Raw genomic sequence first — 56,966 nt, 5'->3', positions numbered from 1 at the left:
TTTAAACCGAATAAAAGGGAGGGTTAGATCAGGCTCTAACATCGGCGGCTGATAGAGGCTGGTCAAGGCCAAAACGAACTTCAATTACAGGTTATGTGGTATTTCAGTGGCTTCGAATATTTGCTGCGCCACAACTGATCTTGAGCCTTAGCGCGCAGTTTTGAGCCAATACCTTTAGCAAGCATATTTTCAATGACATTTTCAGGCACGAATACCATATGAGATTGCCCTGCATTTAGAGACAAAGGACACTTGTCGTCTATGTCATAGAGGGAAAGACTACAATGTATCCATCCAATGCTCGATGGCCAGTTTTTATACCTATAAATATGACGCAGTCGCCTCAGAATAGATGGTTCCTCGTACTGATAAAGAAGATCCAAGCCCGCAAGGTGGACGGTTTGAGATGAAGGATTCCGCACCGTTATGTAAACCCCAAAATTATGGGTGTCACCTTTTTCCTCAAGCCCATGCATGAGGTCCACTTTGAGCTTTGGAGTCGCTTTCAATACATTCCAAAAAAAGACGACTGTAGATAAAAATGCGGCATAAGCCGCCAAGATCTCAGTTAATGTCACTGCTTACCATTCCGTAAAATACCGCTAGTACACAAAAAACGACCAAGGCACGCGAGTAGTGCAATAAAAGTTGCTGGTTATGCTTTCTCTCTAGCACCAGTCTTCAAATCCTTTCGAGCAATTTCAATTAGGTCTTTGAGACAGCTATTAGTTACATCCCAGTCAAGTTGCAAATATTCATGCCATGAATCAGCCCTGCCTGCGTCGCTGGTGTCTTGATGATACTTTCTTAGCCTGTCTCTAGCCTCACATCCCAAGAGAAATCCGGCCATATCGGTAGCTCGGTCGATTTCTCGATGCGCTTGAGCGGACTTTGCTCTAAGTTCTTTATCACGTTCTTCAGGCACTTTTCGTCGTTCAAGTTCTGCATCCATATGAACACCCGAGAAAGCTTTTGAGTGATGCAGAGCTTCTATTACATTCTCGTAAGCTGCAGCTCTCCGTTCCCACCATCGTTCCTCACGGAAGCGCTTTAAAGACAAATTAACAGTGATAAAAGCAGTCACGCCGGCAATAACAATGCCCGCTAAAATGCTTGATATGAACTCAATCATTACTTTGACCTCAAAAAATGACGTTTCGAACAAGGTCGTGAGCGAAGCAAGTGTAAGATGCCTGCTGGTGCGCCTTTGATACGAATTGTTACCGTTCGTTAGCAGCCTGATTTTATGGACGATCTGTTTGATTCTGGGAGGCTAGCTTCTGAATTCTATTATTCAATTCACCTTGCTCAATAGTTTTCTTGAGAATTTCGGTGGTCGCAGACTTCTCAGAATCAACTGCCCCTTCCAGAGCAGCGACTAAGCTATGAATCTCTGACAAATCATCTCTAGCTCGAACCAGCATCCTTTTTAGATTTAGATCGGCTTCACCCTGTGGGGCAGGATAAAGACTTAATTGATTTAACCAAGACTGTCTTCTTAGCAATGCTGTGTTACTTATGCCCGCTAATAGATATTGAAGCTCGTGCCTACGTTTCTTTGCCTCATTCATTACACCCCATTGGTAAAGAGCTATACCTGTGCCGATGACACCTACAACGAGGCCAGCAATACCTATACCTAAACCAACTATATCAATTTCAGTCATAAAATTTCGCTCATCGTGACACCTGTTCCTAAGCAAGAATAGTAACGCTAAGTACAGCGACTAACGAACGTTGAGCTTTGTTACTTCGTCCGAAAATGTACTACTTCCCTTGACACCATACTAAACACAACAGACCAACATCGCATAAGTCGGTTTGCTAGGGCCGATATATGAAATCATTATGATATGAAATAAAACAATGAGATATTTCATGATCATCAGCTAACCGTATTTGTTTAGGGTCAATTTTGATAGCCCCATAATCCAGCATAGCGTGATGATTAGGGCACAAACAAATCATATTTTCAATAATATCAGGGCCGTTATGCGGTTTACCAAGAGGTTGTATGTGATGAGCCTCAGCGTATTTTTTGCCTTCCGGCATATTCAGCGCAATTCCGCACAGTTGACATTTATATGAATGAAGGGCTTTTATTTTTGACGAAAGAAATGTATCTCGTATTACACGCGACGTAGTTATATCTTCTCTATCTGGTACCTTAAGGTCACTCGGGATTAAATCGAATATTTTTGAAATATATGATGACCAATCGTGCTTTTTTGACTCAGCGATTTGAGCAGCCCACCACTTGTAATCATCATCGTCCTTTCCAAAAAGATTAAAATATTCTTTTCCTGGTTTCTTGGTTGATAGATTAATAATTATTCCAGTAATTCCAGGCTTATCATTTGATTCAGTCCAATCTGCCAATGAAGAAAGCCCTTGTGATTTAAGACTTTCTCCCCATTTTTCTCTCAGCCGAGGGAGCCTAAGAAGATCATGGCACTCTTTGTAACCAATATAAGTTTCTGGCTTACCTGGTACCACTGTATCTAACTTGCTTATCAGAAGTTCAAGAAGTTGTTTTCCTTGAGAGTCTAAATCCACTGTTTTTCTCCGAGCTATTGTGAATTCATAACATTTTAGAGTATGCGCACGCCCTTTGAAGTTAGTTCAATTAACAGCTGCCAGCTTTTAAAGTTACTGCTCAAACAAGCATTGCCGCGAATAGGCTCTCTGAATGAATAAAGGTAATTTAAGCATGCTCAGCAAATTTTTAACGGCACGTAAGTATTCAGCTTTGATTTTTTTATGTAATTGACATTAAACAACTTAAATACACAACACAATAAAAGAATGCGCAATGTTGCGGATGTACTGGCAGACTAAACCTGTCGCGGTCAGCTAAACCCGAACTCGCTTTTTGAAGAGCCAGTATTATAGGTATCGCTTTAACATTACCTCCATTCGATTCTTGAGCTCTAAGTTGGGCTTCTAATATCCATTCAGAGGCAACCGCATCGCTTAAGCTTAGTAATCCGACACCTTGATTTAATCTTTTATCACGCAAATTGACTCGTTCACGGCTTTTGAGCCTATTCTAGTTTTGGTTTGACAAAATACGGGCAACATAACTGGACTAACTAACAGGGAGATATGGATATCCAGTACCTTTTTGCGTGCCACATTTTGAGCACTAACAGCCGCTCACTCAGCAAAACTTCAAACCTATATCACGGCTGTGCATTGCCAATAATTAAGGAGAGAAGCTATGCACAGATACTTATGTATGGAAAGTTGTTGTTTGCAGGGCTCTGGTCATGATTAATGAGCATGGGCTATTAGCCATTAAAACTGAGCCTGGCAAAATAACTCTCATTGAGAATCCAAGTGTTATTTTGCTACGTGCGGCTGGAAATTATGTCGAACTGTTCTTTGATGATGGACGTTTGCTCCACCGGGCAACATTGCAGTCTATGCTTGGGAAAATGCCTGAATACTTCGTACAAGTTCATCGTAGCTACGTTGTGAATTTAAAACACTTGAAGCACATACAGAGTGAGTTAGGGCGTTATACCGAGTGTATTATGTCAGATGGGCAGCAAATTCCTATTGGCCCCCAATTCAGATCGTTGTTAATGATGAGGCTAGGTCTGCAATCAGAAGACTAACCTTCCATGTCCACCACCTATATCTACTGTTTACTCCCTTATTCGTTAGTGCTCATCACAAATTACCATCAATTATTGCGGCGTGTGTAACCCTCTAGTCTGAGCCTATTCGTGTTTATTCAGTGAGGGTTAGTTAAATGGACGTTCGGGTTTATGGGGTACGTGAGTTACCCGATGAGAAGTTGATGAAGTTGTTACGTGATCACGAGTCTTTTGTTATTGAGAAGGTTCCGCGCAAACATTTTAAAGAGGTTATCAATACGCTGGAAAGGCATATTGAGACACTCGATATGAAGTGCCGAGTTTTTTCAAAGGGACGTAAGACATTGATGGCAGGATCTTTCTTCGGTCCAACAGCAATATGGGGTGTTGCCTCCGCGGCGTTTATGGGGGCTCACAATGTAGCAACGTGGGACCCGGACTATGAAATTGCTAAGAACAGAGTAACTGGTACTTTAACGGTTACCTACAAGAAAAAGGACGACTGAGGGCTCGTAAGAGCTCTCTTTATTTTTTACCTCTAGACTCATTAATACAGAGCATTAGCCACTCGTCAATTTCATCTTCTATCCAACCGCTTGCCCGTCCGCCGAGTAGTATTGGCTTTGGAAATTCACCATTAGCTATGCGTCGATAAATAGTTGAGCGACTGAGCCCAATTTTGTCTTTAACCTCATTCAGACGTATGACCCTCACAGGCTGCTCCTACATATATTTGAGACAGTTAAAGCAAAGCTAGTTTAAGCACCGAGTTTGTGCAAACACTGGGCGCGGTCAAAAACCTAACAGACAGCGTGTTTCAGCGCTCGTATAAGGGCTTTGTCCCTATAAGACAGGTATTAGATTTAAATTTTGGTTGGTTTAACACAAATTAAGCTTCTTTTGGGCGGGTTATGAAAATCTGGGAAAGAATTTATTCCAATGACTGAAAGGAGCGAGTCATGAAGAAAGCGCTATCGATTGCGTTGTTATCCGGGTTATTAGGGGCATGTAGCGATCCAGACCCGCAGGTGAGTATTGAGGCGTGGGAGCATACCAATCGACATACAGGTGGCACATACTTCGTAATTGAGATTACATCGATTGAAGAGCTGGTAACGGTGGAAGACATGCTGGTTAACCGTGGTAACTGCGACTACAGCGATAAAACGCCTTACTCAAGAAAGCCATATCTACCGACTGATCTGAAGTATGGCGAGTCCATTGAGCTTAAAGTCTATGATGACTGTTCGCTGACTGAAATTGAAGTGGTCACTGGAAGTGGCTCTACCGTCGTTAATTACTAAAATGCTTTGGGAGCTTAAGGGCTCCCTAGTGTTATTCGTCCAGTTGAATCTGAAACCTATATTACCGCTGTGCATTGATACATTAATACTTAGGGAATCCATATGCACAAGCAAATACAAAATGATAAGAGCGCTGAGTTCAACTCAGAGCGAGAGTTGTTGAACAAAGCGCATCTCCTAATTCAGTCACGATTTAAACAGGGAGAAGGCTTTACCGAGCCTTCAATGGTTAAAGAGTTCGTCCAGGGGAACTATCAGCAGTGCTCAAAAGAAGTCGCAGGTTTACTGCTACTAGATAGCCAACACCGGCTAATTGACAACGTTGAGTTTGAAGAGGGCGAAGAACTGGCAGCTTCAATGGTGTACCGTGAAGTTCTCAAGGTTAATGCTGCCGCTGTTATTGTCAGTTACTTCTCACCGGCTAAAGAGCTGAGTCACTCTGACAAAGAGCTCGAGTTATCAACGCTCAAGTCGGCCCTGAACCTGATTGACGTAGCACTACTGGACTGCATGCTCGTAACTGATGAGGTCGTCTCGCTTGCTGAGCGGGGGCTATTATGATTGTGCGGCTGTACTGCTAGGGTACAGCCGTTTTGCATCCTGAGTTTTATAAATCGGCCAGTCTAATCCAACGTTTGCGACCACCTAACCACGGCTTCTTTATTTTTTGGCAAGCCCCGTAGTCTCCGTTCACGTCATAAGCCATTTTTATAGTGGCAGTAAGCGACACAGCCATGTCTTCATCGAGAGTTATCTCAGGAATGTCCATCGCGACATGAGGCCGTTCAAGATGGAGAGACTCAACATAGCTTTCAGCTCCGGCATAAGCACCGGAAAGGCAGATAGCCATCGTTTCAGGGTCTGCGTGTCGCTCGACGAAATTGTAAAGGTACTGCTGTGTACAGACAAAACCGTGACCGTAGAGCCTAAGGAAAAGCAGGGCGCAGACCAAAGCCGTATCACCGCTTTGTCTACCAAAAGCGTTTGAGCGAATGAGCTGGTACGCGTAAACGCCTGCAGCTTCAAAAGCTCCATATGTCGGGTTATTCCAAATTTCGTTGGACGCTTGTTTTACTGCAGACTCCAACGCATCCCTTTTAATGTAGTAAGGGTCGTCGTGAAAGTGATTGTGGATGAGTTCGATATGCTTTGCGTCAAAGGTAAAAGGGTTATACATGATGACTCCAAGTTTCTGTTGTGTTGATTGATCGTGCTTGCTTTCAAAGCATCGGTCGGAGCCGTAATGTTTTATTGCGATAGTTAGGAGCCCATCAGATTTCAGACCTATATCACTGCTGTGCATTTACCAAATTAGGAGGTTAACAATGCACACACTTGATAAAGGCTTTTACTCGTCAGCCAACAATGAAGCTGAGCGAGACGTTTTTCACCGCGCCAGCCAGATCCTGGAAGAGCGCCATTTACGAGGCCAAGAGCCTTACAACCCGAGCGTCATTAAGGATTTCTTGACGTATAAGCTGGCGCACTACGAGCGTGAGGTATTCAGCATCATCTTCCTGGATGAAAAGGGCCACTTCATTGAGTACCGGGAGTTGTTCTACGGAACCATTAATGCGGCCAGTGTGTACCCACGGGAAGTGGTTCGAGCTGCGTTGGAAACCAAAGCGTCTTCACTCGTACTGTCACACAACCATCCATCAGGAGAGCCTGAGCCTTCCAATTCGGATATCCGCCTGACCGAGCGCCTGCAAAAGGCCCTGGCTGTTATCGACGTCGACGTGAAAGACCACATCGTTATCGGTAAAGAGTGCGTGTCATTCTCTGAGCGCGGTCTTCTTTAGCGCTAATTCACTTGTAACCAAATACTGGAGTAAACCTTTATGGCGGCAATATTTAAGACACCGGCATCGAGAAAGTGGGTAGTGCTGGGAATTAAGGCAGCAATAACTGCATTAGCGCTTTTACCGCAACTGCGAGAGCGCCAGCAAAATACTGGATGTTTAAGGTCAGAGTCTGACTTTCCTAACAGTATGTCAGCAAGCCCACTGGGCCTGCTCCTGCTTGATGAGCGGGGTTATGTCATCACGTCCTACCAAATCCGTCACCACATCAGAGATGACTCTGCGGTTGATAGTGAAGGCATTAAGCGGGCAGCGTCCAAAGCGAAAGCGTACGGAGCTGTTTTAACGTTCGACAAAGGTGTGTATGCGAATGGCCTGTCGATAGAGCCTGACGTTGTTGAGAGCGTTAGAGTTGCTTTGGAAGAGGTCGGTGTACGATTATTTAACCAAAGCTTTTCGTCTCGTTCGGCTCCCTGAAAGACCAAGTTCCCAAATTGTACTTTTGGGAACGCTACATCCCTTATAAAACGGGCACAGAAGAGCTAATTAGGCTTTGAAGTTCCCGTTCCCTTTAAATGCGGCAAATAAGGAACTTAACCATGCCTGAAGTGCAAGCAGTGAAAGACTTAGACAAAGTTAAAATCGTTGGTTATTTATTGGAGAAGACGTATGGCCAACAGATAGCCGATATCTGGAACATTGGATTAAACTTAGCGTTACGCATTTCTGATTTACTGTCTATTAAGTTTAGTGACATTCAAGGTGACCGGCTAATTTTACGTGAAGGCAAAACCGGCAAGCTAGCGACCATTAAGTTGAATGAGAAAGCGCGAGTAATAATTGAACGTATAAGATCAGAGCGTCCTGATCATGTTTATCTGTTTCAGTCTTACAGGAACCGCTGGTCATTTAACCAATCGCCAAAGCCGTTAAGTCGCCGATACGTATCCAAGGCGATCTCTATGATTGGTGAGGAAGTTGGTTTAGAGCTGGGCACACATTCGATGCGTAAAACTCGTGGTTACCACCTATACAAAAACACCAATGACTTAGCTCGAGTTATGAAGATGCTAAGACATAGCTCAGAGGCAGTTACATTGCGTTATATAGGAATTACTCAGGAGGATGTTGATAGGGACTTTGTTGAGCTTGAACTATAGGGGCGTTGCCCCTTATCTCTTTGTTAAGCAACACTTCTTAAACTTAAGGCCTGAACCACACGGACATTTCTCATTTCTTCCTACTTTCTTAGTTTTACGACCATTTTTTGATAATGGCTGATGCAAAGTTTTTTTATTAGTATTTAAAATACTAAACTGTTTCATGATCTCTTGAGCTCTTTCCTTATCTTGAGTAGTTACCTTACCTGGAGTGTCGAAGACTATGACATCCTCAGAGCGACCCCAAGGGTTAGGTGGCTCAGTTGCAATAACGACTATTTCTTCTACTGTTTCATATAAAGTTTTTGCTACTTGGGCGTATAGCCCGATGAAATTACGTCTTTTATCTCGATATGAATCATAATTTTCGATTGTGTGAGACCATGGGACAAAGAGAAAGAGATAAAGCCGGTTGGGGTAACAGGGCGACAGTATAAGCCTACTACTTCGTTCGTTTACCGCTAGAGAGTCAAGTTTTTCCTTGAATACTCGCGCTAAAGTATATCTTGAGTTCCGGTTCTCAGAGGCTAGACTTCGGGCGGCACGTTCGTGAATGTTTATGTCTAACTCGCTAGCAGCTCCTACAGTCGCATCTAAAATATGTTTGGATAGAAGGGATATCAAGTAGTCCCAGTTTTCACTAGTTTCGCGGACCTCCTTCAGTTCCTGATAGGCAAGGGTCTCCTTGAACTCAGTCCATTGTCCTTGAGCTAGTAATAAGGGGGCATCCTGCAAGTTTTGTCTATTTAAATCTGAGATACTCCCATATCCGTAAAAGGAACTTCGGTTTGCCAAATAATAAGCCAGAATTTCCTCCTCAGCTGCCGCCACTAGTAATTTCTTACTAAGGATGGCTTCCTCTTTGGCTTCCAGGTAGTCTATAAAATCTGAAGCTGTAGATAGCTCATCTAATAGTAAACCTAGCCCTCGCTCATCCATTACGTGTATAAACTTTTCATTTCTTGTGGTTTTTCCAAGGGAGAACGGGGTGTCCGGCATATTGTTCTCATCAGCTAAGAAGTTGTGGAAGAAACTGGTTAATGTGGGTTCTTGCCAATATCGGTCTGCTGATTTTGCTATATTACTTGCTATTACAACTAAGTGGATATCGACATTTTCACAAGTGAATTTGATAGGAAAAGGATTTTCACACTTGTGGTCTAAGTAAATCTCGTTTGGGTGTTCTTTAAGCCACTTATAAGCTCCCATTAATTGGTCTGCAGATTTTTTTACAGCTGTTTTGTACCACCTTGGCCAAGCAACCTCTATGGGCTTACTCTCGTTGAACTTAATGCTTTTATCTGAGAATAAAATAACTTTGTTATCAAAAACTACTAGTACGTCCGCCAGCTCTTTCCCTGATTTATTTTTCGACAGACCTTCGCTAGTGTAGATGTTTGGATACGACCATAAGCCAAAAAAGGCTTCTTGGGCTAAGCTTGCGAGCTGCCGCTCACTATTAGTTGTTCCTGGTGATTTATTTACAGGTTTAAGCATTTTCCTCTCCCAATTCCTTATGGCTTTACTTTTATAATAAACTTGCACACCGATATTCAGTCGAAAATTAGACAAACCTTGACCTTTCCCCAGCAGTTAACCCTGCAATCTTTCAATTGTTGATTAGGAAAACATCATGTTTAATGTAACGGTGGTTCGTACAAAAAGCGAACTCGGAAAAAGCCATTGTTGACTGATGACGTAAAAATGTTTAAGTCAGCATCGTTTGGTGCTTTTGTTTTGGCTGTCGGATTTAGCCAGCACTTTTGCTACGGAATTCTGGAGTCCGCCAGGAGGGAGCTCCGGTCTTATTGACACCTTATCTACTGCATCGCTGATAACAGCAATTATAGCGATTGGACTTAGCACGACATTGCTTTCGCTATCCATAATGATTACTTCGTTAACGTGCCTCCTTATTGGGGATGAAAGTGTTACGATTACAGCCTTTTGATTTTCTGATAATCTTGTTGTTTAAAAGTATCAGACGGGAGGGTTGGAGTTGATGCAAAATCTATACATCTCTAAAGTGCAAGTTGAGGGAGGCTTTCTTGACGGCTTAAATATTGAGCTTGAGAATGGTCTAAATACCGTTATTGGCGCTAGAGGAACAGGAAAATCTTCTCTAATAGAGTTGATTCGTTTTTGTTTATCAATTCCAGGACATACAGCAGAGTCAAGCTCAAAGTCTTTAGCTCATGCAAAAGCTGTACTCAGAGATGGTCAGGTTTCCGTAACGTTGTCTGATGGTAACGAGAGTTACCATTTTTCTAGAACTGTAGACACAAATACAACCCCACAGATTCCTTCCGGTTTAGAACTCCCGTTAATTTTTTCTCAAACTGAGGTTGAGAACATAGGACTGCTATCCAGTGGTCGATTAAAACTTATTGATGACTTCAATCCAGACATTCAGCAGCTTGAAATTAACGAAACATCTGCAGCATCCATCATTGAGTCGTTATCGATAGAGATAGCAAAATTTAATGAAAGTGTCGCTGAATCCGAAGATCAGCTAGCCAAGTTGCCAGAACTAAAAGGGAGATTGAAAGAGTATGAGGAAGAGGAAAAAAAGTTAAAGGCAACTTCAGATTTAGTTTCTGATAAAAGTGATAAGCTTTCTTCTCTTTCAGAAGACTACCTTAAGTTAAAAGCAAGAATAAACGCGGTTGATAGCTTCATCGATAATCAAAAAGAGAGAGAAGAAAAGTTAAAAAGTTACTTAGAAATATCTAAGTCTGAGGAGCAGGCTTCAGAAAGTAACTTTGATGATGAATCTTTGGAGAGCTTGGTTTTAAATGCTGATGCTCAGGTAAGAAGCGCCCTAGAAAAAATTATAGAGGTTATAAAGTCTGCAAAGTCGAAAAAAGAACATCTGGAATTAAAGCAATCAGATATAACTAAGGCTGGTCAGAAGTTAAGAACGGAAGTTGATAGTCTGCAAAAGGGAGCCGGAGAGATATCTAGAAAGATCCAGAGAGTTAAAGAGGATATTGCATTACTAGAAAGTATAGAGATTTCTAATGAAAATAAAGAAAGAAAAATAATGTCTTTAACTATGGAAAGAGATAAGGCAATAGATTCTTTACGCCGCGTTAGGATTGAAAGAGCAGCTAAAAGGCAAGAAGTATGTGAACAACTGACGAATAGATTAAAACCTCGTATTAGAGTTCATCTAGAAGAAAACAGCCAACTTGAGGACTATCAACAAGTCATTATAGAAATACTGAAAGGTACAGGTATAAAATACAATGAATTAGCGCCTGCAATAGCAAACTCCATTCCGCCTGAAGTTCTATTTGAATTAGCCGAAAGTAATGATTTTGAAAGCTTCTCTAAGCTCCTAAATATCTCTCAGGAGAGGGCTGGTAGAGTTTTGTATGAAGTCGCAAAAAGCCTTGGACAATTGGCAACCGTAAGGTTAGAGGATGAAGTGATACTTGAGCTACTAGATGGTTCTGAACCAAAGGATTTTTCACAGCTATCCACTGGTCAAAGGTGTACCGTAATTCTACCAATCATACTTCAGCATACGCACTCAACACTTATTGTAGATCAGCCTGAGGATCATATTGATAATGCATTTATAGTAGAAACATTGATTTCAGCGTTGAAAAGCAGAGAAGGCTTGGGCCAAACTATTGTCACAACCCATAATGCGAATATTCCAGTTTTAGGCGAAGCATCTCAAGTAATGGAGCTCCATTCTGATGGAACTCGAGGCCATATCTCTACTTGTGGGGCCCTTTCAAGCAGTACGGTTGTTGAGGCGATATCTACTGTTATGGAAGGAGGAAGAGAGGCATTTAGATTAAGGGCAAAATTCTATGATTGAGAGTCGTCAAGATGCAGAGGATGCCTTAGTCTCTTCAGATCACTTGAGACGCTACCATGGCGCGCTTTACTTCATTGATAATGCCATTCCAGAAACGAAAGAGTTGATTGAAGTCGCTTTGAGAAGAGAGAGAGTTCGGCATGTTAAAATGGCCTTGAATAAAGCACTTATAAATATAAACAATTTCCCAAGGCAACCAGTAAAACAAGACAACACTTCCGAGAACGAGTCTATTTCACAATCCCTACGAGCAACCCTTCGGAAACAAGCAATTGATGAGTTTTCAGGTGTCATTCTCCACGAACTAGCTCCCAAGATTGGACTCTTAGAGAGTGTTTTAACCAAAGAGTTCGATAGCTTCTCTGAGAGCCAAGCGAAAGTAGTTGTCCTGAGATTAAAAAGTTTATTTACTGCTATTGAGAGCCTTCGTAAAGCCACAAATCGTCCTGAAGTGAAAGAGTTTGATTTACATCGTCTTATACAGTCAGTTTCTCATGAAGAGCTTGAGCTAACCCCTTCAATTGCAGAAATAAGCTATGTTGGAGCTCAGCCATGTTTAGTTCGGACTGATGCTGGACTACTTTCGTTGGCTATTTCTAATGGTGTTCGTAATAGTTTAGAGTCTCTCAATTCGTTAGGAGAGCATGAAGATCCATCAATCATTCTTTCGTGGGGAAGCAATGACAATGATAATTGGGTCTCTGTTCTTGACAATGGTATTGGAGTTAGTAGTGACATCAAGGAAAACTTTGAACTTGGAAGCACAAATAAACAGGGGCATGCCGGGTTTGGTATGAGCATTATTCAGCAAGCAATGGATAGTTTAGGGGGGATAGTTACTCTTGAAAATGTTAACTCAGGAGGCGCTAAACTGACGTTGAGATGGGGGAAATTTTTTGAGCAATAGAATTTTCAAAGTACTAGTGATCGAAGACGAGAATGAAGTGTTCGAGCATGTTGAAGGCCAGTTTAGAGATAGGTGCGAAAGAGTCGAAATAGAGCATGCGAGCTCGAGAGATGAAGCCATAAACATTTTAAAGGACGAAAGCTCTTTTTTTGACTACATAACCTTAGATCTGAAGATTCCGGTATCTCGAACTTCACCTGTTAAGGAGCCTAACCATGGCTTGGCGGTTCTAGGAGAAATTGTTAGACATTCGCCGGGAACGCCAGTTTTGATCTTAACGGGCACCAGTACAGTGGAAATGATTCAAGGGTTCCTTCAACAGTCTAGGCAAGCGGATGTCTGGGGGACAGGACGGGAGATGGGTAACCTAGGGCATCTCACAAAGTCGAAGTTGATAGAGCTTGGAGGGATCATTGAACAAGTTTATACGGATTTTTCCTCTTTAATTAATATTGAACTATCAACGGACGGCTTGGAGCTTCCTGTTCAGGACGATAGACTGCTGCGAATTTTTGTAAATAAGCACCATGGATGTCTAGGTAATGTTAGTAAGATAGGCGGGGGGCTTTCTAATGCAAGAGTTTATGCATTAACGATTAAAAACGATGCTGGAGTAGTTGTTCATAATGCAGTCTGTAAATGTGGTCCTCGAAACGATATTCAGGAAGATGTAAGCAATTATAGATCTTTCATTAACAGACTTTTGCCTGAAGCGACGCCTCGTTTATTGGGAAGCCAAGACTTCGGTGCTGGATCAACATCCGGTGTACTATATGGTTTGGCTGAGAAGTTTAATGATTCTTTTTTTTCGATTGCATATAAAAACGAACTTAATGACTCAATAAAGCAGTCCATCCGGAATATGCTTCGTAAATGGCATGATAACCATACGCAAGAAAGGAAAGAAATTCGCCAAATAAGGCAGTATCTTTTAAATGACGAGACTGCCGAGAGACTTATTCGTGAGTTCGATATAAAATACGCAAATGAGTTTGAAAAAGAGTCCGTTCATTACAAAGAATCTTGTATTCATGGTGACTTTCACGGTGAAAATATACTTATTGATAATAAGAATAATGCCGCTACGTTAATCGATTATGGAGACGTTAAAGTCGGACCAATGCTTTTAGATCCGATCACGTTGGAGTGTAGCTTCTTATTCCATCCATCCTCAACAAAAACTCTAAATTGGTCTGATGTGGATCCTGAAAATAGATGGACAGATATTGAGTCTTATTGCGCTGAATGCCCTGTATTAGATTCAGTTAAATTTTGTCGGGAATGGATGCATCAACTCAAAATAGGAAACCGAGAAGTAGCGGCCTGCTTATATTCATATTCTCTAAGACAGTTAAAGTATCCTAATACAAATAAAAAAATTGCCTTGAGCTTAATTAAAGCTGCATTTAAAGTTTTTGAAGATAGTTAAGATAAAGACAACATTAATCGAAATTTTTTAATAGTGGCCACTTTTGATTGCTAGTAAGTGCTATTTTACATCGGACCAGGCAACTCTATGGTTTCACAAAGAAATAACAGCTTTTTAGCAAAGGATATGACTCGTCAATAGGGTTTCCATGGAGAAAGCCGGTGTTCTGTTGGTATACAAAACTTAGCTTTTCTGTTCATAGTAGTTGGTTTCATTTATAAAATATTTTTACTGTGTATCTGGCTATGTCCAAATGTCCCGGGCCATGAGAAGCAATTCGAGGTTGGCGTAGGTTCATACCAATGTCATAAGGTTTGCAGTATGTAGGCTAAATACGAAGTCTCGGCGGTTTTGTCGGGGGCAGGGTAGATTGTATACTACGCTAGTTGGATACCATACTCTGCTCCAATCTGAAAAAACGGTTTTGATGTCGGCGTCAGCTGTTGTACTTTCTGTCCATTATGTGAACAGGCTTGGGGTATTTGCCTTCCCAATGAGCTTATAGATTGAGGTGTGCCTCAGCCCTACGCGTTCTTGAATCTCTTTTAGGCGCAGAAACTTCATTAGTTTCTCCTGCTTTTTTGCCTTATAGGATTAGTAAGGATTGAGATGAATTATTACTAACAATGAACCCTCTCAGTTTCACTCCTACATCACCCACGTGCATTGACGAATTGAAAAGATGGAGACATAAAATGCTGAGTATGTAACGAATGGGGCCCATTACTGAGCGTGATATGCTGAATAAATAGTTTGAGATCTTGGAGAGAAAGTTTTCGAACGGGTAGAGCTTCACCAGACCGCTTGTGGAAAAGACTTCCTGAGATACGAGCTGGCGCCGTGATCCTCACACACATCGAGGTCTGCACCGCAGTAAGCCAACACTCGGCTTCGTTTGTTGATAGGGGCTTATTGCATGGTGCACCGTCGTAGTGAACGCAGAGGCAGCCTGGAAATAGCATCCTCTGCGTTGTATATGCTAGCACTTTACTTTTTGTCTTTACTTGCGACTGGTTGTGAACGCAGGCCGTCCTCGCCGGTATAGTGTCGAGTCCTCTTTACACAGATAGCTGAAGTGACGAAAGGCATCTATCATATCTGGGTTAGTAGAGTTAAATGGACCTTTCAGGCGACGGAATGACGGCGTAGAACCATGTATCAGACACTCAGTCGTATTTTCACTAACATTGGCGATACTGAACCACGAGCTTCGGATAATCTTGGTAAGTTCTGAGTCATCGTCTGGACCCATGTGTCCAACTTGTCTGAATACATCGTTATTTACGAAAAGGACAACATGGTAGTGCTCGTAGGGAGACTCCACGCGTTGCTCAGTTTTTTGGGCATAGCGAACAGTGCATTGGTGTACATAAGGTTTAAGCTTCAGCTCTTTTTTATATTTAGCTCTAATTTTTCTATTAACAGCTTTGAATAAACGCTCCATTGGAGGAACAGGGTGTAATGGAATACCCGCTACTGGCACTTTCAAGTCAAATCGCACTGCTAACGTTCTTTTATGTTCTTTGAGTGCTCGCTCCATGGTGTCATAAAGACGACTTAAGTTTTCCTCAATATATGGCGCATGTTGAGGCCACAATGGGAAGCCTCTGTACCAGCTATCGTAGTAGAGCTTATGATTGTGGTTCATAGGGTTGCGTGTTGGTAAATTCATATTTTGCTCCTTGATCATTGACCACTCATAGATGATCTGATCCTGTAATCTTTAACCATAAGTCAGACGGTAAGCTTTGGGCTTACCTATCACTGACTCAGCATTGGTTACTAGACGTACCAATGAATGATATAAACAGTGTTAGTAATAAGTATTACTATTACCGAGAAAACGAGTGTCGGCATTCACGTCACTTTTTGATCTAAAGTGACAGTGTTTCCGACGATTTTGACTAACCTCTCGTGTTCGGAAGTTAGAATCTAGTTGGCAAAAAGCTTGCCGGTTTGGCAATGCTACGAGGCTGATCAGTTCCTCGCAGCTAGAGCCGTTTTCAGGCCATTCTCAAGTCGAAATGGTCGAAAATCCTGATACAGCTGATACTCCGTATCAGCAATATCCGTCGTTTCAATGGTTCAGCGCTGAAAAACTGTTTACTCTATGATGTCTGGTCGGTTCTCCTTTTTAAGGTTCTTAACTTAGTACCAGTGAGACTTGTAGGCTGGTAACTCTTTGACTTTTCCTCCCACAGTAGCTTCGTACCAGTTGAGCGTTGAAACTTTATGTTTGCGACAAAACTCTTCCCATCTTGTAAGGTCGTCGGGTACATTTGGGTTCAGGTCGATATAGGTAAACCCAGTTCTCACTATCTTCCAAACAGCAATCAAACCATCTTCTGCTAATTGCTCAAGAGCTCGGTTTAGGCGTGTCATATTACGCAAACGGTATGGACCGCTCTTTCTGATAGGTGTTTTAGCAACGTAACGCTCACCATATTCCTGTTGTGCCAAAAGGTGTTCATGAAGGATAGCTGCATCCTGAATATACTCAGGCTGAATTTGAAAATATTTCAAGTAGTGGTCAGAGAAGTTAAAGCAAACTCTAGCTGCTTCATTAAGTATGCCGCGAGATATTTTTGCTCCTCTACCTTTTTCGAAGTATGTTATGTTCCCAGCAGTACGAGTTATGTTCTCAAATAACTTGCTCGCATGCTCTGAGGCATGTTCATACTTTCCTCCCGGCTTTAACTCGCTTTCTATTCGGAGACATAACTCCCAAGCAAAGGGTTTACAGTCTTTATCAAACTCAACCAAATAACGGTCGTTTTTATCCAAAAGTAGGTGTTCATCGTATTCATCCATGATGTCGTTTAGTCTATTATTAAATCGTGTCCTCCCTTCTTGAAACTCAGAAGTATTAGGAGATGCCGTTCTATAGCCCTGTTCACTTTGAGGGAAACAGAATAGACACCGTGCAAAGAAACCTATGTCTTTAGCCTCACGTCCCTTTTTTTTCATGAAATTATCTAAAGCTACTGGCTGAGCGGCAATAGCAAGAGTCAGTCTGGCATCTTCAACCACATAACTGTCTGATGACTTTCGGTGCACCATGAACGAGCCGCCAGACCATGTATTACTTAAAAAGGCAAGATTCCGAACGACCGGCCCATTTATGATAGTTCCTCCTTCGCTAGATATAATTGCTGCATTCCCAGGGCCTTGATTGAGTTGATATTGCAATGCTTCCGGCATGATATCCTCGAAAATGAAATCGCGGCTTTTTGGCTTGACCGGTTTTTTTTCCTCATGATCGGTCAAACATAGCCTTGCTATTTCGATGAGTTCTTCATCCCCTGACGTTAAAGCTTTTCTATGTTCTTTTTTTAAGTGCTTTTTTTCGTCTTCATGAATTTCACAAAGTACCTGGTAGCTTTTCAATTCCTCCTCAAATTTCTTCCTATGCTGGCGTTGATACCTATACAAAACTTCAAGAGCCAGATTCATCAAGGCACTTTTTCTCTCGCCTGATAGTGCTGTGATCCATATCCATAAATTAGAGGGGCAAGAACCACCGTGAATCTGTTCCACATTGATTAAGCCCTGTTGTGCGATAGACATGGCGGAAAGTACGGCTACAAGGCACATTTCATAGGGTGCTTGAACTGCCCTTTGTAAGTACTTAACAGCGTCGTTAATTATTGGGAAATTAGGTAGACCTGAATTAGGGGTTACCCACTTCAATTGCTTAACTGTTGAAGTTTCAGCTTGCATTTCTTTCCTCCTTTCGTGCGTTTACCCAGTCAATTACTTCCTGCTCTACGTAGCGAACCGATCGTTCACCAACGCTAATAGGCTTAGGGTAGGTGGGGTCGTAGCTCTTCGAATTTTTATCCAACTTTGCAAAGTGATACGATTTTGAAATCGACAATAAATCAAGAACCTCCTGTAGTCTTAGGACTCTACTTGGTAATTTGGTTTTTGGTTGCATACTGACTCCTTAACAATTCAATCGCTCAATGCGCTAAGAATTACAGCGAACATTTAGCGATAGGTAAATCTTCTTGTTGTGAGCAGTAAATGGAAAATCTAAGAAAGATAGCTTTTAAAGGGGGAGTCAGTTGTTAGATAACGAGATTTTGTCAGAAGATGCCTTCTATCGTAATTGGTGGCGCTACACATATACAAAGCTTCATGTAAGGAAGTCGCTGTTCAGGCAAGGGCGATTAAGAGAAGAGGTAGAAGCTACTTTTCAGTGGTTAGAAGTCATTGCTGATAAGTATAATTTTGTTCCGAGATTTTTAAAAAGCGATCAAAACGGGTACCGAGGGCATCTTATAAACCTCTCAAATTGCCTTGTGTATAGTTTTCATAAGCGGACTCAAACAGATGAATTTTTTAATAAAGATTTTGAGTTGCTTTTGGAAACTTACGATCATCCGTTCGAGAAACTAGACTCGCAAGAGGTTGATTCGGTCAAAGTTTTGTATGAATCGACCAGAAGACTAGGTTATCTCGTTGTGTCGCTCTACTCAGAACAAAGATTTGATATTGCCTGGAAAGCTTTCGTCAAAAAAATAATTGTTGCCCATAATGACATCTTAAAAACAAAAATCTATTCCTATCCTAGATACCATAGGCCCTCAAAGGCTGTACAGGTATCTATCGCATCTCAGGAAACGAAAATTGCAGATAACTGGGATCTCGTTATCTTCTATCACGAGGGTGATAAAGAATTTCATATTAAAGAACAAATGAAACGCCTGTGGGATGACCGTAGTGAGAGAAAGATCATAGGTGATAGTCAGGGATACGATTTCGCTCTTTATATCGACAGAACTCGGTGCAAGCGAAGACATGTGTTAGAAGTTTTGAGGCTGCAAAGCATTCAGTTTAAAGGATATAGTTTAGTACCTGTAGATACCGCAAAATTGGCTAAAACAATAAGGTGGCTGGAGCGGACCAAAAGAAGAGCAAACTTGAAAGAGAAGTATGGAGTAGCCGACTCTAATGATGAAACAGAGCGTTTTTACTTTAAGGTTAAGCGTTTAGATAAACTTGTTAGTCGTTTGGCTGTGATGATTAACGAATATTACGAAACCTTAAATGAAATAACTAAAGTTAATGAAGAACTACCTAAAAGTAAGCAGGGGCTAAAGCAAGACAATGTAAGGCGAGCAGTAGGGCTTTTTCTATGGATGAAGGTCAATATCAGTAAAAATGTGCCGAGAAGTGTAAATTCGATAGCGGATGAAATAATAGACTTGCTAGAGGAAGAGTACGAAACTACTGCAACTAGAAATGGTTTATTTGCTGGAGAGTTCTCATCCGTTCTCGAGTACTATAATAGTCAATATGATCATTTTATTTTAAAGGAAGGCTATGAGTTAAGTGAAAAGGATAAGCCCATCGACTCCAAAGAGGGTATTCCGCACGCAGCATTTAAAGACGATCGATACTTAGATGATCCAAAAACTAGAGAAAATATTAGGAGAATGATTGTCGAGGACTACTATCTCGCGGAGTTATGTATCAATAATGCAGATTATCGCTCACCGTATGAAGTCAGGAACACGAAAAAAGACGAGTTATATTCTTTTACCAGTGTAGATAGATCTTTGTAAGTGTTAAACAGGTTCTACTTGCTATTATAAAGCTAAAGTCTCACTCAGCTTTAATTATCGCATAGCACAAAGCGGACTAACTGTAACTCGATTAGCTGTGAACATTAATATAAGGTATCTTTAACTTAAGCCTAGTTCTTGGAATTAAACTTCCTTCTTAGTTGCTGACAAGAGGCTCAGAGAACCTCTAGATGCTGTCTCAATATGCTCAGACCACCATTCCATCATTTCTCTGCGCTGCTTAATGTAAGTAGCGCGGTTGTACGCTCCCCGAATTTTGTCTTTGTCGATATGCGCCAGCGCAACCTCAATAACATCCTTATCAAAGCCCTGTTCGTTAAGCGTGGTGCTGGCTAGGGCTCTAAGGCCGTGAGCAACTAAACGACCTTCGAATCCCATGCGTTTGAGTGCCATGTTAGCGGTTTCTTTATTGGCATGCTTAAGGGGAGCCCTATCAGAGGGGAATATGAATTCTCTGTGGCCGCTCAGTGGCTGCATGAACTCTAGTAGCGCTAATGACTGCTTGGTTAGTGGCACTTCGTGTGATCGTCCCATTTTCATTCTTTCTGCTGGAATCGCCCACATTTCTTTATCAAAGTCTATTTCTTGCCAGCGTGCTTGAACGGCTTCACCTGGGCGGACCATGGTGTGGAGTTGCCATTCAATCAAGCAACGAGTCACGTACTTAATGTTGGCAAAGTTTAAAGCTCGCATGAGCTCTGGTAATTCATCAGGAGCCAGTGTTGGCATATTCTTAACCCTCGATGAGGGTATCATCTGATTAATGCCTGTCAGAGGGTTATGGTGGACTATGCCCACGTTAACCGCGAACGACATAACGTTATTCATCCGGCGGGCGACTTTACGCGCCATTTCGAAGCTATTTCGTTTGGTCAGTGTTTGAATGACTTCTATGGCTTTTGGTGCGGTTAGTTGCTCTATGGGAATTGAGCCGACGCGCGGAAATACATCATTTTCCAGAGAGCGCCAGATTTTGTTGGCAGTGTCAGGTTTTACTTTAGTACGGTGTATCTCGATCCAACGTTCAGCAACAGCTTTGAATGTATTGTTGGCAGCTGCTCGTTTTGTTTCAAACTGTTCGTCTCGGTGAGATATCGGGTCAATATCCTGGGCGAGCAATTTTCTGTTGGCATCACGCTTTTCACGCGCTAAAGCCAAAGACAAATCAGGAAAGGTGCCAAGGGTTAAATTTCTTCGACGCTTGGTGAAAGGCTCAAAGTAATTAAAGATCCAGACTCTCTTACCAGAGGGTTTGACCCTCAAGTGCAATCCTTGACCATCTGAAAGATTGTATTCTTTTTCTTTGGGCTTAGCCTCGCTAACTTCTCGAGCGCTTAGTGGTTTAGTGATCCTGGGCATTTTAGTAACACGCCTTTAGTACATTTTGTTCTGTGTTACTAAACAGTGTACTAAAAAGTGTGGATATTACTGAACCCAAAAGGACTTAAAAAGACCTTAATCCAGCTAAAGCTATTGATTAATAAGGGGTTAAAGTACAAATGAGGACCACTAAGGAGGGGGAAGTGGTGCCCGGAGGCGGAATCGAACCACCGACACGAGGATTTTCAATCCTCTGCTCTACCGACTGAGCTATCCGGGCAACGGCGTGTATTAAACGTTTTTTTCGGTTTCGAGTCAACCGCTTTTCGTTGCTTTTTTACTGTTTGCTCAGTAATTGCGCACTACACGCCTGTTTTGGTGAATTATTCAACGCGTAAGTAGGTGCTTCCGGCTAAACAGTGCTCGTAAAAGTTTGTCCAGCGGACACCTTCACGTGGCGCTAAGGAACCTTGGCGTACCTGGCGGTCAATTTGTTTCTTCACGGTTTTGGCCATGTACTCGGTATTGTACTGCATAGTTTGTAGTACTTTTTCGGCCGATGTACCCGGTACCACTTCTTCAATATAGAAGTCGCCGGGTTCATCGTCGTGGCAATACACATGCACTTCGGTCAGACGGCCAAACAGGTTGTGCATGTCGCCCATAACGTCCTGGTAGGCACCGGTCAGAAACAACCCCACGTGGTAATCCTCGCCTTTGCGCAGGCTATGCATCGGAATGTTATCGCTAATTTCAGTGCCTTCAATGTATTTGCTGAGCTTACCGTCACTATCGCAGGTAATATCGGCAATAGAGCAGCGCACTTCGGGCTGTTCGTTCAAGCGCGAGATAGGGACGATAGGCAAAACCTGCCCAATGGCCCAGGTATCGGCGGCTGACTGAAATACCGAAAAGTTGCACAGATACTGGCTGGCAAGCATATCCTCTAACTCTTCCAGTTCCTGAATAACGTAACTGTCTTTATCCAGTGAGTGGTGAATGTCGGTGAGTATTTGCCAGTACATGGTGTCCAGCTTGGCCATTTCATTCAGCGATAAAATACCCAATTTAAAGGCTTCGTAGGCATTTTGTTTATAGCCGGCGGCGTCGTTATAACGCTCCTGTGGGTGGAATTGGTCGCCGGAGCTGTGCAGTTCGCGCATATTCTTAACCAGAATGTGTTCGTTCTCGCTGGCGCTGATATCGAACTGTGTACCCGCTGGTTTCATTTCGCCCACAATATTGGTGACCACGCAGCTGTGGTGCGCGGTCATAGCCCGACCACTTTCACTGACTAAGTTAGGGTGGGGTACCTGTTCCAGGTCACAAATTTGTTTAACACCCCAGACCACGTCAGCTACGTACTCTTCTGTGGAGTAGTTACGTGACGAATCGCTGGTTGTGCTGGTACCGTCGTAGTCGATGCCTAGACCACCGCCGATATCCAGATATTCTAAAGGCACACCTTCTTGTACTAATTTGGCGTACAAACGCGCACCTTCGTTAACGGCTTCCTTAATTTTACGAATGTCTGACAACTGGCTGCCAATGTGAAAATGCAGCAGCTTGGCGCAGTGCAGCATGTCTTCTTCACGCAGGCGTTCAATAACATTCAGTATTTCTGCAATACTTAAACCAAACTTGGCGCGGTCGCCGCTTGAGCTGGCCCACTTACCGGAGCTTTTCACCATCATTTTTGAGCGCAGGCCAATCATGGGTTCAACACCCATTTTTTTCGCCAGCGGGATCAGCATTTCCAGTTCGCTGAACTTTTCAATAACGATGATCATCTTGCGTTTAAGCTGGCGGCCAAGCAGTGCCAGAGTCAGGTAGTCTTTGTCTTTGTAGCCATTGAGAATGGTCAGCGCATCGGGGTTGTCGTTGTACGCCATTACTGCCATAAGCTCCGGCTTAGAGCCAGCCTCAAGGCCATAGTTATAAGGTTCACCGGCGTCCATGATCTCTTCAACCACTTCGCGCATCTGATTCACTTTAATGGGGAATACGCCGCAGTACTGACCTTGATAATTAGCGTCAGCTATCAGCTTACCGAAAGTTTCGTTAATGATTTCAACCTGCGAGCGCAAAATGTCGTGAAAGCGGATAACGGCCGGAAACTGAATGCCTTCCGAAACAATTTCATCCACCACTTCCTTCATATCAATGGTGACATCTGGCAGGCGATGGTTGGGTCGAATTTGAATGTTGCCGTTTTCGCCAATCGAGAAATAGCCCGCGCCCCAGCGGTTAACGCCGTACAATTCTTCTGCTTGATCGATATTCCAGTCTGACATCTCAGGCTCCCGACTGTTGTAATACGAGTAATAATTCGCGCACAATTTTAGCGGCGAACACGTCGGAGTTACCGGTTGGGTCTATTTGTGGTGACAATTCAACCACGTCAGCACCGACCAGATTTTTCTGCCGTAGTAGCTTCATCAGGCTGACAAAGGAATGGAAATCTTCACCGCCCGGTTCCGGAGTTCCTGTGCCTGGTAAAAAGGAAGGATCGAAATAATCGAGATCCAGCGTCAGGTAAACCGGACGATCCTTAGCAATAGCCTCAACACTGTCGAGGAAGTCTTTACGCGAGCTGCGAATGGTTTTGTGTTCTTTCATCCATTGGTACTCGTCGCGTGTACCAGAGCGAATGCCGTACTGAATGAGCTCATGGCCGGGACCAAAGTGGTCGACCGAACGGCGAATAATAGACGCGTGTGAATAATGGTAACCGAGGAAGCCATCGCGTAAATCCGCGTGAGCATCCAGATGCAGCAACACCATATCGGGGTATTGTCTCAAGTACTTCACAATAGGCGCATAGGAAATAGAATGCTCACCACCTAAGGTCAGCAGTTTAATTTTTTCCTGAGCCAGGTCGACGGAATCAAATATCGCGTTAAAGTCATGAACCGCATGATGCCATTGCTTTTCTTCGTCGTCATCGAAGCCCAGCCGCAGGTTGCCTAAGTCGTAGAAGCTTTGGTCTTCTAAATCGGCATCGAGATACGGCGAGTAAGACTCAATGTCCTCAGAAACCGCGCGTAAACCGTCGGGCCCTTCTCGGGTGCCTTTACGAAAACAGGCGGTACCATCAAAACCAAACCCAAGAATATGGGTATGTCCCGGATGTAAGTCGGTGCTGTGCTCCGCGCCGAAAAACGGGCGGCTCGGGTCATTTAATGGTACGGGTAGTGGCACCGTTAGTGGCGTTAGGGGCATTGTCGTTGCAGACCTCTCTTACTGTGTCGATTTGCTGCGATCTTTTTTGATCGGATTAAACAGACTTTGTTGAATATTAATTAACTCTTCGCTCAATTTTTTACGCTTGGTCCAGGTATCGGCTAATGGTGTTTCGCTGAGTTCATTCGCCGTAACGCCGGCCATAACGCCAGTTTTTTGTTGGCGGACTAATTCAACAGCGTGCACACCCAGACGAGTACCTAAAATACGATCCATGGCGGTCGGTCGACCACCACGCTGAACGTGACCTAATAAACAAGGGCGACACGGTAAGTTAAGACGATCTTCTAACTGTTCCGCAAGTCGAACCGCACCACCGGGCCATTGATTTTCGCACAGTACCATGACGTAGCTGGAATTACCCCGAACACGCTGTACCGATTCTATGTGTTTAACCAGAGCGGCAACCGTTAAGGGTTTATCTTTCTGCAACTCGGGTAAAATCATGCGCTCAGCACCGCTTGCCATAGCGCTGCTAATACCAATATAACCGGCATTGCGGCCCATTACCTCAACAATGAATACGCGATCCATGGCTTCCGCGGTATCCCGGATTTTATCCAGCGCGTCCATAGCCGTTTCTACTGCCGTGTCGTAGCCAATCGTATTATCCGTACCAAAGAGATCGTTATCGATGGTTCCCGGAATACCGACAATGGGACCTTTCCAGAAGTTAGCCAAATGCTCAGCGCCACGAAACGAGCCGTCGCCGCCAATCACGATAAAAGCATCAATTTGGTGCGCATCCAAATTGGTTGCCGCTTCGCGTGCACCGTCCTCGGTTTTAAAGCGCTCGCTGCGGGCACTTTTAATAATGGTGCCGGAATACTGCAATATGTGTTCAACGTCTTCACGGTCTAATTTTACAAAGTCGTTGTTCAACAGTCCTTCATAGCCATGACGAAAACCCATGACTTCGATACCATAGTTCTCTGCGGCCAGAACCACGGCACGGAGTGCAGCGTTCATGCCTGGGGCATCGCCACCACTGGTTATAATGGCAATGCGGTTTATTGTGTTAGCAGATGACACAATCTCTACTCCTTGATAATGTCTTATGCGTAGCTTAAACGACCTGCAGGCCGTGACCAAGAGGAAATTTCATGAGCACTGATGTTGTACGTTTTGATTATTCAGAATTATCGGACTGGGCGCGCACTTGTCTGACCGAGGCGGGGGCTTCGGGGGAGGTCGCGCGCAATGTGAGTTATTACCTGTTGGAAGGCGATTTACTGGGTTTTAGTACCCATGGTTTAATTCGCCTGCTGAACAATTGCCAATGGCTGCGTGACGGCAAGAGCCTGGCAAAAGGGCAGCCGGTGGTACTCAGTGAGCGTGCTGCGGTCGCTAACTGGGACGCTCAGTTTCTGCCGGGGCCTTATGTTGTGCCACAGGCTATTGATGCCGCCTGCAAAATGGCCAAGCAAGCCGGTACCGGAACGGTGGTTGTAAGACGCAGTCAGCATGTGGCCTCACTCGCTGCTTATTTGACCATTGCGACGGAGCAGGGGCTGGTGGTGAGTCTTATGTGCTCAACGCCGGGGCAGCGCGCTGTGGCTCCGTTTGGCGGTAAAGAGGCGGTGTTTTCTCCCAATCCGTTTGCGGTGGGTGTACCCAGCTCCGGGGAGCCCTTATTGTTCGATATCAGTTTTTCAATGACTGCTGCCGGCAAAGTGCGTCAGGCAAAAGCCAACGGCACGAAGTTGCCATACAAAGCATTGATTAAAGCCGATGGCGAATGGACCGACGACCCGTTAACCTTTTTTGACTCGCCAGGCAGTGCAATAGCGCCGTTAGGCGGTGAGCAGTTGGGTTATAAAGGCTACGGTCTAACATTATTCAGCGAAATTTGGTCCATGGCGTTAAGCCAGTATGGTCGTCGGCAGGGTGCAGACGACGGTGATGCAAACTCGGTCTGGATACAAGTGGTTGACCCGGAAGCCTTTGGGGAAAAACAGGCGTTTTTACAGCAGGTTGATGACTTGTTAGAAGATAGCCGGAAAAGTGCGGCAGCCGACCCGAAACAACCGGTGCGAATTCCCGGAGAGGCGGCTCAGCGGCGCAGACGTGAGCAATTGCAGCAGGGGGTTTATTACAGCCGCGCAACGTTAAAGGTTTTGCAACGCTGCGCTGAGTTCTGTGGGGTTGAATTACCTAAGGCTGTAAGCGAGTAATACGCCAGTTAGCGCCATCTTTGCTGTACAGGTAGCGGTCATGCAAACGATGCTGACCGCCTTGCCAGAACTCAAATTGCTGTGGTTCGACGCAATAACCACCCCAGTGCTCGGGGCGTGGCACTTGGGTATTCTCATATTCGCGCAGTAGCGACTGATAGTGGCTTTCCAATATATCGCGGCTTTCTATCGGTCGGCTTTGCTGCGAAGCAAGGGCGGCTACCTGACTTTCTTTGGGACGAGAGTGGAAGTAGCGATCGTTATCTTCACTGTCCAGTGGGATAGCGCTGCCGGTAATGCTAATTTGTCGTTCCAGCGGAAGCCAGGCAAAATGAAGGTTCACCTGCGAGTTAGTGCTTATATCCTGACCTTTTTGACTGTTTTTATTGGTGTAAAAACGGAAGCCTTTATGGTCATAGCCTTTTAATAAAACAATACGCTGGCTTGGGATACGTTCATCATTGACCGTTGCTACCGTCATCGCGGTCGGATCGCTCAATAAGCCGCTGTCTATTGCTTGTTGCATCCAGAGTTCAAATTGTTTGACCGGGTCTGAGTCCAGTTGCTCACGGTGCAAACTGCCTAACCCGTACTCTCTGCGCATTGCTTGTAAATCCATGACCGCTCCTTATGGATTTGGGGAAGGCCCCGTTTTCAGTTTCCAGTCGCTTATTATATTATTTTTTATCCAGATAACGCTGTCGTATTTTTTCCATCGCATCCAAATTGTCCAGCATAAGCCCGACCAGTTCAGGATCGAAGAAACTGCCGCTGTGCTGCAGCAGATAATCAGCGGCGTCTTCGGTCTCTTTTGCGTCACGGTAATTGCGCTGTGTGCGTAGCGCATCAAAGTGACTGGTAATGGTCATTATACGGGCATTAAAGTCAATGTCTTTGCCGGCCTTTTGGCTTGGGAAACCTAAGCCATTCCAGCGCTCGTGAATATCCTGCGCAATGGCGGCTGCGATCTTGGCGACCGCCGTGTCGGTCTGACGCAAATAATCATGCCCCTGAATCACCTTTCGCATAATTTCTTCATAGTCGTGAATACTTAAGACATCGGCGCTTTGAGCAAGCTCCATTTGTACCGATACTTTGCCAATGTCATAGACCGACGCGGCTTGCTTTAATGCTTCGGCCTGCTCGTGTGTTGCACCAGAAAAAATAGCCAGTTGTCCGGCCATCTCGGCTGAGCGTTTAACATGATGACTAATTTCATCAATGGAATGTTTTTCAATCGCTTCGCCAACACTATAAAGCAGTTCGCGCTGTGCTTCGCGCTCGTTTTCGGTGGCCTGCAGATTATCGATAGCAATGGAGCTATTATTCACAAAAAGACCCAGTAGATTTTGATCCAGCTCAGATAAATCACGAACACCACGAATAAAGAGCAAGTACTGGCGGGAACTGCTGGTTTTATAAAGACCGTAGTAGTTACCGTCAACAATACGGAAATCGACATTCTGCGAGTTTTGCTGCATTGGGCGCACAATTTCCCAGTCAATTTCGCTTCTGACAGGTTGTCCGGCAGCGTCTTCGTACTCGCCGGTGCCACCAATAATTTCAAAGGGTTCACTGGTATTGGAGCTGGCGGTAAGAGAGTCGATTCGACAATACATGGCATCGTCAGATAAGGTGATTAACGCCACCAGCTGCTCTAATATCCCCTGGCAGAGGCCATGCATTGAGCGCGCGGAAAACACCTCTGCAGAAGCATTAATGACTTTCTCCAGCCCCCGCTTATTACGCTCAATGGACTTCAAGTCTCGATAGGCGCGCAGACAAGAGTACATCAGAGTCACTAACTTGCGATAAGTCAGCTCGGTCTTTTCCTTATAGTCATCAATGTCATAACGCGCTATGACGTCCTCTTCTGGTGCCTGACCCGGCTGGCCGGTACGCAGGACAATGCGAATTAAGCGGTTTTTCCGGGTTTCCCGCACCCAACGAGCAACGTCTAAGCCGGCGTGATCGGTTTCCATCACCACATCTAACAGCATCATGGCAATGTCGCTATTGTCCTGTAAAAATTCAATAGCGTCTTTGCCAGAATAAACGGAATAAAACTTTAACGGACGGCCATCCAGTTTAAATTCACCCAGAGCCATTTTGGTGATGGTGTGTATTTCCTCATCATCATCAACAATTAATACGTGATAGGGCTCTACAATTTCTTCTTCAGCAATCTCGGGTTCATCTTCGGAAAATAGAAAATCGTCATTCATGCTGGCGTATCCCTTTTAGTAAACTCTTTTACCGGCAACGTACGTTTGCTCAACCTGGGTTTGCCAGATATTGCTGGCGTCGGCGGCAAAAGGATCTTGTCCCAGCACTATGAAGTCAGCCCATTTACCGGGTTCGAGTGAACCCAGCGACTTTTCTTGCCACGCGCTGTAAGCTGCATCGATAGTAAATGAACGTAATGCCTGCTCCAGGCTCATTTTCTCTTCGGCATACCAGCCACCCGTTGGCAGGTCACTGCGGTCCTGGCGAGTGACGGCGGCGTGCAGTCCGTAGAAAGGGTTGGCTAGCTCAACTGGGAAGTCGGAGCCTGCAGCAATAACGGTGCCCTGATCCAGCAGCGTCTGCCAGGCATAAGCACCGGCCATGCGCTCAGAGCCAAGACGATCTTCAGCCATGTTTTTGTCGCTGGTTGCGTGCGTTGGTTGCATTGAAGCAATAAGGTTCAGCTCGCTAAAGCGTTCTAAGTCATCCGGGTGGACGATTTGGGCGTGTTCTATGCGGTTACGTAAATTACGGCCACCGAGTTCCTCATAGATTTCTGCCATATTGTCCAGTACGACACGGTTGGCGCGATCGCCGATGGCGTGCGTGTTGATCTGAAAACCGTGTGGAATAATCAGTTCATAAAGGTCGCGAATTTTTTCTTCGGAAGTCACCATCAGACCATGATTATCGTGGTCGTCACTATAGGGTTCGATTAAAGCGGCACCACGGCTGCCTAAGGCTCCGTCGGCGTATATTTTAACGCTGCGGATGGTTAGTTTTTGATCGTGACTTTCGTAGGGGCCTTCTGCCAGTAGTTGAGCTAATTTGGGCTCTGTCGCAGCAATCATCCCATAAACTCGAAGTGGCATACGCCCTTGATGGTGTAGCCCTTTATAAACCGAAATTTCATTAGAGTTAATACCGGCATCGTGAACACTGGTAATACCTAACTTAATGAGATGCTGGAAAGCGAGTTCGTAAGCAGAACGCTGTTGCTCAAGCGATGGCTCGGGAATAATGTCTTCGACCAACTGCATCGCATTGTCAACAAGAACACCGGTCGGGTTACCCTGTTCGTCACGGATAATCTCACCACCCTCAGGAGCAACGGTGTCTTTATCAATACCAGCCAGGCGTAAGGCTTCGCTGTTGGCCCAGCCCGCGTGTGCGTCGATGCGCATTAGCCAGACAGGGCGATCGTTGACCACTTCATCAAGATGCGCGGCACTTGGAAAGCTGTTTTGCTGCCATTGCTCCTGGTTCCAGCCGCGACCCGTTATCCATTTCATTTGTGGCTGTTCATCTGCGTAAGTTCTTACCTTTTGTACTGCGGCAGAAACGGACTCGGTGTCACGCAGGTCAACCTGCAGTAAGCTGTTACCCAGACTCTGAATATGGCCATGCGCATCCGTTAAACCAGGAAACACGGTTTTACCTTGCATATCAACGATGTTATCAGTTTCAGCGAAACGCTGAGCGAGCGCCTCTTTGCCAATGGCCTGAATTCTTCCATTCTCGACCAGCATACTTGAGAACTCCTGCAATACTGCCTGCTCTCCGGCCGGACTGGTCAGGGTATAGCCATTCATATTAGTATATAAGGTATCGGCAATGGCCGAAGCTGATAAGCCCAGGCTGATAACCAGGCAGGTAATGCGTCGCATAGTCATAAAACTCCGTGAATAAAAACGTAGGCAACACTATAGCGTTTTTTCTATACAAGCGCCTAGGCGTTACCGGAAGTTTTTGTTAACTAACTTAACATGAGCTTCTTTCGCCCGTTAAGCTCCCGTAAAAAACTTGCTGTCTGTTATATTTTAGGTATGCTAAAAGTTAATTGAATAAGCATTATTTTGGATCTCAGGATGAAAGTTCTAATTATTGACCCGCAGTTTTTTATGCGCGCCGGTCTTATACAAATTCTTACTAACTATGCAAATCAGCCGTCAATTTACGAAGCTGAGTCGTTTGAAATTGCGGAAAGTTATTTATCGGCCGATGATTATGATTTGATTTTTCTGGAAATGGATTTACCTGACGCTGAAATTAGACCGGCATTGCAACGTTTGAAAAAGGTTGCCCCGCGCACGCACATTGTGCTGTTTACCCGCCCAAGAGCAATTTCTGAAGTGCGTCAGGTGCTGGCTGCGGGTGTACGGAGTTATCTGCCGAAAGACAGCTCGGCTGAACAGGCGAAAATGGCTATTCGGGCTTTATTGAATGGTGATCGCTATATTCCTGATGATCCGCATTTAAATGAACCCCGTGATAAGTCAAGCGGTGCGGAAAGTTTCCTGTCGCCACGCCAACTGGAAATTATGCAGTTATTAGCACAGGGCTTATCGAATAAAGAAATCGCCAATATTTTGGGTATTACCGAAGGCACGATTCGCGTGCACTTATCGGCAATATTTAAAGCCATCAAGGTCTCAAACCGTACAGAAGCAACGTTATGGTATTTATTAAGGCAGAAAAAGCTGGTCGATTAAGTCTCGATTTATGTCACTGAACCGTTTAGTTTCTGAGCTGGAAAAACATCAACATGCGCCGACCGAATTGTGGGATCCGCCTTACTGCGGTGAAATCCCTATTCACATTGCCGCTAATGGTGACTGGTTTTATCAAGGCAGTCAGATAAAGCGGCAGGCGCTGGTTAAATTATTTGCGTCGGTATTGGTAGTGGAAGAGGGTGAGTACTTTTTAGTTACACCCGCTGAGAAAGTTAAAATTACAGTTGAAGATACGCCCTTTGTGATTGTTGACTGGCAGCAGTTAAAACAAGATGGTCAGCAATTATTGCTGTTAACCACCAACATCGGTGATACTCTGGTGCTCAGTTCTGAACATCCACTCACAATGAAAGAGGGTGTGCCTTATATTGTGATGCAAAGAGGATTGACAGCAAGAGTACATCGCAATGTATTCTATCAGTGGGTTTCACATGCGCAGTCCCGTACGGTTGATGGGCAGGAGCAATGGTATCTCTCCAGCGCCGGTGAAACGTTTGTGTTAGGAAATGTGGAATAGGACGTTGCGGTAAACTCGTCTATGACAAAAACAAGAATAGTCTACCTGGTTGAACAGCAGCCAGAGCGTCGTCAGCATTTTGAAACGGTATTAACCTTTATTGGTGAAACCGTTGAAGTCATATCTCCTTCAGACACTCTTAAACTCTCTGCTGCAGATGCACTTTGTGTTATTGCAGGCAACGGCGTGGGTAACTTACATGAGTTAGCCGGTAACTCACCTCAGCTCCCCTTTATTTGCGCTAGTGATGGTCAGAATTCTGCGTTGCAGCAAGCCAATGTTATTGGCCCACTGGAAGAATCATTTGACTATTCCAGCTTGTCTAACATGCTGCATTACTGTCAGGCCTATCATCAGCAAATGCCGGTGAAGCCGGCGCGAAAACGACATCCGGGTAGTGGCAAACTCGAACAGACTTTGGTTGGTAACGGGCGCACAATGAAACATGTGCGGCAGCTAATAGAACAAGTGGCGGTAACCGATGCGAATGTGTTGGTTCTGGGTGAGTCGGGCACGGGTAAAGAAGTGGTTGCCCGAGGTATTCACGACTTGTCTGAACGCAGCAAAGGGCCGTTTGTTCCAGTTAACTGTGGTGCGATACCGGGTGACCTGCTGGAAAGTGAACTCTTTGGGCACGAAAAAGGTGCGTTCACTGGCGCTATTGGTGCGCGCAAAGGTCGCTTCGAACTGGCTCAGGGCGGCACTCTTTTTCTTGACGAAATTGGCGATATGCCAATGCCAATGCAGGTAAAACTGTTACGCGTTTTGCAGGAAAGAACTTTCGAGCGCGTTGGGGGCAATAAAAGTATTATTGCCGACGTGCGCGTGGTTGCTGCAACACACCGTGAGCTGGAGCAGATGATCATTGACGGTAAATTTCGTGAGGATTTGTATTACCGTTTGAATGTTTTTCCGATTGAAGTGCCGGCCTTGCGGGAGCGTCAGGAAGATGTACCTCTGTTATTGCAGGAGCTGACCCAGCGCTTTAAGAAGGAACGTGGTGTTGGCGTGCGTTTTACTGAGCGGGCGTTAGAGTCTTTGTCGTATCATCGCTGGCCCGGCAACGTGCGCGAACTGACTAACCTAATTGAGCGCTTGACCATTATGCACCCCGACAGCCTGGTCGATGTACCCGATTTGCCGCCCAAATATCAGCACGTTGAACATAATGCCCCAACACCGGATTACCCGGAGGAAATGCTGGAACGTGAAGCGCTGAGTGCTATTTTTAACGAAGCCGATGAGGACGAAGTTGCTCCTGCGGGGGATTCTGAATTACCCGATGACGGTGTTAACTTGAAAGACATGCTGACCGAAATTGAAACCGGTATGATAGCTCAGGCTTTGGAAAAGTCGGACTGGGTTGTAGCTAAGGCCGCAGAGTTATTGAGTATGCGCCGCACGACGCTCGTTGAAAAGATGAAAAAGTACGGAATTCAGAAAGACTGAAGTCACAGCGTCAGTCTTTTGACAATCATAATATCCTCGTAATCAACTGATAAATAAAGAAAATATACTGGCATTCATTTTGCATTAACACGGTCATAGTCGTTAATTGGAGATGTCAGTATGGCCACTTATCATCAAATTATTGATGCCATGCCTAATGCCGTTATTTTGCTGGACAGTCATGGGGTTGTGGATTATTGCAATGACAATGCAACGAGCCTTTTAGAACACCCGTTGAAAAGCTATCTTTGGCGCGAACTGGTGAGTGAACTGTTTGCTCCCAAAGCCGATGACTGGCATGAGGTGTCTCTTCGTAATGGACGCCGGGTGCGGTTAGACACCTCGGTAGTGAATGAAAAGCCGGGGCAGTTGATTGTCTTAACGGACTTAACTGAAACGCGCCGATTACAAAATCGTATTAGCCATTTGCAACGCTTGTCTTCTATGGGAAAAATGGTGGCCTCTTTGGCGCATCAAATTCGGACGCCTTTATCGGCTGCGATTCTCTATGCTCAAAACTTGAAGCAGGGCACTATTTCTACAGTGAAACAACAGCGTTTCTCCGGGAAGCTGTTATCCCGGCTGCACTCGCTGGAACAGCAGGTTAATGACATGCTGTTGTTTGCCAAAAGTGGTGAGCAACCGATGCTGGAGGAACTCAATACCAACACGTTGATTCAGCAAGTCATGATGAATACTGAAAGTTACGCTGAGCAACACCAGGTGAAAATTAACTGTATCGATGAGAGTGTTGGTGTGGTGCTACGGGCGAATCAAACAGCGTTGGTTGGTGCAATACAGAACCTGCTCAATAACGCGGTTGATGCCAGTCAGCCAGGGCAAGAGGTGTTAGTAAAAACCGATATTGATGACGTTAGCTGGCGGGTATCGGTTATTGATGCGGGAGCGGGTATCCCACCCGAAAAGCAAGACAATGTCTTTACGCCGTTTTTCACCGAGAAATCTAATGGTACGGGGCTGGGTCTGGCCGTTGTTCAAACGGTAATTAAAGCGCACAACGGGCATATTGACTGGGAGAGTCAGTTGGGTAAAGGCAGTCGATTTACGCTGTCACTGCCAGTACATGAATGGTCAGAAAGCCTGTTGAGAGAGGTGCGTTATGGCTGAGCGACAAGTATTGGTTGTGGAAGATGATGTCTCGTTGCGTGAAGCCATTGTCGATACTCTGGAACTGGCCGATTGTCAGTGTCTTGAAGCAGCTAACGGTGAAGAAGCCTTATTGATTCTGAAAAAAGAGCCGGTTGCGTTGGTTATCAGTGATGTTCAAATGCCGGGAATTGACGGTTTGCAGTTGTTGCGCAGTATGAACAACCAGCAGTACGACATTCCGGTTATCATGATGACCGCCTTTGCTAAGGTCGATGATGCAGTTGTCGCTATGCGTGAAGGGGCTGTCGACTACCTGACCAAGCCTTTCTCAATAGAAAAGTTACAGACGCTGGTGCAGCGCTACCTGCCCGATGGCGCGATTAATGATATTGAGCCTGTTGCAGAAGAGGACTCGAGTCAGGCCATTTTAAGTATGGCTCGCAAAGTTGCAGCCAGTGATGCCAGCGTTATGGTGACCGGACCGAGTGGTACCGGTAAAGAAGTGCTGGCGCGTTATATTCATCAGCACTCTGATCGCGCTGCCGGACCGTTTATAGCCATTAATTGCGCGGCGATACCAGAGAATATGCTGGAGTCTATGCTGTTTGGGTATGAAAAGGGCGCCTTTACCGGTGCGAATCAGTCATCGCCCGGTAAGTTTGAGCTGGCGCAGGGCGGTACCCTGTTGCTGGACGAAGTGACTGAAATGGCCATGCATTTGCAGGCAAAGTTACTTCGAGTTATTCAGGAGCGCCAGGTAGAGCGACTGGGTTCACGTAAAACCATACAACTTGACGTTCGCTTAGTTGCAACCTCTAACCGCGACTTGCAGCAAGCGGTACGCGAAGGTCAGTTGCGGGAAGATTTAATGTACCGCCTGAACGTGTTTCCGTTGCACTGGAAGTCGCTACGTGAACGACCTGCGGATATCGTTCCCTTAGCTGAGAACTTATTACAGCGACATAAGCAACGTTCTGGCATTAAAACGCCCGTCAATTTCTCGACCGCTGCAGTACAGCAACTACAGGCATACGCCTGGCCCGGCAACGTACGCGAACTGGAAAATGTGGTGCAACGGGCGTTGGTTCTGCATCGTGGCGGTGAGATTCAACCGGACGACTTGATGCTGGAACTGAATGACGTTGCTGAGTCCGCTACTGTATTTCCGGAGCAAGTGAGTGTTGCTGATGATAAATCGGAAAACCTTGACGAATCGCTTTTTCATCAAGAGTACCAAATTATCAAAGAAGCACTGCAACGCCACCAGGGAAAACGTCAACCCGTAGCTGATGAGCTGGGGATCAGTCCACGCACGCTACGTTATAAACTCGCGAAAATTCGTGAGCAGGGGCTTACCCTAACAGGTTCTTAAACGCTATCTGGAATAGACCTACCTGTACGTCTGGCCCTGTTTCTCAGGGCTTTTCTTTACACAGCCTTACAAGTTGGCATTTTGCTTGCATAGTTAACCTTAAATACAGTCAGTGATGAATTTTTGACGGGGTTAATTATGAAAGTGGAAGCAAACGCACTTTACCAACAGTTACAGTCTATGGCGACTCAGGCTTCTCAGCGTGACCAGCCGGCGAATGTGAATGCCCTGCAAGGCAATACTGCTCAGGCTGACTTTTCCAATATGCTGAAAAATGCAATGGATAACGTCAACGAACTGCAACAGACCTCAGGTGATTTAAAAACCCGCATGGAGCTTGGTGACCCAAATGTCACGCTGGAGCAAACCATGATAGCCAGCCAAAAAGCTGGCATTGCGTTTGAGGCAACTGTTCAGGTACGCAACAAAGTGGTTGATGCGTACAAAGAAATTATGTCAATGCCGGTATAACCGCAGCAGCACTGGAGATATGAGTCGTGGCTGAATCAACAGACCTAATGGTACAAGATACTGATTTACCTGACAGCAACAGATCAGGCAATGAAGACGGTAGTGAAAAGACCAGCATGATGACAATGCTGGGCAATTTTGACATGCTGCGTCAGGTCATTGTCGTGTTAGCGCTGGCTATCTGCGTCGCAATTGCAGTTTTTATTATGCTGTGGGCGCAGGAATCAACGTATCGTCCGCTGGGTAAACTGGAAACTCAGGAGTTGATCAGTACGCTCGACTACATGGATGCGAACGGCATTGAATACCAAGTAGAGGGCAATACGGTTTCGGTTCCCGACGAAAATTACGAAGCTATTAAGCTGCAGTTAACTCGTGCCGGCGTTGATTATGGTAACTCCACCAACAATGGTTCTGAGATATTGATGAGCGAGCCGGGCTTCGGTGTGAGCCAACGCCTTGAACGTGAACGACTCATTCATTCCCGCGAAGTTCAGCTTGCCCGCGCTATTGAAGAAATTAAGAAAGTGTCCGGGGCTCGGGTACTGCTTGCTGTTCCAAAAGAAAATGTATTTGCCCGTCGCGAAAAGCAACCGAAAGCATCGGTCATGCTCAATGTACGTGGCGGAACCTCGTTAAGTGAAGAAGAAGTCGCGTCTATTGTTGATATGGTGGCATCGTCAGTCACCGGTTTGAATACTGAACATGTAACAGTAACGGACCAGGCCGGGCGTTTGCTGAACTCGGGGTCGCAAAGCGCATTGGCAGCGCAAAGCTCACGCGAGTATCAAATTGAGCAAAAGCGCGAAGAAGAATACCTTGAGAAAATAGACAGTATTTTGATTCCTGTACTGGGTTATGACAACTACACCGCCCAGGTCGATGTCACCATGGATTTCACTCAACGCGAAGAAACTCAGCGTCAGTTTAATCCTGATATGCCGGCAATTCGCAGCGAAATGACGGTAGAGAACCGCTCTGTCGGTAGCGCAATCGGCGGCATTCCGGGCGCATTGACTAACCAGCCTCCATTGGAATCGGACATTCCTGAAGAGGCTGGAACCGGTAACGCCGCGGGTGGTGCTAACGGCAGTACCCATCGTGAAGCGACCCGCAATTACGAGCTTGATAACTCGGTTACGTATACCCGTAACCAAACCGGTACGGTTAAGCGTCTTAGTGTTTCTGTTGCGGTTAATCATGAAGCGGTAGCGGGTGAAGCTGGCGAAGGGGAAACTCAGTCGCGTAGCGCAGAAGAGATGGCGAATATTCGTCGTTTGCTGCAAGGTGGTTTAGGGTTTGATATTAACCGGGGCGATAGCATCGAAGTGGTTTCAGTGCCCTTTGCAGAGTTACCTGACTTAGGCGCTGGAGAAACCCCTGTATGGGAAGAGCCGTGGTTCTGGCGTGCGTTCCGTCTGGTGATGGGTGCATTGGTTATTATGGTACTGATTTTGGCAGTGGTTCGTCCAATGCTGAAGAAACTGATGAATCCGGAGTCGGGCGTTGAAGATGATGCTGAAGCCTTCCTTGATGAGGAATCAATGGGCGATGAAACCATTGATCTGTTATCCTCACAATTTGACGAGAGTGCGGTTGGATTTGGTGCTGATGGCAGCCTGCAATTACCGGATCTGCACAAAGATGAAGACTTGCTGAAAGCGGTCCGGGCATTGGTTGCCAATGAGCCTGAACTGTCTTCACAAGTGGTTAAAGCGTGGTTGAACGAAGATGCCTGATCAAAATACGAAAACCAAGCGTAGCAAAGTTGAGTTTGACGTTGATACTTTAGAAGGGGTTGAGAAAGCGGCAATTTTGCTACTCAGCTTGTCAGAAGAAGACGCGGCTCAAATTCTTAAGCACCTGGAACCCAAGCAGGTGCAGAAAGTGGGTATGGCGATGGCGAGCCTGGAAGACTTTAACCAGGACAAGGTCAACGCGGTACACCATTTGTTCCTTGAAGAAATTCAACGCTTTACCAATATCGGCTTTAAGAGCGAAGAGTTTGTGCGTAAAGCTCTGACTTCCGCTCTGGGTGAAGACAAAGCCGGTAACTTGATTGAGCAGATTGTGATGGGCGGTGGCTCAAAAGGTCTGGATTCACTGAAGTGGATGGATTCCAAACAAGTCGCGACCATTATCCGTAATGAACACCCGCAGATTCAAACCATCGTTCTTTCTTACCTCGACCCTGAGCAGAGCGCCGAAATTATGGCGCAGTTCCCGGATAAAGTGCGTCTGGATTTGATGATGCGCATAGCCAATTTAGAAGAAGTTCAGCCAGCTGCGTTGCAGGAACTGAACGAAATTATGGAAAAACAATTTGCCGGTCAGGCGGGGGCTCAAGCTGCGAAGATGGGCGGCCTGAAGGCGGCGGCAAATATCATGAACTACCTGGATACCAACATCGAAGGTCAGTTAATGGACTCTATCCGCGAGCAGGACGAAGAGATGAGTCAGAATATTCAGGATCTGATGTTTGTATTCGAAAACTTGGTCGATGTCGACGATCGGGGTATTCAGAACTTGCTGCGTGAAGTTGAAGGTGAAGTTCTGCAGAAAGCGATGAAAGGCGCAGACGAAGCGGTTCAGGAAAAAATCTTTAAGAACATGTCAAAACGTGCCGGCGACATGCTGCGTGATGACCTTGAAGCCATGGGACCAATCCGTATTAGCGATGTAGAAGCGGCGCAGAAAGACATTCTTGCTGCAGCTCGCCGTCTGGCTGACGCAGGTGAAATTATGCTTGGCGGCGGTGGCGGTGACGAATTCTTATAAGGGCTTAACGCATAATGACCGATGATAAAGACGTAACACATCGTTGGGATTTACCTGACATGACATCTGAAGAGCTCAAACAAGGCTCTCAGGTCAATGCGTTAAATAAGCCTCGCCGCTGGCAATACGAGCCGCCGGAAGCCGACAACGAGCAAGAGGAAGAACTGAAACCTCTGACCGCTGAGCAATTGGAAGAAATTCGTCAGGCGGCGCGGGAAGAAGGCCATAAAGAAGGCTTTGATGAGGGCCGTAATGAAGGTCTTAAAAAAGGTTACGATGAAGGTTACGAAGCGGGTAAGAAGGAAGGTTTTGAAGCCGGCGAGCAGCTAGGGGTTGAAGCCGGCAAAGAGGCGATGCAGGAACAACAGCAACAACTGAGTGTGTTATTACAAAGCTTGTCCCATCCTAATGAACGGATTACCGATTCGGTTCAGGAAGAATTGATTGATATGGTCACTGAATTAACACGAGTGATATGTCTGAACGTTGCGGCAAATTCGAAAGAGTTAGTGGTTAATGCGGTACGCGAGGCCATTGCGGTTCTGCCAGTAACGGACCAGCGCGTTATTATTCATCTGAATGAAGACGATTTAGATTTACTGCAAAGTGTATACGGCGAAGATGAGCTGAAAGAAAAAGGCTGGCTGCTGAATAAAGATGAATTACTGGAACGCGGTGGCTGTCGGGTTACCACTGAAAGCTCGACCATTGATTACACCCTGAGCAGCCGCATGGAAGATGTATTCTCCAAAGTAAAAGGTTAACCCATGAGTGCTTCTGAACGCTTAGTCGAACAATTACGTAAAAAGCGGGAACGCATTCAGAAACCCTCGGTGGCGGTGTCAGGTTACTTGACCCGTGTGGTTGGCTTGATGTTTGAGGCGGTTGGTTGCCGGGCACCGGTTGGCTCAAGTGTGGCGGTTGAAGCTGACAGTGGCGACATTGAAGCCGAAGTGGTCGGTTTTGAGGGTAATATCAGTTATCTGATGCCAACCGAAGATGCTCACGGAGTGATCCCCGGGGCCAGAGTGAGGCCTCTGAACCGGAAGAATCAATTGCCTTTGGGAATGGAGTTGCTTGGACGTGTTATTGACGCCCGTGGCGAGCCTCTTGATGACAAAGGTCCTATTTTCTCTGACGGCAAAACGTACCGTAGCAAACCGATGAATCCGTTGAACCGACGCCAGGTCAAGCAACCACTGGATGTCGGGGTAACTGCAATAAACGCTTGTTTAACGGTGGGGCAAGGTCAACGAATGGGCCTGTTTGCCGGCAGTGGTGTCGGTAAAAGTGTGCTGTTGGGCATGATGACACGTGGTACGACGGCGGATGTGATTGTGGTGGGCCTGATAGGTGAGCGTGGGCGTGAGGTCAAAGAATTTATTGAAGAAATTCTGGGTGAAGAAGGTCGTGAGAAAGCCGTGGTTATTGCGGCTCCGGCGGATCAGTCCCCGTTAATTCGTCTGCGCGGCTGTGAAACCGCTTCTCAGGTTGCGGAATACTTTCGTGATCAGGGGTTAAATGTGTTGTTGCTAATGGACTCATTAACCCGTTATGCCATGGCGCAGCGGGAAATCGCGTTGGCCGTTGGTGAGCCTCCTGCGACCAAAGGTTATCCGCCCTCGGTTTTTGCGAAATTGCCGGCGCTGGTTGAACGAGCGGGGAACGGTGGTGACGGACAAGGCTCCGTCACAGCGTTTTATACGGTTTTAACCGAGGGCGATGACCTACAGGATCCGATTGCCGATTCCGCCCGGGCCATATTGGATGGACACATTGTCTTAAGCCGGGAGCTGGCGGACAGTGGCCACTATCCGGCCATTGATATTGAAGGCTCTATTAGTCGTGTGATGCCGCAAGTGGTCTCGGAAGAACATATGCAACAGGCTATCCAGGTACGGCAATGGTACTCAAACTACCGTCGAAATCGCGACCTGATTTCCATTGGTGCTTACACCCGGGGCAGTGATCCTGCTATTGATCAGGCCATTGCGATGCAGCCACGGGTGAGTCAGTTTTTGCAGCAGAAGATGCAGCAAGTAGTCAGCTACGATGAGAGCTTATTGTTATTGAATCAGTTACTGAACCCGAATCAAAAACAGTCTTCAGCCGGAGGCTTATAATGTATGGCTGATTTGACACAGTTGCAGATGTTGCTCGAGTTAGAGCAACGGCGGGAAGATAAAGCGGTTCAGGATTTTGCTCAGGTTCAGCAGCAAGTGCAGGAGCAACAAATGCGTCTGGACGGTATGTCAAAATACCGACTCGACTACCTGAACCAGCTGCAGCAAAGGGGGCAGAGTGGTATTGCTTCAATACAGGTGGGTCAGTATCACGCTTTTGTCGGGAAGCTGGATGAAGGTGTAGAGCAGTTGCACCATGACATCATTAAATTGCAACAAGTGCTCCAGCAACGCAAGGAGCGCTGGCTGGCTCAGCGGCGCAAACGCGAGTCGGTGGGATTCTTAATCAAAGAAAAGCAAAAGCGTGAGGAAAAAGTGCAGGCTCGAAAAGAACAAAAGAACATGGATGATTTTAGCAGCCAGCGATTTATCCGTGACAGAAAATAGTTGGAACAAAAATTGCTAGCTTATTGGGCAAGAAGATTAAGAGAAGCGTCAATAGGCACTTAATTCAGGAAAAAAATTATGCAACAGCTGCTCAATTTAACCGAATCCTCAGATAACTTTGCGCGCCTGGGTAAGGGCAAAGACCTGTCATTGAAGACCGCTGACAGCGAAGGTGGCGAATTCTCGCGGTTGATGTTAAAGCAAAATGCTGGCGATGAAGAGCTGCAACAATTGGCCGCCAAAATAGAAGCGCATCAGGCAGGCAATAGTAAAGTCGAAGGCGGAGAGAGTGATCGTAAAAATGTTGGTGAACCGGTTACCCGGAATCTTTGGGAACTGCTGCAACAAATGAAGCAGGAAAGCGCCGATGTTAATGCTGAAGACCCTGCTACTGCTGTTGAAGAACTGCCAATTGAGACTGAGAGTAGTGAATTTGAATTGGGCGATAAAGAATTGTCCGAAATGTTACAGGCGCTCTTAGCTAAGCTGGATTCAGCCAGTGATGGTGAGAGTGAGCAGGCAATGACAGATGCTGAGCGGCAGAAGTTTGCCGATCAACTGCTAGCCGGCATGACTGAAAGTGATAAACAGGCATTGCAGTCCAAATTGCAACAGATGATACAGGCTATTGAACAGGGCAATAAGCAAGGTGAAGCGGTTGAAGATGCGGGTAAGTTTATTGTTAACTTACTGGAGCCTATGTTACCGAAAGCCGATGCGGATAAGTTATTGGCCGGTAATGAAAAGGCGTTGACACAGGCGTTGAACCAGGCAGCCGAACAAGCTATCGCGCAGCAGTCCGTGGATAAAGGAACAACCAAGCCGCAAAGTTCAGAAGAACTGCTAACTCTATTAAAGCAGTTGGAGCAGCAGGTTTCGGCACAAAAGTCGAAAGGTGAGAATAGTGAGCTGAGCCTGGCGGAACAGAAAAAATTACAGCAATTTACCACTGAATTACGTCAGCTTTTAGCGGGTCAAAATAACGGCACCGATAAGTCTCAGGCGTTAAGTAAAGATCAGGCGGCTAAAGCAGAGCAGCTGTTGGCAGAAATACGACAACTATTAAAAGGTCGCACCGGGCATAGTGAAAAAGCAGCGGAGCCGATAAAGGTAGCCGAGCAGGCGAATGACTCAGAGTCGGTTATTACTGCGACTAACGTGAAGGCTGGTAAAGAAAAAGCCGAGGCTGGCGATACTGCTAATAAGAACAGTGACAGCAAACAGCCGGCGAACAAGGCCGATGGTTTAGCCAACGCGGTCGATGTCGATACAAAGCTGCCGGATACAGCTCAACAGAACCAAGTATTCAGAAACAACACTGACGCGTTGACTGATGCTAACGCTGCCCGAGCAATACAAGGTCAGATGGTGTCTACGACACAAGGCACCGTAGCGGCTAATGAGTCGAGTCAGAGTAACACTTTGCAGGCCCTGCAGCGTCCTCTGGACTTGCAACAGACAGAAGCATCGCAAAAGTTGCAGGAACGCATCAATATTATGATGAGCCGAAATATTCAGCGTGCTGACATACGGCTGGATCCGCCAGAACTTGGTAGTGTTCAAATTCGGGTTAACATGAGCGGTGAACAGGCCTCAGTGCAGTTTCAGGTGCAGAGTGCTCAAGCCAGAGATGCGGTAGAGACAGCAATGCCGCGATTACGCGAAATGCTGGAGCAGCAAGGCATTAACCTGACGGATACTCAGGTGGGCGAACAAAGTAAAGAAGGCGAGCGAACGGCCGGTGGACAAGCCGGATCCGCTGAAGAGTCCGAAGATTGGGCGGTAGAAGGTGAAATTGCTTTAGATGAAGGCCAGGTGATTGCTGACGGGCAAGTCGATTTCTATGTTTGAAACGGTATAACTAAACCAGCTATCAAGCTATAGTAACCGTCTGAGGACGAGAATACAGGAAATAGAGCATGGCGGAAGACAAAGACGATAAAGACGCTGAACAAACTGAAGAGCAGGCCGGTGGAAAAAAGAAAAAACTGATCCTGTTCGGCATTATCGGTATTGTTTTAATCATTACGGTAGTGCTTGTTTTATGGCTATTCGGAGGTTCGTCGTCTCAGGAGCAGCAGGCTTCAAGCGGAAGTGGTTCGCCAGCTCCGTCATCATCGCCTCGTCCGGAAATTGGTAACGCACTTTATGTTGGCATGCCCCGGGCCTTCGTTTTTATCGTTCCCGGAGACTCGCGAGAGCGAACGGTGCAAATTAAAGCGCAACTGATGGTGCGCGGCGAGGAAAATGAAGAACTGGCGAAAATGCACATTCCGTTAATTGAAGGAACCTTGCATGAAGTGTTTTCTTCGTCAACGGCAGACAGACTGAAAACAGCTGAGGGAAAAGGGCAATTGCGTGAGCTGGCCTTGGCAGAAGTTCGTTCCGCGCTTGAAGAAGTGACCGGAAACCCAGTTGTAGAACAGGTTTTATTTACCAGCTTGGTAATGCAATAAGTGAGCTATTATGGCGGTGAGTGACTTACTATCACAAGACGAAATTGACGCGCTTTTACACGGTGTCGACGACGTTGAAGAAGAGGACACAGGAAAAGAATCCGTTTCTGCGGATGCGCTCGACTATGACTTTTCGTCGCAAGATAGAATTGTCCGTGGGCGTATGCCAACGCTGGAAATTGTTAATGAGCGTTTTGCCCGTCATATGCGGGTGAGCTTATTTAATATGATGCGGCGTACCGCTGAAGTGTCGATTAACGGTGTCCAGATGATTAAATTTGGTGAGTACGTGCATACGCTGTTCGTACCGACCAGCTTAAATATGGTGCGTTTTCGTCCGTTAAAAGGAACGGCGCTTATTACCATGGAAGCGCGTTTGGTTTTCATTCTGGTGGATAACTTTTTTGGCGGTGATGGCCGGTACCATGCAAAAATCGAAGGCCGAGAGTTTACACCGACCGAGCGGCGAATTATTCAGATGCTACTGAAGCTGGTGTTTGAAGACTACAAAGAAGCCTGGGCTCCGGTGATGGATGTGGGCTTTGAGTATTTAGATTCTGAAGTTAACCCCGCCATGGCGAACATTGTCAGCCCGACTGAAGTTATCGTTATTAGTTCGTTTCATATTGAGTTAGACGGTGGCGGTGGTGACTTCCACATTGCTCTGCCTTACTCGATGCTGGAACCCATCCGCGAGTTGTTGGATGCGGGTGTGCAGTCGGATAAAGAAGACACCGACATGCGTTGGAGCAAAGCACTGCGCGATGAAATTATGGACGTTCCGGTGGAGATGATTGCCAAGCTGGCGCAAACTGAAATGTCGTTACGTGAAGTCATGGATTTGCGTGAAGGCGATGTTATTCCGCTTGAATTACCCGATGATTTAACCGTACTAATTGAAGATTTACCGACTTTCCATGCAAAAATGGGACGTTCAAGAGACAACGTTGCTCTGAAGATTTCGGAGAAGATTAAGCGTCCGGAAACAGTGAAGTCGGATATTCATATGTTGACTCGTGGTGGCCGCCGAATTGGTGGAGATGCCGAGTTACAACAGTTAGAAGAAGATATTGATTTATAATAATTGCTGCTTGAGAAAGTGAGGTTGCAACATGAGTAACGATGATAAAGATATGGATGACTGGGAAGCAGCAATGGCTGAACAGGAAGCTGCGGAAGAGGAAGAGAGTGGCGAGTCTGAGGCCGAAGAAGGCGGAGATAAGTCATCCAGTCATTCCGGTATGGATAACGTGCAGACTGCGGAGCTGGAAGAGCTGAGAGAGGACGAGCCCGTAACGGAAGAAGAGAAGCGCAAGCTGGATGCGATTCTGGATATTCCGGTGACCATTTCGATGGAAGTGGGTCGTAGCCAAATTAGCATTCGTAATTTGCTGCAATTAAATCAGGGGTCTGTGGTTGAACTGGAACGAGTTGCCGGTGAACCGCTGGACGTATTAGTTAACGGCACCTTGATTGCACACGGTGAGGTGGTTGTTGTTAATGATAAATTCGGGATACGCTTAACCGATGTTATTAGTCAGATTGAACGTATTCGTAAGCTTCGTTAGTTTGCTGCTTTTACCTTCTGTTGCGCAAGCACAGACAGAGGAAAAGGCTGGCATTATCTCAGGCAACGACATAGGCGCCATGGTTTTGGCGCTTTTTGCCGTTTTAGTGGTGATCGTGGTTTTAGCGTCTTTGCTTAAGCGCTTTAATCTGAAGTTCCAGGGCACGTCTGGTATGAAAGTGCTCAGTAGCGTATCTTTGGGAACCAAAGAGCGGTTAGTGATTGTTGAAGTCGGTGGGCAAAAATTGCTGCTTGGCGTAACACAACAACGTATCGACTGCCTGAAAGAACTGCCGGGCGATATCAATCTGGAAGGAAAGGAAGAACAATGAACCGCTGGTTGCTGCTTTGTATTTTAGCCGTTCTGTGTCTGCTGCCTGAACAAGCGTTTGCCTGGCAGGATCTTACCGCCGTTACGGTAAAAACAAACCCGGATGGCAGCGAAGAGTATTCAGTAACACTGCAAATTCTGGCGATAATGACGGCTCTGACTTTCATTCCCGCCATGGTCATTATGATGACTTCATTTACCCGAATCATTATCGTTTTGGCTATTTTGCGTCAGGCAATCGGTTTGCAACAATCGCCATCAAATCAGGTATTGCTGGGTATTGCGTTATTTTTGAGTTTTTTCATCATGACGCCGGTATTGAACGAAATAAATGACAAAGCGCTGCAGCCGTACTTAAATGAAGAGATACAGTCGATGGAGGCTGTCGACCGGGCGAAGGCGCCAGTAAAGGCCTTTATGCTGGCACAAACGCGGTTAACCGATTTAGAAACTTTTGTAGAAATTTCCGGAACAGAAGGGGTTGAAGAGCCGGAAGACGTGCCTATGTCGGTGCTGATACCGTCGTTTATTACCTCCGAACTCAAAACTGCCTTTCAAATCGGTTTTATGCTGTTCATTCCGTTCTTGATTATTGATTTGGTGGTCGCCAGCGTTCTCATGGCCATGGGTATGATGATGTTGTCACCCATGATTGTCTCCTTGCCCTTTAAGCTGATGTTGTTTGTACTGGTTGATGGCTGGAGTTTAACTATGAGTACCCTGGCCGGAAGTTTCGGGGTCTAGGAGGCGCTATGTCACCAGAAATGTTTCTCGACATTTTTCAGGAAGCTCTGAAAACCATTGTGATTATGGTCGCCTTTATTATTGTCCCCGGGCTTTTGGTGGGGTTGGTGGTTGCGGTCTTTCAGGCAGCAACTTCCATTAACGAACAGACCTTGAGTTTTTTACCTCGCTTATTAGTCACGCTTGCGGTTATTGGTCTTGGTGGTCACTTCCTGACGGAAACCGTGATGGATTTCACTATCGAGATGTTTAACCGGATACCTGAAGTGGTCGGCTGATGGACCTGGTCACGTCGGTTCTGCTGGAATGGCTGGAGCAACATCTGTGGCCATTGACTCGAGTGTCTTCAATGATCATGAGCATGGCACTTTTTTCCGGTACGATTGTTAACTCCCGTGTGAAAATCTTTTTATCTTTAGCCATCATTATGGCTGTCTCGCCCGCATTGCCCGATGTTAATCCAGGCGTTGAAATGATGTCGGTGGGTGGTTTTCTGGTCACTGCTCAGCAGATTGTCATTGGTGTCGCTCTGGGCTTGCTCTCTATTTTATTTCTGCAAACCTTTGTTTTGGGTGGGCAAATTATTGCAATGCAAATTGGTTTGGGGTTTGCCTCTATGGTCGACCCCACCAACGGGCAGCAAGTGCCGGTCATTGCACAGTTCTTTTTAATGTTGGCCAGTTTGGTTTTTCTGGCGTTCGATGGTCACTTGTTAATGATTCATATGGTGGTTGCCAGTTTTGATGCGATACCGGTGGGTATGACCGGGCTCGATGCCGATGCCTTATTTGCGGTGGCCGAATGGGGCGTTTATATGTTCTCCGCTGCGTTAACAGCAATGCTTTCCGGTGTCATTGCTCTGCTGCTAATCAACTTAAGCTTTGGCGTTATGACGCGAGCCGCCCCGCAGCTGAACATATTCGCGATTGGCTTTCCCATTACCATGGTCAGTGGACTTGTGGTTGTCTGGCTGACGATGGGCGGTTTTATCTTTCATTTCGAGAATCAGTGGGCTCGGGTTGTGCAGACCATGTGTGAAATACTGGGTAGTCAATGTGCTTAAATCGACTTTCGCTGACAAAGGGCAATAAGTATGGCTGAAACTGATCAGGAACGTACTGAAGACCCCACGGAGCGACGAAAACAGCAGGCCCGTGAAAAAGGGCAAATTGCTCGTTCAAAGGAGATGGGAACAGCCTTTGTGCTGGTTAGTGCCGCGGTGGCATTCTTTTGGTTTGGCGGTGCACTTTACCAGGGCGTGCGCAATGTATTTGAAACCATGTTCACCATTGATCGACAACAAGCTTTTGATACCACTAAAATTTATGATGCCTTTGCGATTGCTTTTGGCGAAGTGATGTGGCCGATTTTGACCATTTTTGCTTTTATTGTGGTCTTTACTTTTTTCGGAAATAGCTGGCTTGGAGGAATTAATTTCTCCAGTCAGGCGATGGCACCCAAGTTTAACCGAATGAGTCCGCTTAATGGCTTTAAGCGAATGTTTGGTGTTCAGGCCCTGGTCGAGCTGGTCAAAGCCATTGCCAAGTTTATGGTGGTCGCGGTTTCTGCGTACTTCCTGTTGAAATGGCAGTTTGTCGACATTTTGCAGATGTCGATGGGGCAAATGCCGACCATGATTGGAAATGCGCTGGATACGCTTTTATGGATGTTCTTATTGCTGTGCTGCTCAATGTTTTTGATTGTGGTTATCGACGCGCCTTTTCAGCTATGGAAACACAACAAAGACCTTAAAATGAGCAAGCAGGAAGTTAAAGACGAACATAAAGACACAGAAGGAAGCCCTGAAGTTAAAGGGCGTATTCGCCGTTTGCAAATGGAAATGGCAAATCGCCGAATGATGCAGGAAGTTCCCAAGGCGGATGTGGTCGTGACCAACCCGACGCATTACGCTGTTGCATTGAAGTATGATGACGGAGGCGTACAGGCACCGGTTCTTCTGGCTAAAGGAACGGATGAAACGGCAGCCAAAATTCGTGAAATTGCACTGGAATATGAAATTCCTTTAGTTGCTTCCCCTGGGCTGGCCCGCTCTATTTATCACACGACTGAGCTGGAAAAAGAGATTCCAAAAGGCCTGTTCATAGCGGTAGCACAAATTCTTGCTTACGTTTACCAGTTACGTATGTTTAAGCAGGGACAAGCCAAACGTCCGAAGAAGCCGCCGACCGATAAAGATATTCCGGATGACTTGCGTTATTAATCCATCATTTGCGCGTTGGGTCGGGCTGCTATATCATTCGCCACCATTCGAGCCGTTATCGGCAGTGACTAATTTGGACTGAGCAGTTATGGCAAAACTTTCATTGTGCCTGGCACAGCTGGACTTTACGGTTGGTGCCATTCACAACAACACCGCCTTAATTTTAAAAACTTTGCGTGAGCAGGGTGAGCAACATGACATTATTGTTTTCCCTGAGCTGGCAATTACGGGGTATCCGCCGGAAGATTTATTGTTCCGTGACGACTTACATCAGGCGGTAGATAATGCGGTTGAGCAAATAAGCGCGGCAGCTTCTGACTGTGTGGTTATCGTCGGTCACCCTCAAGCCGTGGGGGGAGAACTGTTTAATGCAATGTCAGTTTTGCATCGTGGTGAGTGCTTACTTCGTTACTTTAAACAACGTCTGCCGAACTACGGTGTTTTTGATGAGCAACGGTATTTCATACCCGGGCACCAGAGCCAAGTGTTTGAATGGCAGGGTGTTCGTATTGGTTTGCAAATTTGCGAAGACTTGTGGCATCCACAGCCACTGCAACAGTTGCTGGATGATGATATCGATCTGGTGCTGTCAATTAATGCCTCTCCGTATGAACTGAACAAACACGAGCAACGCTTAGGTGTTCTCAAGCAACGCGTCGCCGAAGCGGGAAAACCCATTTTATATTTGAATAATTGTGGCGCTCAGGACGAACTGGTGTTTGATGGCCATTCGTTGGTTTTAGATGCAAAAGGTGAGTTGGTTGCCGAGTTACCGCATTGTGAAATGACGACAGCAACCGTAACTTACGAAGACAAACGTATTAGTTGTGCTGGTTTTGAGGCGCATGCCGAGCAAAATGATCTGGCTCATGTTTATGACGCTTTGGTGCTGGCGGTGCGTGACTATGTGACCAAGAATGGTTTCTCCGGCGTTGCATTGGGTTTGTCAGGTGGTATCGATTCAGCATTAACTTTGGCAATAGCAAGCGATGCCCTCGGAGCCGATAAAGTTCACGCGGTTATGATGCCGTTCCGCTACACCTCAGATATGAGTCTGGAAGACGCAGAGAAACAAGCTGATACCTTAGGCGTTCGTTACGACGTAGTGCCAATTGAGCCCATGTTTAATGAATTTATGACTCAGTTGGGACCGTTATTCGGACAGAATGAAACCGATACCACCGAAGAAAATCTACAGTCCCGCTGTCGTGGTGTATTGCTTATGGCGTTATCGAATAAAACCGGTTCTCTGGTGTTAGCGACAGGCAATAAAAGTGAAATGGCCGTGGGTTATGCGACTTTATACGGTGATATGTGTGGTGGTTTTGCCCCAATCAAAGACATTCCTAAGCTGTTGGTTTACCAGCTGGCTGAGTTTCGCAATAGCCGAGGGGACTGCATACCACAGCGGGTGATAGATAGACCACCTTCTGCTGAGCTGGCACCGGATCAAGTCGATTCTGATTCCCTGCCAGACTATGGCGATTTGGATCGCATTCTGGCATTGTATGTAGAAAGAGACTGGTCGGTAACCGATATTATTGCTGCTGGGTTTGCGGAGGAAGATGTTCGCCGGGTGATTCGCCTGGTGGATCTCAATGAATATAAGCGTCGGCAATCTGCGACCGGGCCTAAAGTGACGCCACGTAACTTTGGTAAAGATCGCCGTTATCCCATTACCAGTCACTATCGCCATGAATTACAGCGACAAGGTCAATAGGACAAATACTGATGAAAAAAGTTGAAGCCATTATCAAGCCGTTTAAGTTAGACGATGTGCGCGAAGCACTGTCTGAAGTTGGCATTGCGGGTATGACAGTGTCAGAGGTCAAAGGCTTTGGTCGTCAAAAAGGGCATACTGAGCTTTATCGTGGCGCAGAGTATATGGTCGACTTTCTGCCTAAAGTCAAACTGGAAGTTGTGATTGCTGATACTGAAGTCGAGCGTTGCATTGAAGCGATTATGGAAACGGCTCAAACGGGTAAGATTGGTGATGGGAAAATTTTTATCACCGACATTGAGCGTGTTATTCGCATTCGTACTGGAGAGGAAAACGAAGACGCGGTATAGGCTACCGCGTCTGCTGTATTCTGAATATTACCGGGTTGAAACTAACCGGTTCTCAGGAAAGTTTGCCCGCAATACTTTCATTGCGTCTTCACGTAACTCTGGCAACTCAAGCTGTTCATAGCTTTCAACCATCATAGCCAATGCATTCTCAACTTCTGGCGTATCTGAGTAATGCTTTAATATATAACGAGCGCGGTTAGCCGCGGCTAGGTAAGCCTGGCGCTCCATATAATATTGGGCAATGGCTAGCTCTTTCTTAGCTAAACGACTTTTTAACGCAATCAAACGTTGTTTAGCATCAGCTGCGTATTCGCTATCAGGGTATTTGCGCACCAATTCGGCAAAGTCTTTAAACGCTTCTTCTGCCATAGATGAATCACGATCGGAACGGTCAACACCGGCTAAGTCATGCACGGCGTTATGCTCAGCTCGTTGGTTTACTAAGCCTCGCATATAAAGTGCGTAATCGACATCTTTATGATTTGGGTTAAGACTGATAAAACGATCAACCGCCGCTAACGCTTCGTCTGTGTTATCGAGCTTATAATGCAGATAAATAAGATCTAACTGAATTTGATGAGCAAAAGGACCAAAAGGATAGCGGCTATTGAGACTGGATAACTGATTTTGTGCCAGACTTAAATTGCCACTGGCCATGCTTCTTTGAGCCTGGTCATACATGGCTTCAATTTGAGTTTTTGACACCTGCTCTTCTTCGGACTGGCTTGAGCAACCCGCTAACATTAACCCCAGAACCGAGGATAAAACGACGCTTCGGCCTAACTTATTACTTAACATATTATGAAGGATTCCCTTTATTTTTTTGGCGCTGCACCGGCAAACCGTTACACTAGCATATTCTTGCATTCTAACGCAGCCGTAAAGGCTTTGACAGTCGAAACCCAATATATGAACAAAAGCATTGAATTAGAAGCCATTGTTACCGAGTCTCAAGCTGGAAAAAGATTAGACCAGGCGCTTGCAGAGTTGTTCCCTGAGTACTCAAGGTCACGGTTAAAAAGCTGGATAACCGATGGAAAAGTAACCGTTGATACCCAAGTTATCGAAAAACCGCGAGAAAAAGTGGTTGTCGGGACTCTAGTAGCTGTAGACGCCGAAATCGAAAGCGAAGAACGGCATGAGGCACAGCCGGTCGAACTGGATATCGTCTACGAAGATGACGATATTTTAGTCGTTAATAAGCCTGCCGGACTGGTCGTGCACCCAGGTGCTGGAGCACCGGACCGAACGTTGTTGAATGGCTTATTACACTATGATCCGCAACTGGACTTAGTGCCGCGGGCTGGAATCATTCATCGGTTAGATAAAGATACCACGGGGCTGATGGTTGTGGCGCGGAACGTGCCGGCACAGACTCAGTTAGTGTCGATGATGCAGGACAGGGAGATCACTCGCGAGTATGAAGCGGTTTGTAACGGTGTGATGACGGCGGGCGGCATGGTTGAGCAGCCGATTGGCCGTCATCCGACAAAACGTACGCACATGGCCGTTGTGCAGTCAGGCAAACCGGCAGTGACTCATTATCGAGTGCTGGATAGGTACAGAGCACATACGCTATTGCGGTTGCGCTTAGAATCAGGCCGAACTCACCAAATTCGTGTACATATGGCACATATCCGGCATCCATTGGTTGGTGATTTAACTTATGGGGGCCGCCCGCGACCACCAAAACAGTCTGAAGATCGTCTATTGCAAACCTTGCGAGGATTTAATCGCCAAGCTTTACATGCGGCATCACTGGGGTTGCACCATCCTATTACTGGAGACTGGCTGGAGTTTACTGTTCCCCGACCCACAGATTTTCAATATTTGATTGAAGAACTGCGTATAGATAATGAACGCTTTAAATCAGTCTGAGGGAATTATGTTCCCAGACTGGGAACTGCCGCCAAATATTCATGCGGCAGTCACCACCAGAGCGTTTGGGAATCTGGCTGTGCACGTGGGAGATGACCCGGCTGCTGTTATTTTACGTCGTCGCAGGTTGCAGCGAGAACTTGAGTTACCAAGAGCGGTAACTTGGTTACAGCAACGGCACACCGATAAGGTATTGCAATGGCCTTTTAAGTCCGCCGTTGCGGATGCAGCCTACAGCCAATTCCCCAATAGTGTTTGTGCGGTATTAACGGCAGACTGTCTCCCTATTCTTTGTTGTTCCGATGATGGAAAAGAGATTGCTGCCGTCCATGCGGGTTGGCGAGGCCTGGTTGATGGGGTGTTGAGAGAGGCTTTGGCAAGCTTTAAAGCCGAAGCGGCCAATATTCGTATTTGGATAGGGCCATCCATTGGCGTTCAGTCTTTTGAAGTTGGGAATGATGTGCGTGATGCCTTTATTGCGTGTAACTCATCAAACGTTGATCACTTTATTTCTCATTCGAATAAATGGTTGGCCGATTTAGCGTCGATTGCGGCTGATGAGTGTCTGCGTGCAGGCGTTAAAAGTGTCACGAAGAGCGGTGACTGCACTGTGCGTCATAACGCGAGCTGGTACTCCTGGCGTAAAGAAAAGGCTGCAGCAAGATTTGCGTCAATTATTTGGCGAAATTAACCCCAAACACTTGAATATGCGCAAAAAGTACCCACATTTAATCTAACGCAAGAATTAAGGTGAGGAAGTACTCATGCGACACGATAAATTTACCAGTAAGTTTCAGATGGCCATTGCCGATGCCCAGTCGATTGCTTTGGGACGTGACCATCAATTCATCGAACCCGTCCATTTAATGCAGGCCTTGTTGGATCAAAATGGAGGCTCAGTGCGTCCATTATTTACCATGTTAGGTGTGGACATTCCCAAGTTCAGAGCAAACTTGTCGAAAGCACTGGATGGATTACCTCAGGTTGAAGGCACTGGCGGCGACGTGCAGTTATCTCAAAACACGGCCCAGTTACTGAATTTATGTGATAAATATGCTCAGAAGAGAAATGACTCGTACATTTCTTCAGAGTTGTTTCTATTGGCGGCAACAGAAGATAAAGGCAAGCTCGGCGATATTTTCCGTCAGCAGGGCATAAAACGTGATGCGTTGGAAAAAGCCATTAACGATATTCGTGATGGCGAAAAAGTGGATGACCCGAATGCCGAAGATAAACGCCAGGCTTTGGATAAATACACCATTGATTTAACCGAGCGAGCTGAACAAGGCAAGCTTGACCCCGTTATTGGCCGGGATGAAGAAATTCGCCGGACTATTCAAGTATTGCAGCGCCGCACGAAAAACAACCCGGTTCTTATCGGCGATCCGGGGGTCGGTAAAACCGCTATTGTTGAAGGCTTAGCGCAGCGCATTGTTAATGGTGAGGTACCTGAAGGCTTAAAGCACAAACGGGTATTATCGTTAGATTTAGGCGCATTATTAGCCGGTGCGAAATTTCGTGGTGAATTTGAAGAGCGGTTAAAAGCGGTACTGACCGAACTTTCAAAAGAGGAAGGTCGGATTATTCTGTTCATTGATGAAATGCACACCATGGTTGGAGCTGGTAAAGCAGAAGGCGCCATGGACGCCGGGAATATGTTGAAGCCTGCTCTGGCTCGGGGGGAATTGCACTGTGTTGGCGCCACTACGCTGGATGAGTATCGTCAGTATATAGAAAAAGATGCGGCACTTGAGCGACGTTTCCAGAAGGTGCTTGTCGATGAGCCCAATGTGGAAGACACCATTGCTATTCTACGAGGCTTAAAAGAACGCTATGAATTACATCACTCTGTAGAGATTACCGACCCGGCTATTGTTGCTGCGGCGTCGTTGTCACATCGTTATATCAGCGATCGGAAGTTGCCGGATAAAGCCATCGACTTAATTGATGAAGCGGCATCGAGTATTCGTATGCAAATCGACTCTAAACCGGAAGATTTGGATCGTCTGGAGCGCCGGATTATTCAGTTGAAGCTCGAACGTCAGGCGTTGCAGAAAGAAAAAGATGATGCCAGTAAGAAACGCCTGGAAATTCTGCACGACGAGCTTGATGATCAAGAACGCAAATACGAAGAACTGGAAGAAGTGTGGAACACTGAGAAAGCAGCAGTACAAGGTACTCAACATATTAAAGCTCAATTGGAGCAAGCGCGAACGGATATGGATATTGCTCGTCGGGCAGGTGATTTAAATCGCATGTCAGAGCTTCAGTATGGCCGCATTCCGGAACTGGAAAGACAGCTCGATTTAGCCCTGCAAGCCGAAATGCAGGATATGAGCCTGCTAAAAAACCGTGTTACCGAGGAAGAGATCGCGGATGTATTGTCGCGATGGACGGGTATTCCGGTTAACCGCATGCTCGAGGGCGAACGTGAAAAACTGCTGCATATGGAAGAACAGTTGCACAGTCGCGTGGTTGGTCAAAATGAGGCGGTGGAAGCGGTTTCTAATGCTATCCGTCGTTCACGGGCTGGACTTGGCGATCCAAACCGGCCCATTGGATCCTTCTTATTCCTTGGACCGACAGGCGTGGGAAAAACAGAGCTATCCAAAGCTTTGGCAAACTTCATGTTTGATACAGACCATGCCATGGTGCGCATTGATATGTCTGAATTCATGGAGAAGCATTCGGTTGCCCGTCTGGTTGGTGCGCCTCCTGGCTATGTTGGCTACGAAGAAGGCGGTTACTTAACCGAAGCTGTACGGCGTAAACCCTATTCGGTCATTTTGCTCGACGAAATTGAGAAGGCGCATCCGGATGTTTTTAATATCTTATTGCAGGTACTGGACGATGGACGCCTAACCGATGGGCAGGGACGCACGGTCGATTTCAAAAACACCGTTATTATTATGACCTCTAACCTGGGCTCAGATTTGATTCAGGAGCATGCCAAAGAGCATACCTATGAGCAAATGAAAGCCGAAGTCATGGAGGTACTGGCACATCATTTCCGTCCGGAGTTTATTAACCGAGTGGACGAGACCGTTGTCTTTCATCCACTGGGTGAGAGTGAAATTCGCTCTATCGCTGAATTCCAGTTACAGCTTCTTTATAAACGTTTGGAAGAAAAAGAGTATCAGCTAGAATTGGATGATGGGGCTTTGTCGCATTTGGCCAGAACCGGTTTCGATCCCGTTTTTGGCGCTCGTCCTCTGAAACGTGCTATTCAGCATGAGCTGGAAAATCCGTTAGCGCAAAAAATCTTGTCAGGCGAGCTAGAGCCTGCTAAACCGATCAAAGTAAGTGTCGAAAATGAGCGGCTGGTGATCACGCAATAACCTTAAGGGGTTTCGGGCATTTCCTGTTCGAAGCCCTAATGTGGTAACCTGACTACTTTCATATTAGTGACTAAGAGTGTTTTATACATGAGTAATGACAGCTCAAATACCAGTGGTAAAAGCCGCGGTATCTATTTACTGCCAAACTTGTTTACAACTGCCGGCTTGTTCTCAGGCTTTTATGCCATTGTCGCATCGATGAACGATCGCTTTATTGAAGCGGCAGTAGCGATATTCATCGCAATGGTTTTCGATGGACTGGATGGCCGGGTTGCGCGAATGACGAATACGGAAAGCGATTTCGGTGCTGAATTCGACAGTATGGCCGATATTGTCTCTTTTGGTATGGCTCCGGCTTTAGTCATGTATAACTATGCATTGGCGGATCTTGGAAAAATCGGCTGGTTAGCGGCGTTTATTTTTGTGGCTGGTGGTGCATTACGACTGGCGCGCTTTAATACCAACTTAGGCTCCTCCGATAAAAAGTTCTTCCAGGGACTGGCGATACCCAGTGCCGCGGCTATTGTCGCAGGTTTAGTGTGGGTCGGTTCTGAGTACGGTGTTGATGGAAGCGATATGGGTGGTTTCGCTGCTGTAGTCACTATTTGTGCGGGCTTGTTGATGGTGACCAACTTCCGTTACCACTCTTTTAAAGATGTGGACTGGAAGGGGAAAGTTTCCTTTTTAGTAATTTTGGTTATCGTGTTGGCTTTCGTGATTGTCGCGACGCAACCATCATTAGTCTTATTCTCTATCTTCTTTTTATATGCTTTGTCGGGACCGGTACTAACTATCAAAAATGTGAAGAAGTTAAAGCTGGGTCATGTTGTTGGTGATGATGACGAAGATGATGCAGACTTTAATGACAATAAAGAGACCAAAAAAGAAGCAGAGAAGGCTGAGAAAGAAGATTAAAACACCAAATTGGTGAAGTTCTGAGCAAACGATCAAAGTGGCCTGAAAAAGATCTTGAAAGGCTCACCGAGATCAC

56 protein-coding genes and 1 tRNA gene are annotated in these 56,966 nt (G+C 45.9%); 38 read left to right on the top strand and 19 right to left on the bottom strand.

Annotation, left to right across the window (positions count from 1 at the left end):
• Positions 1–80: 80 nt before the first annotated feature.
• The 4 genes from CWI78_RS03845 to CWI78_RS03830 all read right to left on the bottom strand — a co-directional run bounded on the left by CWI78_RS03845 (position 81) and on the right by CWI78_RS03830 (position 2,556).
• A complete protein-coding gene (locus CWI78_RS03845; RefSeq protein WP_126780442.1) occupies positions 81–578 on the bottom strand; it encodes a hypothetical protein in 498 nt (165 codons plus the stop codon).
• 77 nt (positions 579–655) lie between these two features.
• Positions 656–1,132 carry a hypothetical protein gene (locus CWI78_RS03840; RefSeq protein ID WP_126780441.1) on the bottom strand — a complete coding sequence of 159 codons (477 nt, stop codon included), beginning with the start codon at positions 1,130–1,132 and terminating at the stop codon, positions 656–658.
• A 112-nt stretch (positions 1,133–1,244) separates the two neighbouring features.
• Positions 1,245–1,667, bottom strand: coding sequence for a hypothetical protein (locus tag CWI78_RS03835; protein WP_126780439.1), 423 nt, complete (start codon positions 1,665–1,667; stop codon positions 1,245–1,247).
• Between the two features lie 157 nt (positions 1,668–1,824).
• Positions 1,825–2,556, bottom strand: a complete 732-nt coding sequence (locus CWI78_RS03830; protein ID WP_126780437.1) for an HNH endonuclease — start codon at positions 2,554–2,556, stop codon at positions 1,825–1,827.
• Between the two features lie 713 nt (positions 2,557–3,269).
• On the opposite strand from CWI78_RS03830, the gene CWI78_RS03820 reads away from it, so the two are divergent.
• Entirely contained in the window at positions 3,270–3,620 is a 351-nt protein-coding gene (locus CWI78_RS03820; protein WP_126780433.1) for a LytR/AlgR family response regulator transcription factor, read from the top strand.
• A 137-nt stretch (positions 3,621–3,757) separates the two neighbouring features.
• The gene (locus CWI78_RS03815; RefSeq protein ID WP_126780431.1) at positions 3,758–4,108 is read left to right on the top strand and encodes a hypothetical protein; all 351 of its coding nucleotides are present in this window, start codon (positions 3,758–3,760) and stop codon (positions 4,106–4,108) included.
• A gap of 19 nt (positions 4,109–4,127) precedes the next feature.
• Here CWI78_RS03815 and CWI78_RS03810 read toward each other — a convergent pair whose 3' ends face one another.
• Positions 4,128–4,316, bottom strand: coding sequence for a helix-turn-helix transcriptional regulator (locus CWI78_RS03810; protein ID WP_126780429.1), 189 nt, complete (start codon positions 4,314–4,316; stop codon positions 4,128–4,130).
• Positions 4,317–4,561: 245 nt separating this feature from the next.
• Here CWI78_RS03810 and CWI78_RS03805 point away from each other — a divergent pair, with 245 nt between their 5' ends.
• Entirely contained in the window at positions 4,562–4,906 is a 345-nt protein-coding gene (locus CWI78_RS03805) for a hypothetical protein (RefSeq protein WP_126780428.1), read from the top strand.
• Between the two features lie 102 nt (positions 4,907–5,008).
• Entirely contained in the window at positions 5,009–5,467 is a 459-nt protein-coding gene (locus CWI78_RS03800; RefSeq protein WP_126780426.1) for a JAB domain-containing protein, read from the top strand.
• A gap of 46 nt (positions 5,468–5,513) precedes the next feature.
• Here CWI78_RS03800 and CWI78_RS03795 read toward each other — a convergent pair whose 3' ends face one another.
• Positions 5,514–6,083, bottom strand: coding sequence for a death-on-curing protein (locus CWI78_RS03795; RefSeq protein WP_126780424.1), 570 nt, complete (start codon positions 6,081–6,083; stop codon positions 5,514–5,516).
• A 148-nt stretch (positions 6,084–6,231) separates the two neighbouring features.
• On the opposite strand from CWI78_RS03795, the gene CWI78_RS03790 reads away from it, so the two are divergent.
• From CWI78_RS03790 to CWI78_RS03780, 3 genes are all read left to right on the top strand, one after another.
• Complete coding sequence (locus CWI78_RS03790) at positions 6,232–6,708, top strand: JAB domain-containing protein (RefSeq protein ID WP_126780422.1); 477 nt, start codon at positions 6,232–6,234, stop codon at positions 6,706–6,708.
• 39 nt (positions 6,709–6,747) lie between these two features.
• Positions 6,748–7,185, top strand: coding sequence for a hypothetical protein (locus CWI78_RS03785; RefSeq protein WP_126780420.1), 438 nt, complete (start codon positions 6,748–6,750; stop codon positions 7,183–7,185).
• A 122-nt stretch (positions 7,186–7,307) separates the two neighbouring features.
• Positions 7,308–7,868: a tyrosine-type recombinase/integrase gene (locus CWI78_RS03780; protein WP_126780418.1), complete on the top strand. Its 561-nt coding sequence runs from the start codon at positions 7,308–7,310 to the stop codon at positions 7,866–7,868.
• 12 nt (positions 7,869–7,880) lie between these two features.
• On the opposite strand, the gene CWI78_RS03775 is transcribed toward CWI78_RS03780, so the two are convergent.
• Positions 7,881–9,365, bottom strand: a complete 1,485-nt coding sequence (locus CWI78_RS03775) for an SEC-C metal-binding domain-containing protein (RefSeq protein WP_126780416.1) — start codon at positions 9,363–9,365, stop codon at positions 7,881–7,883.
• A 505-nt stretch (positions 9,366–9,870) separates the two neighbouring features.
• Between CWI78_RS03775 and CWI78_RS03770 the strand changes: the two genes are divergently transcribed.
• Genes CWI78_RS03770 through CWI78_RS03760 form a run of 3 tightly spaced genes read left to right on the top strand, consistent with a single transcriptional unit; the run spans position 9,871 to position 14,036 of the window.
• Entirely contained in the window at positions 9,871–11,700 is a 1,830-nt protein-coding gene (locus tag CWI78_RS03770; RefSeq protein WP_126780414.1) for an AAA family ATPase, read from the top strand.
• Positions 11,693–12,607: a sensor histidine kinase gene (locus CWI78_RS03765; protein WP_126780412.1), complete on the top strand. Its 915-nt coding sequence runs from the start codon at positions 11,693–11,695 to the stop codon at positions 12,605–12,607. Before CWI78_RS03770 ends, CWI78_RS03765 begins: the two co-directional genes overlap by 8 nt.
• Complete coding sequence (locus CWI78_RS03760; protein ID WP_126780410.1) at positions 12,597–14,036, top strand: response regulator; 1,440 nt, start codon at positions 12,597–12,599, stop codon at positions 14,034–14,036. The genes CWI78_RS03765 and CWI78_RS03760 overlap by 11 nt, the downstream gene beginning before the upstream one ends.
• Before the next feature lie 1,000 nt (positions 14,037–15,036).
• On the opposite strand, the gene CWI78_RS03750 is transcribed toward CWI78_RS03760, so the two are convergent.
• The 3 genes from CWI78_RS03750 to CWI78_RS13030 form a co-directional block, all read right to left on the bottom strand.
• A complete protein-coding gene (locus tag CWI78_RS03750) occupies positions 15,037–15,708 on the bottom strand; it encodes a YagK/YfjJ domain-containing protein (protein WP_157982690.1) in 672 nt (223 codons plus the stop codon).
• A 476-nt stretch (positions 15,709–16,184) separates the two neighbouring features.
• Positions 16,185–17,756, bottom strand: a complete 1,572-nt coding sequence (locus CWI78_RS03745) for a YfjI family protein (protein ID WP_126780404.1) — start codon at positions 17,754–17,756, stop codon at positions 16,185–16,187.
• Positions 17,746–17,973 (bottom strand): helix-turn-helix transcriptional regulator, encoded by a 228-nt coding sequence (locus CWI78_RS13030; RefSeq protein ID WP_126780402.1) that lies wholly within the window; start codon positions 17,971–17,973, stop codon positions 17,746–17,748. Before CWI78_RS13030 ends, CWI78_RS03745 begins: the two co-directional genes overlap by 11 nt.
• Before the next feature lie 130 nt (positions 17,974–18,103).
• Between CWI78_RS13030 and CWI78_RS03735 the strand changes: the two genes are divergently transcribed.
• On the top strand, positions 18,104–19,606 hold the full coding sequence (locus tag CWI78_RS03735; RefSeq protein WP_126780401.1) for a eukaryotic translation initiation factor 4 gamma: 1,503 nt from the start codon (positions 18,104–18,106) through the stop codon (positions 19,604–19,606).
• Positions 19,607–19,750: 144 nt separating this feature from the next.
• Here CWI78_RS03735 and CWI78_RS03730 read toward each other — a convergent pair whose 3' ends face one another.
• From CWI78_RS03730 to CWI78_RS03710, 5 genes are all read right to left on the bottom strand, one after another.
• A complete protein-coding gene (locus tag CWI78_RS03730) occupies positions 19,751–20,986 on the bottom strand; it encodes an integrase domain-containing protein (RefSeq protein ID WP_126780399.1) in 1,236 nt (411 codons plus the stop codon).
• A gap of 165 nt (positions 20,987–21,151) precedes the next feature.
• A tRNA-Phe gene (locus CWI78_RS03725) sits at positions 21,152–21,227 on the bottom strand.
• 103 nt (positions 21,228–21,330) lie between these two features.
• Positions 21,331–23,241 (bottom strand): biosynthetic arginine decarboxylase, encoded by a 1,911-nt coding sequence (speA, locus tag CWI78_RS03720; RefSeq protein WP_126780397.1) that lies wholly within the window; start codon positions 23,239–23,241, stop codon positions 21,331–21,333.
• Between the two features lies 1 nt (position 23,242).
• Positions 23,243–24,169 (bottom strand): agmatinase, encoded by a 927-nt coding sequence (gene speB, locus CWI78_RS03715; RefSeq protein WP_126780395.1) that lies wholly within the window; start codon positions 24,167–24,169, stop codon positions 23,243–23,245.
• Between the two features lie 18 nt (positions 24,170–24,187).
• Positions 24,188–25,222, bottom strand: coding sequence for a 6-phosphofructokinase (locus CWI78_RS03710; protein WP_126780393.1), 1,035 nt, complete (start codon positions 25,220–25,222; stop codon positions 24,188–24,190).
• Between the two features lie 71 nt (positions 25,223–25,293).
• Between CWI78_RS03710 and CWI78_RS03705 the strand changes: the two genes are divergently transcribed.
• Positions 25,294–26,364 carry an Ldh family oxidoreductase gene (locus CWI78_RS03705; RefSeq protein ID WP_126780391.1) on the top strand — a complete coding sequence of 357 codons (1,071 nt, stop codon included), beginning with the start codon at positions 25,294–25,296 and terminating at the stop codon, positions 26,362–26,364.
• Here CWI78_RS03705 and pdxH read toward each other — a convergent pair.
• The 3 genes from pdxH to CWI78_RS03690 are packed head-to-tail and all read right to left on the bottom strand — an operon-like array spanning position 26,345 to position 30,257.
• Positions 26,345–26,983 (bottom strand): pyridoxamine 5'-phosphate oxidase, encoded by a 639-nt coding sequence (gene pdxH, locus CWI78_RS03700; RefSeq protein WP_126780389.1) that lies wholly within the window; start codon positions 26,981–26,983, stop codon positions 26,345–26,347. The two genes, CWI78_RS03705 and pdxH, sit on opposite strands and share 20 nt — an antisense overlap.
• A gap of 58 nt (positions 26,984–27,041) precedes the next feature.
• Positions 27,042–28,589, bottom strand: a complete 1,548-nt coding sequence (locus CWI78_RS03695) for a response regulator (protein WP_126780387.1) — start codon at positions 28,587–28,589, stop codon at positions 27,042–27,044.
• Between the two features lie 15 nt (positions 28,590–28,604).
• Positions 28,605–30,257 carry an amidohydrolase gene (locus CWI78_RS03690; protein ID WP_126781028.1) on the bottom strand — a complete coding sequence of 551 codons (1,653 nt, stop codon included), beginning with the start codon at positions 30,255–30,257 and terminating at the stop codon, positions 28,605–28,607.
• A 201-nt stretch (positions 30,258–30,458) separates the two neighbouring features.
• Between CWI78_RS03690 and CWI78_RS03685 the strand changes: the two genes are divergently transcribed.
• From CWI78_RS03685 to glnB, 22 genes are all read left to right on the top strand, one after another.
• A complete protein-coding gene (locus CWI78_RS03685) occupies positions 30,459–31,082 on the top strand; it encodes a LuxR C-terminal-related transcriptional regulator (RefSeq protein ID WP_126780385.1) in 624 nt (207 codons plus the stop codon).
• A gap of 10 nt (positions 31,083–31,092) precedes the next feature.
• Positions 31,093–31,620 (top strand): DUF1285 domain-containing protein, encoded by a 528-nt coding sequence (locus CWI78_RS03680; RefSeq protein WP_126780383.1) that lies wholly within the window; start codon positions 31,093–31,095, stop codon positions 31,618–31,620.
• Positions 31,621–31,641: 21 nt separating this feature from the next.
• Positions 31,642–33,069: a sigma-54 dependent transcriptional regulator gene (locus CWI78_RS03675; protein ID WP_126780382.1), complete on the top strand. Its 1,428-nt coding sequence runs from the start codon at positions 31,642–31,644 to the stop codon at positions 33,067–33,069.
• A gap of 120 nt (positions 33,070–33,189) precedes the next feature.
• On the top strand, positions 33,190–34,197 hold the full coding sequence (locus CWI78_RS03670; protein ID WP_126780380.1) for a sensor histidine kinase: 1,008 nt from the start codon (positions 33,190–33,192) through the stop codon (positions 34,195–34,197).
• On the top strand, positions 34,190–35,551 hold the full coding sequence (locus tag CWI78_RS03665; protein ID WP_126780378.1) for a sigma-54-dependent transcriptional regulator: 1,362 nt from the start codon (positions 34,190–34,192) through the stop codon (positions 35,549–35,551). Before CWI78_RS03670 ends, CWI78_RS03665 begins: the two co-directional genes overlap by 8 nt.
• A gap of 138 nt (positions 35,552–35,689) precedes the next feature.
• Entirely contained in the window at positions 35,690–36,022 is a 333-nt protein-coding gene (gene fliE, locus CWI78_RS03660) for a flagellar hook-basal body complex protein FliE (protein WP_054490644.1), read from the top strand.
• A 47-nt stretch (positions 36,023–36,069) separates the two neighbouring features.
• Positions 36,070–37,761 (top strand): flagellar basal-body MS-ring/collar protein FliF, encoded by a 1,692-nt coding sequence (gene fliF / locus CWI78_RS03655; protein WP_208642034.1) that lies wholly within the window; start codon positions 36,070–36,072, stop codon positions 37,759–37,761.
• Positions 37,754–38,800, top strand: coding sequence for a flagellar motor switch protein FliG (gene fliG, locus CWI78_RS03650; protein ID WP_126780374.1), 1,047 nt, complete (start codon positions 37,754–37,756; stop codon positions 38,798–38,800). The genes fliF and fliG overlap by 8 nt, the downstream gene beginning before the upstream one ends.
• A 14-nt stretch (positions 38,801–38,814) precedes the next feature.
• Complete coding sequence (gene fliH, locus CWI78_RS03645) at positions 38,815–39,564, top strand: flagellar assembly protein FliH (RefSeq protein WP_126780372.1); 750 nt, start codon at positions 38,815–38,817, stop codon at positions 39,562–39,564.
• Between the two features lie 3 nt (positions 39,565–39,567).
• Positions 39,568–40,923 (top strand): flagellar protein export ATPase FliI, encoded by a 1,356-nt coding sequence (fliI, locus tag CWI78_RS03640; protein WP_126780370.1) that lies wholly within the window; start codon positions 39,568–39,570, stop codon positions 40,921–40,923.
• 3 nt (positions 40,924–40,926) lie between these two features.
• Entirely contained in the window at positions 40,927–41,370 is a 444-nt protein-coding gene (gene fliJ, locus CWI78_RS03635) for a flagellar export protein FliJ (RefSeq protein WP_126780368.1), read from the top strand.
• Positions 41,371–41,448: 78 nt separating this feature from the next.
• Positions 41,449–43,221 (top strand): flagellar hook-length control protein FliK, encoded by a 1,773-nt coding sequence (locus CWI78_RS03630; protein WP_126780366.1) that lies wholly within the window; start codon positions 41,449–41,451, stop codon positions 43,219–43,221.
• Positions 43,222–43,289: 68 nt separating this feature from the next.
• Complete coding sequence (fliL, locus tag CWI78_RS03625; RefSeq protein ID WP_126780364.1) at positions 43,290–43,826, top strand: flagellar basal body-associated protein FliL; 537 nt, start codon at positions 43,290–43,292, stop codon at positions 43,824–43,826.
• A gap of 16 nt (positions 43,827–43,842) precedes the next feature.
• Complete coding sequence (gene fliM, locus CWI78_RS03620) at positions 43,843–44,907, top strand: flagellar motor switch protein FliM (protein WP_126781026.1); 1,065 nt, start codon at positions 43,843–43,845, stop codon at positions 44,905–44,907.
• Positions 44,908–44,938: 31 nt separating this feature from the next.
• The gene (gene fliN / locus CWI78_RS03615) at positions 44,939–45,394 is read left to right on the top strand and encodes a flagellar motor switch protein FliN (RefSeq protein WP_126780362.1); all 456 of its coding nucleotides are present in this window, start codon (positions 44,939–44,941) and stop codon (positions 45,392–45,394) included.
• On the top strand, positions 45,369–45,725 hold the full coding sequence (fliO, locus tag CWI78_RS03610; RefSeq protein WP_244213066.1) for a flagellar biosynthetic protein FliO: 357 nt from the start codon (positions 45,369–45,371) through the stop codon (positions 45,723–45,725). Before fliN ends, fliO begins: the two co-directional genes overlap by 26 nt.
• Complete coding sequence (gene fliP, locus CWI78_RS03605; RefSeq protein WP_126780360.1) at positions 45,722–46,468, top strand: flagellar type III secretion system pore protein FliP; 747 nt, start codon at positions 45,722–45,724, stop codon at positions 46,466–46,468. Before fliO ends, fliP begins: the two co-directional genes overlap by 4 nt.
• Positions 46,469–46,476: 8 nt before the next feature.
• Positions 46,477–46,746, top strand: coding sequence for a flagellar biosynthesis protein FliQ (gene fliQ, locus CWI78_RS03600; protein ID WP_054490666.1), 270 nt, complete (start codon positions 46,477–46,479; stop codon positions 46,744–46,746).
• Positions 46,746–47,531: a flagellar biosynthetic protein FliR gene (gene fliR, locus CWI78_RS03595; protein WP_126780358.1), complete on the top strand. Its 786-nt coding sequence runs from the start codon at positions 46,746–46,748 to the stop codon at positions 47,529–47,531. Before fliQ ends, fliR begins: the two co-directional genes overlap by 1 nt.
• A 30-nt stretch (positions 47,532–47,561) precedes the next feature.
• Entirely contained in the window at positions 47,562–48,689 is a 1,128-nt protein-coding gene (gene flhB / locus CWI78_RS03590) for a flagellar biosynthesis protein FlhB (RefSeq protein WP_126780356.1), read from the top strand.
• Positions 48,690–48,777: 88 nt separating this feature from the next.
• The gene (locus CWI78_RS03585; RefSeq protein ID WP_126780354.1) at positions 48,778–50,409 is read left to right on the top strand and encodes an NAD+ synthase; all 1,632 of its coding nucleotides are present in this window, start codon (positions 48,778–48,780) and stop codon (positions 50,407–50,409) included.
• An 11-nt stretch (positions 50,410–50,420) separates the two neighbouring features.
• On the top strand, positions 50,421–50,759 hold the full coding sequence (glnB, locus tag CWI78_RS03580; RefSeq protein ID WP_126780352.1) for a nitrogen regulatory protein P-II: 339 nt from the start codon (positions 50,421–50,423) through the stop codon (positions 50,757–50,759).
• A gap of 27 nt (positions 50,760–50,786) precedes the next feature.
• Here glnB and CWI78_RS03575 read toward each other — a convergent pair whose 3' ends face one another.
• Positions 50,787–51,557 carry an outer membrane protein assembly factor BamD gene (locus tag CWI78_RS03575; protein WP_126780350.1) on the bottom strand — a complete coding sequence of 257 codons (771 nt, stop codon included), beginning with the start codon at positions 51,555–51,557 and terminating at the stop codon, positions 50,787–50,789.
• Between the two features lie 111 nt (positions 51,558–51,668).
• On the opposite strand from CWI78_RS03575, the gene rluD reads away from it, so the two are divergent.
• The 4 genes from rluD (at position 51,669) to pssA (ending at position 56,890) form a co-directional block, all read left to right on the top strand.
• A complete protein-coding gene (rluD, locus tag CWI78_RS03570; protein WP_126780348.1) occupies positions 51,669–52,637 on the top strand; it encodes a 23S rRNA pseudouridine(1911/1915/1917) synthase RluD in 969 nt (322 codons plus the stop codon).
• Positions 52,615–53,328: a peptidoglycan editing factor PgeF gene (gene pgeF, locus CWI78_RS03565; RefSeq protein ID WP_126780347.1), complete on the top strand. Its 714-nt coding sequence runs from the start codon at positions 52,615–52,617 to the stop codon at positions 53,326–53,328. The genes rluD and pgeF overlap by 23 nt, the downstream gene beginning before the upstream one ends.
• 73 nt (positions 53,329–53,401) lie before the next feature.
• Positions 53,402–55,975: an ATP-dependent chaperone ClpB gene (gene clpB / locus CWI78_RS03560; protein ID WP_126780345.1), complete on the top strand. Its 2,574-nt coding sequence runs from the start codon at positions 53,402–53,404 to the stop codon at positions 55,973–55,975.
• Positions 55,976–56,062: 87 nt separating this feature from the next.
• On the top strand, positions 56,063–56,890 hold the full coding sequence (gene pssA, locus CWI78_RS03555) for a CDP-diacylglycerol--serine O-phosphatidyltransferase (protein WP_126780343.1): 828 nt from the start codon (positions 56,063–56,065) through the stop codon (positions 56,888–56,890).
• Positions 56,891–56,966: the final 76 nt, after the last annotated feature.

The sequence above is a fragment of the Idiomarina ramblicola genome, assembly GCF_003987255.1.
Lineage (GTDB): Bacteria > Pseudomonadota > Gammaproteobacteria > Enterobacterales > Alteromonadaceae > Idiomarina > Idiomarina ramblicola.
The sequence above is the reverse complement of the archived record's forward strand: the minus strand, read 5'-3'. Positions and strand labels throughout refer to the sequence as shown.

What these genes read in the sequence shown, in the direction of transcription:
- CWI78_RS03840 (WP_126780441.1), bottom strand. Translation starts at nt 1,132, where the DNA reads ATGATTGAGTTCATATCAAGCATTTTAGCGGGCATTGTTATTGCCGGC.
- CWI78_RS03835 (WP_126780439.1), bottom strand. Translation starts at nt 1,667, where the DNA reads ATGACTGAAATTGATATAGTTGGTTTAGGTATAGGTATTGCTGGCCTC.
- CWI78_RS03820 (WP_126780433.1), top strand. Translation starts at nt 3,270, where the DNA reads ATGATTAATGAGCATGGGCTATTAGCCATTAAAACTGAGCCTGGCAAA.
- CWI78_RS03815 (WP_126780431.1), top strand. Translation starts at nt 3,758, where the DNA reads ATGGACGTTCGGGTTTATGGGGTACGTGAGTTACCCGATGAGAAGTTG.
- CWI78_RS03805 (WP_126780428.1), top strand. Translation starts at nt 4,562, where the DNA reads ATGAAGAAAGCGCTATCGATTGCGTTGTTATCCGGGTTATTAGGGGCA.
- CWI78_RS03800 (WP_126780426.1), top strand. Translation starts at nt 5,009, where the DNA reads ATGCACAAGCAAATACAAAATGATAAGAGCGCTGAGTTCAACTCAGAG.
- CWI78_RS03795 (WP_126780424.1), bottom strand. Translation starts at nt 6,083, where the DNA reads ATGTATAACCCTTTTACCTTTGACGCAAAGCATATCGAACTCATCCAC.
- CWI78_RS03790 (WP_126780422.1), top strand. Translation starts at nt 6,232, where the DNA reads ATGCACACACTTGATAAAGGCTTTTACTCGTCAGCCAACAATGAAGCT.
- CWI78_RS03785 (WP_126780420.1), top strand. Translation starts at nt 6,748, where the DNA reads ATGGCGGCAATATTTAAGACACCGGCATCGAGAAAGTGGGTAGTGCTG.
- CWI78_RS03780 (WP_126780418.1), top strand. Translation starts at nt 7,308, where the DNA reads ATGCCTGAAGTGCAAGCAGTGAAAGACTTAGACAAAGTTAAAATCGTT.
- CWI78_RS03775 (WP_126780416.1), bottom strand. Translation starts at nt 9,365, where the DNA reads ATGCTTAAACCTGTAAATAAATCACCAGGAACAACTAATAGTGAGCGG.
- CWI78_RS03770 (WP_126780414.1), top strand. Translation starts at nt 9,871, where the DNA reads ATGCAAAATCTATACATCTCTAAAGTGCAAGTTGAGGGAGGCTTTCTT.
- CWI78_RS03765 (WP_126780412.1), top strand. Translation starts at nt 11,693, where the DNA reads ATGATTGAGAGTCGTCAAGATGCAGAGGATGCCTTAGTCTCTTCAGAT.
- CWI78_RS03750 (WP_157982690.1), bottom strand. Translation starts at nt 15,708, where the DNA reads ATGAATTTACCAACACGCAACCCTATGAACCACAATCATAAGCTCTAC.
- CWI78_RS03745 (WP_126780404.1), bottom strand. Translation starts at nt 17,756, where the DNA reads ATGCAAGCTGAAACTTCAACAGTTAAGCAATTGAAGTGGGTAACCCCT.
- CWI78_RS13030 (WP_126780402.1), bottom strand. Translation starts at nt 17,973, where the DNA reads ATGCAACCAAAAACCAAATTACCAAGTAGAGTCCTAAGACTACAGGAG.
- CWI78_RS03730 (WP_126780399.1), bottom strand. Translation starts at nt 20,986, where the DNA reads ATGCCCAGGATCACTAAACCACTAAGCGCTCGAGAAGTTAGCGAGGCT.
- speA (WP_126780397.1), bottom strand. Translation starts at nt 23,241, where the DNA reads ATGTCAGACTGGAATATCGATCAAGCAGAAGAATTGTACGGCGTTAAC.
- speB (WP_126780395.1), bottom strand. Translation starts at nt 24,169, where the DNA reads ATGCCCCTAACGCCACTAACGGTGCCACTACCCGTACCATTAAATGAC.
- CWI78_RS03705 (WP_126780391.1), top strand. Translation starts at nt 25,294, where the DNA reads ATGAGCACTGATGTTGTACGTTTTGATTATTCAGAATTATCGGACTGG.
- pdxH (WP_126780389.1), bottom strand. Translation starts at nt 26,983, where the DNA reads ATGGATTTACAAGCAATGCGCAGAGAGTACGGGTTAGGCAGTTTGCAC.
- CWI78_RS03695 (WP_126780387.1), bottom strand. Translation starts at nt 28,589, where the DNA reads ATGAATGACGATTTTCTATTTTCCGAAGATGAACCCGAGATTGCTGAA.
- CWI78_RS03690 (WP_126781028.1), bottom strand. Translation starts at nt 30,257, where the DNA reads ATGCGACGCATTACCTGCCTGGTTATCAGCCTGGGCTTATCAGCTTCG.
- CWI78_RS03685 (WP_126780385.1), top strand. Translation starts at nt 30,459, where the DNA reads ATGAAAGTTCTAATTATTGACCCGCAGTTTTTTATGCGCGCCGGTCTT.
- CWI78_RS03680 (WP_126780383.1), top strand. Translation starts at nt 31,093, where the DNA reads ATGTCACTGAACCGTTTAGTTTCTGAGCTGGAAAAACATCAACATGCG.
- CWI78_RS03675 (WP_126780382.1), top strand. Translation starts at nt 31,642, where the DNA reads ATGACAAAAACAAGAATAGTCTACCTGGTTGAACAGCAGCCAGAGCGT.
- CWI78_RS03670 (WP_126780380.1), top strand. Translation starts at nt 33,190, where the DNA reads ATGGCCACTTATCATCAAATTATTGATGCCATGCCTAATGCCGTTATT.
- CWI78_RS03665 (WP_126780378.1), top strand. Translation starts at nt 34,190, where the DNA reads ATGGCTGAGCGACAAGTATTGGTTGTGGAAGATGATGTCTCGTTGCGT.
- fliE (WP_054490644.1), top strand. Translation starts at nt 35,690, where the DNA reads ATGAAAGTGGAAGCAAACGCACTTTACCAACAGTTACAGTCTATGGCG.
- fliF (WP_208642034.1), top strand. Translation starts at nt 36,070, where the DNA reads ATGGTACAAGATACTGATTTACCTGACAGCAACAGATCAGGCAATGAA.
- fliG (WP_126780374.1), top strand. Translation starts at nt 37,754, where the DNA reads ATGCCTGATCAAAATACGAAAACCAAGCGTAGCAAAGTTGAGTTTGAC.
- fliH (WP_126780372.1), top strand. Translation starts at nt 38,815, where the DNA reads ATGACCGATGATAAAGACGTAACACATCGTTGGGATTTACCTGACATG.
- fliI (WP_126780370.1), top strand. Translation starts at nt 39,568, where the DNA reads ATGAGTGCTTCTGAACGCTTAGTCGAACAATTACGTAAAAAGCGGGAA.
- fliJ (WP_126780368.1), top strand. Translation starts at nt 40,927, where the DNA reads ATGGCTGATTTGACACAGTTGCAGATGTTGCTCGAGTTAGAGCAACGG.
- CWI78_RS03630 (WP_126780366.1), top strand. Translation starts at nt 41,449, where the DNA reads ATGCAACAGCTGCTCAATTTAACCGAATCCTCAGATAACTTTGCGCGC.
- fliL (WP_126780364.1), top strand. Translation starts at nt 43,290, where the DNA reads ATGGCGGAAGACAAAGACGATAAAGACGCTGAACAAACTGAAGAGCAG.
- fliN (WP_126780362.1), top strand. Translation starts at nt 44,939, where the DNA reads ATGAGTAACGATGATAAAGATATGGATGACTGGGAAGCAGCAATGGCT.
- fliP (WP_126780360.1), top strand. Translation starts at nt 45,722, where the DNA reads ATGAACCGCTGGTTGCTGCTTTGTATTTTAGCCGTTCTGTGTCTGCTG.
- fliQ (WP_054490666.1), top strand. Translation starts at nt 46,477, where the DNA reads ATGTCACCAGAAATGTTTCTCGACATTTTTCAGGAAGCTCTGAAAACC.
- fliR (WP_126780358.1), top strand. Translation starts at nt 46,746, where the DNA reads ATGGACCTGGTCACGTCGGTTCTGCTGGAATGGCTGGAGCAACATCTG.
- flhB (WP_126780356.1), top strand. Translation starts at nt 47,562, where the DNA reads ATGGCTGAAACTGATCAGGAACGTACTGAAGACCCCACGGAGCGACGA.
- CWI78_RS03585 (WP_126780354.1), top strand. Translation starts at nt 48,778, where the DNA reads ATGGCAAAACTTTCATTGTGCCTGGCACAGCTGGACTTTACGGTTGGT.
- glnB (WP_126780352.1), top strand. Translation starts at nt 50,421, where the DNA reads ATGAAAAAAGTTGAAGCCATTATCAAGCCGTTTAAGTTAGACGATGTG.
- CWI78_RS03575 (WP_126780350.1), bottom strand. Translation starts at nt 51,557, where the DNA reads ATGTTAAGTAATAAGTTAGGCCGAAGCGTCGTTTTATCCTCGGTTCTG.
- rluD (WP_126780348.1), top strand. Translation starts at nt 51,669, where the DNA reads ATGAACAAAAGCATTGAATTAGAAGCCATTGTTACCGAGTCTCAAGCT.
- pgeF (WP_126780347.1), top strand. Translation starts at nt 52,615, where the DNA reads ATGAACGCTTTAAATCAGTCTGAGGGAATTATGTTCCCAGACTGGGAA.
- clpB (WP_126780345.1), top strand. Translation starts at nt 53,402, where the DNA reads ATGCGACACGATAAATTTACCAGTAAGTTTCAGATGGCCATTGCCGAT.
- pssA (WP_126780343.1), top strand. Translation starts at nt 56,063, where the DNA reads ATGAGTAATGACAGCTCAAATACCAGTGGTAAAAGCCGCGGTATCTAT.